42 protein-coding genes, 4 tRNA genes and 2 pseudogenes (2 of these 48 only partly in view) are annotated in these 57671 nt (G+C 52.6%); 23 read left to right on the top strand and 25 right to left on the bottom strand.

Annotated features, from left to right (window positions below):
- On the bottom strand, positions 1 to 1601 hold the beginning of the coding sequence (gene metH, locus HCH_RS11505; RefSeq protein WP_011396412.1) for a methionine synthase. It extends 2107 nt beyond the left edge of the window; only the first 1601 of its 3708 coding nucleotides appear in the window; its start codon is at positions 1599 to 1601; its stop codon lies off the left edge, out of view.
- A gap of 234 nt (positions 1602 to 1835) precedes the next feature.
- Between metH and nfuA the strand changes: the two genes are divergently transcribed.
- Positions 1836 to 2414 (top strand): Fe-S biogenesis protein NfuA, encoded by a 579-nt coding sequence (gene nfuA / locus HCH_RS11510; RefSeq protein ID WP_011396413.1) that lies wholly within the window; start codon positions 1836 to 1838, stop codon positions 2412 to 2414.
- A gap of 78 nt (positions 2415 to 2492) precedes the next feature.
- Here the strand turns inward: nfuA and HCH_RS11515 are convergent, their stop codons facing one another.
- From HCH_RS11515 to HCH_RS11550, 8 genes are all read right to left on the bottom strand, one after another.
- Positions 2493 to 3500, bottom strand: coding sequence for a glycosyl transferase family protein (locus HCH_RS11515; RefSeq protein ID WP_011396414.1), 1008 nt, complete (start codon positions 3498 to 3500; stop codon positions 2493 to 2495).
- Positions 3501 to 3513: 13 nt separating this feature from the next.
- Positions 3514 to 3834, bottom strand: coding sequence for a TusE/DsrC/DsvC family sulfur relay protein (locus HCH_RS11520; protein ID WP_011396415.1), 321 nt, complete (start codon positions 3832 to 3834; stop codon positions 3514 to 3516).
- A 34-nt stretch (positions 3835 to 3868) separates the two neighbouring features.
- Positions 3869 to 4165 (bottom strand): sulfurtransferase complex subunit TusB, encoded by a 297-nt coding sequence (gene tusB, locus HCH_RS11525; protein WP_011396416.1) that lies wholly within the window; start codon positions 4163 to 4165, stop codon positions 3869 to 3871.
- 56 nt (positions 4166 to 4221) lie between these two features.
- On the bottom strand, positions 4222 to 4593 hold the full coding sequence (gene tusC, locus HCH_RS11530; protein ID WP_011396417.1) for a sulfurtransferase complex subunit TusC: 372 nt from the start codon (positions 4591 to 4593) through the stop codon (positions 4222 to 4224).
- Position 4594: 1 nt separating this feature from the next.
- On the bottom strand, positions 4595 to 4990 hold the full coding sequence (gene tusD, locus HCH_RS11535) for a sulfurtransferase complex subunit TusD (RefSeq protein WP_011396418.1): 396 nt from the start codon (positions 4988 to 4990) through the stop codon (positions 4595 to 4597).
- Positions 4991 to 5041: 51 nt separating this feature from the next.
- A complete protein-coding gene (locus HCH_RS11540; protein WP_011396419.1) occupies positions 5042 to 5737 on the bottom strand; it encodes a Bax inhibitor-1/YccA family protein in 696 nt (231 codons plus the stop codon).
- Positions 5738 to 6008: 271 nt separating this feature from the next.
- Positions 6009 to 6099: transfer RNA gene (locus HCH_RS11545), tRNA-Ser, on the bottom strand.
- Between the two features lie 105 nt (positions 6100 to 6204).
- A complete protein-coding gene (locus HCH_RS11550) occupies positions 6205 to 8052 on the bottom strand; it encodes a PilZ domain-containing protein (protein ID WP_011396420.1) in 1848 nt (615 codons plus the stop codon).
- A 275-nt stretch (positions 8053 to 8327) separates the two neighbouring features.
- Here HCH_RS11550 and HCH_RS11555 point away from each other — a divergent pair, with 275 nt between their 5' ends.
- The 3 genes from HCH_RS11555 to HCH_RS11565 all read left to right on the top strand — a co-directional run bounded on the left by HCH_RS11555 (position 8328) and on the right by HCH_RS11565 (position 12116).
- Positions 8328 to 9338, top strand: coding sequence for a tryptophan--tRNA ligase (locus tag HCH_RS11555; protein WP_011396421.1), 1011 nt, complete (start codon positions 8328 to 8330; stop codon positions 9336 to 9338).
- Between the two features lie 34 nt (positions 9339 to 9372).
- A complete protein-coding gene (locus HCH_RS11560; RefSeq protein WP_011396422.1) occupies positions 9373 to 10362 on the top strand; it encodes a Gfo/Idh/MocA family protein in 990 nt (329 codons plus the stop codon).
- A gap of 188 nt (positions 10363 to 10550) precedes the next feature.
- The gene (locus HCH_RS11565; protein WP_049780929.1) at positions 10551 to 12116 is read left to right on the top strand and encodes a sensor histidine kinase; all 1566 of its coding nucleotides are present in this window, start codon (positions 10551 to 10553) and stop codon (positions 12114 to 12116) included.
- A gap of 19 nt (positions 12117 to 12135) precedes the next feature.
- Here HCH_RS11565 and HCH_RS11570 read toward each other — a convergent pair whose 3' ends face one another.
- Positions 12136 to 13539 (bottom strand): TrkH family potassium uptake protein, encoded by a 1404-nt coding sequence (locus HCH_RS11570; protein ID WP_011396424.1) that lies wholly within the window; start codon positions 13537 to 13539, stop codon positions 12136 to 12138.
- 288 nt (positions 13540 to 13827) lie between these two features.
- On the opposite strand from HCH_RS11570, the gene HCH_RS11575 reads away from it, so the two are divergent.
- From HCH_RS11575 to HCH_RS11600, 6 genes are all read left to right on the top strand, one after another.
- Positions 13828 to 14478, top strand: a complete 651-nt coding sequence (locus HCH_RS11575; RefSeq protein WP_158304952.1) for a hypothetical protein — start codon at positions 13828 to 13830, stop codon at positions 14476 to 14478.
- 250 nt (positions 14479 to 14728) lie between these two features.
- Positions 14729 to 15265, top strand: coding sequence for a YfiR family protein (locus HCH_RS11580; RefSeq protein ID WP_011396426.1), 537 nt, complete (start codon positions 14729 to 14731; stop codon positions 15263 to 15265).
- Between the two features lie 16 nt (positions 15266 to 15281).
- The gene (locus HCH_RS11585; RefSeq protein WP_011396427.1) at positions 15282 to 16748 is read left to right on the top strand and encodes an ATP-binding protein; all 1467 of its coding nucleotides are present in this window, start codon (positions 15282 to 15284) and stop codon (positions 16746 to 16748) included.
- Between the two features lie 73 nt (positions 16749 to 16821).
- Entirely contained in the window at positions 16822 to 17268 is a 447-nt protein-coding gene (locus HCH_RS11590; RefSeq protein ID WP_011396428.1) for a response regulator, read from the top strand.
- Positions 17269 to 17279: 11 nt separating this feature from the next.
- On the top strand, positions 17280 to 18959 hold the full coding sequence (locus HCH_RS11595; protein ID WP_011396429.1) for a putative bifunctional diguanylate cyclase/phosphodiesterase: 1680 nt from the start codon (positions 17280 to 17282) through the stop codon (positions 18957 to 18959).
- 136 nt (positions 18960 to 19095) lie between these two features.
- Complete coding sequence (locus HCH_RS11600) at positions 19096 to 21177, top strand: TonB-dependent receptor plug domain-containing protein (protein WP_011396430.1); 2082 nt, start codon at positions 19096 to 19098, stop codon at positions 21175 to 21177.
- An 11-nt stretch (positions 21178 to 21188) separates the two neighbouring features.
- On the opposite strand, the gene HCH_RS11605 is transcribed toward HCH_RS11600, so the two are convergent.
- The 7 genes from HCH_RS11605 to HCH_RS11635 all read right to left on the bottom strand — a co-directional run bounded on the left by HCH_RS11605 (position 21189) and on the right by HCH_RS11635 (position 26187).
- Positions 21189 to 21944: an SDR family oxidoreductase gene (locus tag HCH_RS11605; RefSeq protein ID WP_011396431.1), complete on the bottom strand. Its 756-nt coding sequence runs from the start codon at positions 21942 to 21944 to the stop codon at positions 21189 to 21191.
- Positions 21945 to 22000: 56 nt separating this feature from the next.
- Positions 22001 to 22792: a citrate/2-methylcitrate synthase gene (locus tag HCH_RS11610; RefSeq protein WP_011396432.1), complete on the bottom strand. Its 792-nt coding sequence runs from the start codon at positions 22790 to 22792 to the stop codon at positions 22001 to 22003.
- Entirely contained in the window at positions 22789 to 23619 is an 831-nt protein-coding gene (locus HCH_RS11615) for a citryl-CoA lyase (RefSeq protein WP_011396433.1), read from the bottom strand. The genes HCH_RS11610 and HCH_RS11615 overlap by 4 nt, the downstream gene beginning before the upstream one ends.
- Positions 23579 to 25333, bottom strand: coding sequence for a thiamine pyrophosphate-binding protein (locus HCH_RS11620; RefSeq protein WP_011396434.1), 1755 nt, complete (start codon positions 25331 to 25333; stop codon positions 23579 to 23581). The genes HCH_RS11615 and HCH_RS11620 overlap by 41 nt, the downstream gene beginning before the upstream one ends.
- A gap of 534 nt (positions 25334 to 25867) precedes the next feature.
- Positions 25868 to 25955 (bottom strand) — tRNA-Leu (locus tag HCH_RS11625).
- Between the two features lie 26 nt (positions 25956 to 25981).
- Positions 25982 to 26055 (bottom strand) — tRNA-Cys (locus HCH_RS11630).
- 56 nt (positions 26056 to 26111) lie between these two features.
- A tRNA-Gly gene (locus tag HCH_RS11635) sits at positions 26112 to 26187 on the bottom strand.
- Positions 26188 to 26813: 626 nt separating this feature from the next.
- On the opposite strand from HCH_RS11635, the gene HCH_RS33060 reads away from it, so the two are divergent.
- Positions 26814 to 27636, top strand: a protein-coding gene (locus tag HCH_RS33060; protein ID WP_085944396.1) for an IS5-like element ISHch3 family transposase whose coding sequence is annotated in 2 segments (ribosomal slippage) — positions 26814 to 27139 and positions 27138 to 27636 — 825 coding nt in all. Because the reading frame shifts where the segments join, the coding sequence is not laid out codon by codon here.
- Positions 27637 to 27737: 101 nt separating this feature from the next.
- On the opposite strand, the gene HCH_RS33450 is transcribed toward HCH_RS33060, so the two are convergent.
- The 3 genes from HCH_RS33450 to HCH_RS33065 form a co-directional block, all read right to left on the bottom strand.
- Positions 27738 to 28001 carry a hypothetical protein gene (locus HCH_RS33450; RefSeq protein ID WP_041598590.1) on the bottom strand — a complete coding sequence of 88 codons (264 nt, stop codon included), beginning with the start codon at positions 27999 to 28001 and terminating at the stop codon, positions 27738 to 27740.
- A 98-nt stretch (positions 28002 to 28099) separates the two neighbouring features.
- Complete coding sequence (locus tag HCH_RS11650; RefSeq protein WP_041598591.1) at positions 28100 to 28615, bottom strand: hypothetical protein; 516 nt, start codon at positions 28613 to 28615, stop codon at positions 28100 to 28102.
- Positions 28616 to 28619: 4 nt separating this feature from the next.
- Positions 28620 to 28904, bottom strand: coding sequence for a helix-turn-helix transcriptional regulator (locus HCH_RS33065; RefSeq protein WP_041598592.1), 285 nt, complete (start codon positions 28902 to 28904; stop codon positions 28620 to 28622).
- 289 nt (positions 28905 to 29193) lie between these two features.
- Here HCH_RS33065 and HCH_RS11660 point away from each other — a divergent pair, with 289 nt between their 5' ends.
- Both HCH_RS11660 and HCH_RS33660 read left to right on the top strand, forming a co-directional pair.
- Entirely contained in the window at positions 29194 to 29496 is a 303-nt protein-coding gene (locus tag HCH_RS11660; protein WP_041599468.1) for a DUF6342 family protein, read from the top strand.
- 107 nt (positions 29497 to 29603) lie between these two features.
- Entirely contained in the window at positions 29604 to 29888 is a 285-nt protein-coding gene (locus HCH_RS33660; protein ID WP_148212547.1) for a hypothetical protein, read from the top strand.
- A gap of 11 nt (positions 29889 to 29899) precedes the next feature.
- Here HCH_RS33660 and HCH_RS34735 read toward each other — a convergent pair.
- Positions 29900 to 30151, bottom strand: a pseudogene (locus HCH_RS34735) (transposase); the annotation flags it as partial.
- 154 nt (positions 30152 to 30305) lie between these two features.
- On the opposite strand from HCH_RS34735, the gene HCH_RS11670 reads away from it, so the two are divergent.
- On the top strand, positions 30306 to 31088 hold the full coding sequence (locus tag HCH_RS11670; RefSeq protein ID WP_011396440.1) for a substrate-binding periplasmic protein: 783 nt from the start codon (positions 30306 to 30308) through the stop codon (positions 31086 to 31088).
- A 198-nt stretch (positions 31089 to 31286) separates the two neighbouring features.
- Positions 31287 to 31844 (top strand): HD domain-containing protein, encoded by a 558-nt coding sequence (locus tag HCH_RS11675; RefSeq protein WP_011396441.1) that lies wholly within the window; start codon positions 31287 to 31289, stop codon positions 31842 to 31844.
- A 27-nt stretch (positions 31845 to 31871) separates the two neighbouring features.
- Here the strand turns inward: HCH_RS11675 and HCH_RS33070 are convergent.
- Positions 31872 to 32849: pseudogene (locus HCH_RS33070) on the bottom strand (IS3 family transposase); the annotation flags it as partial.
- A 280-nt stretch (positions 32850 to 33129) separates the two neighbouring features.
- Here HCH_RS33070 and HCH_RS11695 point away from each other — a divergent pair.
- From HCH_RS11695 to HCH_RS11725, 7 genes are all read left to right on the top strand, one after another.
- The gene (locus tag HCH_RS11695; RefSeq protein WP_011396445.1) at positions 33130 to 33495 is read left to right on the top strand and encodes a hypothetical protein; all 366 of its coding nucleotides are present in this window, start codon (positions 33130 to 33132) and stop codon (positions 33493 to 33495) included.
- Between the two features lie 324 nt (positions 33496 to 33819).
- Positions 33820 to 34233 carry a hypothetical protein gene (locus HCH_RS11700; protein ID WP_041598594.1) on the top strand — a complete coding sequence of 138 codons (414 nt, stop codon included), beginning with the start codon at positions 33820 to 33822 and terminating at the stop codon, positions 34231 to 34233.
- Between the two features lie 1637 nt (positions 34234 to 35870).
- Positions 35871 to 44687, top strand: coding sequence for a calcium-binding protein (locus tag HCH_RS34740; protein ID WP_274377839.1), 8817 nt, complete (start codon positions 35871 to 35873; stop codon positions 44685 to 44687).
- Positions 44688 to 45164: 477 nt separating this feature from the next.
- Positions 45165 to 45575, top strand: a complete 411-nt coding sequence (locus tag HCH_RS11710; RefSeq protein WP_011396448.1) for a hypothetical protein — start codon at positions 45165 to 45167, stop codon at positions 45573 to 45575.
- Between the two features lie 422 nt (positions 45576 to 45997).
- Complete coding sequence (locus HCH_RS34215) at positions 45998 to 48049, top strand: methyl-accepting chemotaxis protein (RefSeq protein WP_011396449.1); 2052 nt, start codon at positions 45998 to 46000, stop codon at positions 48047 to 48049.
- A gap of 39 nt (positions 48050 to 48088) precedes the next feature.
- Complete coding sequence (locus HCH_RS11720; RefSeq protein WP_041598596.1) at positions 48089 to 48586, top strand: hypothetical protein; 498 nt, start codon at positions 48089 to 48091, stop codon at positions 48584 to 48586.
- Positions 48587 to 48926: 340 nt separating this feature from the next.
- Positions 48927 to 49919, top strand: coding sequence for an FAD:protein FMN transferase (locus HCH_RS11725; protein WP_011396451.1), 993 nt, complete (start codon positions 48927 to 48929; stop codon positions 49917 to 49919).
- 91 nt (positions 49920 to 50010) lie between these two features.
- Here the strand turns inward: HCH_RS11725 and HCH_RS11730 are convergent, their stop codons facing one another.
- From HCH_RS11730 to HCH_RS11740, 3 genes are read right to left on the bottom strand one after another with little or no spacing between them, the layout of a single operon-like run.
- Positions 50011 to 51600 carry a hypothetical protein gene (locus HCH_RS11730; protein WP_011396452.1) on the bottom strand — a complete coding sequence of 530 codons (1590 nt, stop codon included), beginning with the start codon at positions 51598 to 51600 and terminating at the stop codon, positions 50011 to 50013.
- Positions 51601 to 51644: 44 nt separating this feature from the next.
- A complete protein-coding gene (locus tag HCH_RS11735; RefSeq protein ID WP_011396453.1) occupies positions 51645 to 54116 on the bottom strand; it encodes a LamG domain-containing protein in 2472 nt (823 codons plus the stop codon).
- 58 nt (positions 54117 to 54174) lie between these two features.
- Positions 54175 to 55413 carry a hypothetical protein gene (locus HCH_RS11740; RefSeq protein ID WP_011396454.1) on the bottom strand — a complete coding sequence of 413 codons (1239 nt, stop codon included), beginning with the start codon at positions 55411 to 55413 and terminating at the stop codon, positions 54175 to 54177.
- Positions 55414 to 55854: 441 nt separating this feature from the next.
- On the opposite strand from HCH_RS11740, the gene HCH_RS11745 reads away from it, so the two are divergent.
- Positions 55855 to 57671 carry the 5' portion of a PD40 domain-containing protein gene (locus tag HCH_RS11745; RefSeq protein ID WP_011396455.1) on the top strand. The gene runs 889 nt beyond the window's last position, so 1817 of the gene's 2706 nt are visible here — the first part of the coding sequence; the start codon lies at positions 55855 to 55857; its stop codon lies off the right edge, out of view.

The following is a 57671-nucleotide window of genomic DNA, read 5'->3' on the forward strand; positions in this document are numbered from 1 at the left end:
ATACCGGTGGCGATGGCGAAGATATTCGGGTCGAAAATGATGTCTTGAGGTGGGTAACCCAGGCCGACCAGAATGTCGTAGCTGCGCTTACAGATTTCTGTTTTGCGCTCATAGGTGTCGGCTTGGCCGGCTTCGTCAAACGCCATGACCACGACCGCTGCGCCGTAGCGCATGCAGGATTTCGCTTTGGCGATAAAGTCCGCTTCGCCTTCTTTTAAGCTGATGGAGTTAACCACGGCTTTGCCCTGAATGCAGCGCAGGCCTGCTTCAATCACTTCCCACTTTGAAGAGTCCACCATGATGGGGACTTTGGAAATATCCGGCTCGGAGGCGATGAGGTTCAGGAATAGTTTCATCGCATCTGCGGATTCCAGCATGCCTTCATCCATATTGATGTCGATGACCTGGGCGCCGTTTTCCACTTGATCGCGGGCCACATCAAGCGCTTCTTCGTAGCACTCCTCTTTAATCAGGCGCAGAAAGCGGCGGGAGCCGGTAACGTTGGTGCGTTCGCCTACGTTGACGAAACGGATTTCATCCGTGAGCGTAAAAGGCTCCAGTCCTGACAGGCGCAAGCGCGGAGTGATGTCGGGAATGGCGCGTGGCGCGTGTTTCTCGACGGCCTTTTTGATGGCGGCGATATGATCCGGCGTGGTGCCGCAGCAGCCGCCGATAATGTTCACAAAACCATCTTGGGCGAAGCCTTCCACAATCGCCGCCATCTCTTCCGGTGTTTGATCGTATTCGCCAAATTCGTTAGGCAGGCCGGCGTTGGGGTGGGCGCTGATATAAGTTGTGGCGCGGTTTGACAGTTCTTCCACGTAAGGACGCAGTGCGTCCGCGCCTAGCGCGCAGTTCAGGCCGATGCTGATCGGTCTTGAATGCGCCACGGAATTCCAGAACGCCTCTGCGGTCTGACCGGACAGCGTGCGTCCGGAAGCGTCCGTGATGGTGCCGGAAATCATGATCGGCAGCTCGACGCCGTGGTCGTCAAAATATTGCTGTACCGCGTAAATACAGGCCTTGGCGTTGAGCGTATCAAATATAGTCTCGATCAGGATAATGTCGCTGCCGCCGTCGACCAGGCCTTTGGTGGCTTCGTAATAGTTGTCCACCAGTGTCTGGAAATCCACATTACGATAACCGGGGTTGTTGACGTCCGGAGAGATGGAGGCCGTGCGGGACGTAGGACCTAACACGCCCGCGACGAAACGGGGAATGTCGGGCGTCTCTGCGGTTTTCTCGTCCGCCGCCGCGCGGGCGACCTGGGCGCTGGCGACATTCAGCTCGTAGACGATGTCTTCCAGACCGTACTCAGCCTGAGACACCCAGGTGGCGTTGAAGCTGTTGGTTTCAATAATGTCGGCGCCTGCGTCCAGATAGGCTTTGTGGATCGCCTGGATTATGTGCGGCTGGGTCAGGCAAAGCAGGTCATTATTGCCTTTGATATCGCGGTGGAAGTCTTTGAAGCGCTCGCCTCGATAATCGGCTTCCTCCAGTTTGTAGCGCTGAATCATGGTTCCCATGGCGCCATCCAGTATCAATATCCGTTTTTTCAGGGAGTCATTAAGGGCTTCTACTCGTTGGATCCGCGTCAGCATGTGAAAAACCTAGCCGTAGTCATTATGATTCTAAAGGGGGAAAATATTAGCAGATTAAGCCATAAGATGCCCTATTTGCCTAGGGCCAAGAAGCCTTTTGCAATGAAGTGAGGGCGATGTGGGGGTGGTGAAAATGCCCGCTTCGGCTAAATCCTACTAATTTGCTAAGGCTTTAACCAACGAGTCTTTTGCTCTACAATTCACAGCATCAATCACCTTTGGGGCTATATAGGAATGGTAACAGTCACAGAATCGGCTCGCGACTACCTCGCGCAATTACTGGAAAAGCAAAAAACCGAGGGCATGGGCGTGCGCATGTTCGTGACGCAGCCGGGCACCAAATATGCGGAAACCTGCCTGGCGTACTGTAAGCCGGAAGAGATCATAAAGGATGATGAAAAAGTCGAGTTTGACGCCTTTACTCTGTATTTGGATAAAAACAGTCTGCCATACCTTGAAGAAGCCTTAGTCGATTTCAACACCGAACGCATGGGCGGTCAGCTTACTATCAAAGCGCCCAACGCTAAAATGCCCAAGGTGGACGAAAGCTCTCCGCTGCCTGATCGTATCAATTACATCCTGTATACCGAAATTAACCCCGGATTAGCCTCTCATGGCGGCGAAGTGTCTCTGGTTGAAGTGGTTGACGATGTCGCCGTGCTTAAGTTCGGCGGCGGTTGTCAGGGATGTTCGGCGGTGGACTTCACCCTCAAGCAAGGCGTCGAGAAAACGCTGTTGTCGAAAATTCCAGAGCTGAAGGGCGTTCGCGACGCCACTGATCATACGGTTACAGACAACGCTTATTACTCTTAAGCGTATGGGCCAGGACAGGCCATAGAGAATAGACGAGAAAAGGGCGAAACAATGTTCGCCCTTTCTATATTTGTTTCGTTAGAATCTTTGTTTATCCCGCTTGCGCCACCATTCGGCGGCGATCTCCAGCGCTTCCTGCTGGGACTGACTATTCCCAATATATTTCAGCGCCAAGGCAAGCGTGCTGATCACTGCGGCTTCCGCATACTCATCTTCATCAACTCCACGCCACACATTAAGCATGTGCTCAATGGAGAGCGCTTCTGCTTTAAGATGGCGTTGCGCAAATAATGGCGGCCAGGTTTCCTCAAAGGTTTCGCCCTGGCGGCTGATATGGGCGATGCACTGAGCGTCCGGATTACGTTCGACTTCGCCGCCTTCGCCCTTGATAACGACGGCCGTGGGGTATTGCAGCAGATTGGCGCTGAGCTGATGAATGGGGTTGTAAGGAGGGTGGAAGATGCCCTGCATAACCAGCGATGCATGAAGTGGATTAAGCAGGCGCGCCATGGAATGCACAGGGGAGCGCAGGCCTAAAATTGAGCGCATCTGAATGATGTCGTGCAAACGCGGTGAAAAGCTTTGCAGTGGCATATACACGAAATAGTCTTTTTCAATAGCGCTTGCCGCCTCGCTCCAGTTTGCGGCTACAGGCAGTCCCAGGGTTTCCACTAGGGAGCGTGTATAAAGGCGACCCTGCGTGTGCCCCTCTGAACCATGCATAAAAATGCGGTAGCCGTTCTGACTGAGTAGCAGGGCGGAAAATAGAAACCAGGGTTGGTGGCGCTTTTTGCCTGCGTAGGAACTCCAGTCAATGTCTACTTTCAGCTTGGGAGCGTTGAATCTGGCTTGCGCCGCTTCCACAAACCCCGCCAGCTCCTCCGGCGTTTCCTCTTTTACCCGCAGCAGCATGAGAAAAGCGCCCAGCTGCAGGTCCAGTGTCTCGCCGTCCAGTATCATTCCCATGGCGGCGCGGGCTTCTTCGCGGGTTAATGAGCGAGAACCCTTTTTGCCTTTACCTAATGCTCTGATAAAAGGAGCGAAAGCATGTTCGTTGCTTTCTTTGGGAAACTTTTCATTCAGCATGGAATTTCCTTGTTTACAGGCAGTTGTTAGGCTTGGGGAGCCCTGCGATTTTGCATGCGATCTTGGCGGGGCCGCCAGGAAACAGTTTCATCAGATAAATGCTATTGCCTTTATCCTGGCCCAATTTGGCCCCAGTAGTTTTCACCAGAACGCGATTGACCGGGGACAGGCCGAATTCATCATAAAAATCCCGCACCACATCTATGATTTCCCAATGCTCGGGAGTCAGAGCGATATTCTCGTGTGCGGCGATTTCTTCCGCGATAGTGGGGCTCCAGTCGTTCAAGTTGACCAGGAAACCGTCTTTATCCAGGGGGAGGTCCTGTAACGTCATAGGGTAGCTTCCGCTTTTGTCCTGAGGTATGGCTTTAGAACCAGGAGACGCTGCGAGGGTGGCGCTCGGTCAGCTCGACGAACTGCGCGTAGTCCGCTATTGCAATGGCGTCCGCCGCGACAATGCCCCGCGCCGTCAAGTCTTCCTTTAGCGCATACACTTTGACGCCTGCATTAAGCAGCCCCTGTAACAGCGCGTTCTCTTTATGTTCCTTGGCCCATATTACGCCGTCCTCAATCAAAAGCAGACTGTCATCGGGTCCTGCCAAATCGGCGCAGGTCTTAAGCAGTTCGCGATTGCGAATGCCTTTATTGAATATATGTAACACCATGGCGTGTGATTTGTGATTTGTGATTATTGATGTAATGGTTGATTAAAGAAGACGACTCAAAAGCTGAAAATATGATCCGCCGCCGCCATTTTTTCTTTAATGGCGCTGAGCTGCAGAACTTCAACGGGCATGCTCAGTTCATCCGCGCTGAGGGCGAACTTTTCCAACGCCTCGGCGGAGACAAAGACTTTTTCTACGCCATAAATAGGCAAGGCTTTGAAGCCTTTCGTATGATTTTTCATCGCGATGGGGGTTGGATCGATGTTTTTCGATAATTGGAAAACGCCTTGTTCCAGAAAGACCACTTCCACCTCCTGATCGAAAACCGCCGCCGCCAGCACGGCGTCCAGTCCTTCCGCCCCGTACGCGTCGCCGAATGGAGGACGGGTGATCAGATATAACAAACGTTTTTTTGCTATCTCGCTCACGTTAGCCGGCTCCAAATGTGATGACGCGATCGGAATACAAGGCTGCATCCACGAGTTGTCCCAGTCCTGACAGCTCAAATTCGCTCTGTAGTGAATCGCCGCTGCGTTGATAGCGCTCGGCTTCTGAGGGCGTGATGACGCCGCGTTTGACGCTGGCGCCAATGCAGGCGACCAGGTCGAGGTTATGCTCGCGTTTGAGGGTCGCCCACTCAGCGGGAAGATAGGCGTCGTCCTGTGGCGCAATGCTGAGGGAAGACGCGTTCAGCACGCCATCATGGTAAAAGAAAATGCGGTATATGCTATGACCCCGCGCCAGAACCGCTTTGGCGAACTGGCAGGCGGAGTAGGGCGCCTGTGACGAAAAGGGGGCGCCGTAAACGACAATGGTGTATTTCATGACAAATAAAAAAGCCCGGTTAGACCGGGCTTATGTTAAACCTATTTAGGATCAATCGTCACCGCCGAACGCCAGGATCAGGTTCAGCAGGCTGATGAACAGGTTGTAGATGGACGCGTACAGAGAGACCGCCGCCAGGATGTAGTTGGTTTCGCCGCCATGAACGATAGCGCTGGTCTGATACAGAATCCCTGCGGACGCGAACAATACGATAGCGCCTGAGATCGCCAGAGAGAACGCACTGCTCTGGATGAAGAAGCTCATGATGATGCAGCCTACGATGACCCAGAAGCCTGCAACCAGGAAGCCAGCCAGGAAGCTGAAGTCTTTCTTGCTAATCAGGGCGTAAGCGGACAGACCGAAGAATACGAATGCGGTCAGACCCAGTGCGCTGGTTACCGCCTGTGCGGCTCCGCCTGCGATCAGCTGGCCAACGATAGGGCCGATTGTCAGGCCAAGCAGACCAGTAAACGTGAATGCTAACACCAAGCCCCAAACGCTGTTGGCGACTTTATGAATCAAGAAGCTGATCGCCAGTGCGCCGAAGAAAGCGCCGTAATGCATAATAGGGTTGAACTGCATGCTTGATGACAAGAATGCTGTGAAAGCGGAAAACGCCAGGGTCATGCCCAGCAGCCAGTAAGTGTTTTTCAAAACGTTGGCGGCGGTGGAAGAATCGACAGCTACGCCGTAGCCTTGCCTAAAGTCGGCGACGGCTGATTGATTGTTATAGTTTCTGTTATCCATGAACGTCTCCAGTTAAAAAAGCTAGTTGGTTTCTATATTAGTGATGGTAAGGGAAATTTCAATCTTTGCTGAGATTAAAAAAGATAAAATATTCGTTACAGAAAACCTTGCGCACCGGGCCCTTCAGTTAAACATGCAGCTTAGAGGTTGATACGTAAGAATATGTCGGTTGGCTTAACGCTAAATTGGGGTGTTTAGTCTGTTTAAGACTTGGCGATGAGAAACGTAATAAGGGAATGCTTGATCTATGCCCGCGGATGCGGAAAAGAAGTGGCGGTGAGCCAGGGATTCGAACCCCGGGTAGGCTATTAACCTACGGCGGTTTTCAAGACCGCTGCTTTCAACCACTCAGCCAGCTCACCGTTAAGAGTGCCTGTGTGACACGAGTCGTGCATAATACTCAAAAATTTTGGGGTGTCAACAGGTTTGCAGTTCGGGCACTAACAAATTATGTCAGCGCCCAACATTTAAGCATAATAAAGCCCAAACTGTCCCCTCAAAAAGGCGTGAAGCTCATTTCTTTCACCAATGAACTCTATACCTACCAGCTGTTTCTTCCACAGCTTGCGACGACTCCATTTTACGACTCCAGTTACTGGGCCGAAGAAACGAGTGGCGATTTCAACTCTAGTATTTTTATCTAAGCGCCTCCCACATTTGAGCATGATGCCATCCTTGGAAATGTTTTCCGCACCAGCCAGTATTTCGTTATCTCCCGACTTTAAGGATATGATTTGATTGAACCGTGCGCGGGGGTTTTTGCGCATTGCGGAGACTTGTTGGCGACGCATGGTGTCTTGAATTGCATAACTTACGATGCCACCAAGGAAAAAGCCTTTAAAGAGACCAATTAACCCCAATTTGGCGAGCAAGTAGTCTCGGTCGGTTATTAGCGTATTGATGCCCGCATGACTCAACTGAAAATCGATGAGTGGGCTATTCGGAGTGCCTGATGTATAGGCAAGATAAATGGCGATCTGGCAGGGAGCTAATAAGGCTCCCATCCCAAGAGCGTGTAGCCATGCAGAGCGTTTGACGTCGTCGGCATGTTGGTTGTTGGCATTTAAAGCGAGAATAACGCATAAGGACAGCACGGAAAAAGATAGGGCTAAGATGCCTCTGGCGTATTGGGCTCCGTTTCGATTGAGGTCGCTGGCGATATGAAAATAGAGAAAAGCGCTTATAGTAGCAGCCAGTATGGTGATTACATAAAGGCTCAAGCTTGGCTCAGCTTGCTTGGTCATTGTGCGCTCGCAGAATATTGCGATAAAGAGGGCGAAACAGAAACAGATGAAACTGCCGCTTGCCCACCTTAGATATCTGTCCCAGGTCAGCAGCCCTAGAACCTCTTGCAGCGCGAGCACAGAGATGCAGGATACCACTAATATTCCCAGTAGTGACAAAGCGATGGCTTCGGCAATTTTGATGTCGGTGGAGTCCCGGTAGCCAATATTGAACCCCAGGTTTTTAAATGCGTTGTATTGTGCTTGTTTGCTGGGGTAATGCTTAATCAAGCGTTTGCATAGGCACTCAATGAAATAGATAGATAACCGGTTTAGTTCTTCTTTATGATGTTGGGCATCTGTCTCGCCAGGCTCCAGAAATGGGATAATGGTGCTGAGTTCATGTAGGCGGGCCTCTTTGCCAGCCAAGTCGTCATGAAAGTATCCAGGACACTCATCTTTTACTATCATCAGAAGACAAAAGCATTCGATAAATCGCCAAGTTATCGCCCCTTGAATCTGGCTATGCTGACGGTGGTGGAGTATGTTCATCCAGAAGGTGGACTGCAATTCTTTTTTAGCGTTTCTAGCCGCTTCCAGTTGTAGCTCTTTGGCGACCCTCTCCAAATATCTTTTCGGTGGACGAAACCCGTTGTCCCGGTTAGTAATAGTGCGGGTAGCCTCTTGGACCGCTTTGGGAATGCGGGCCCACTCATGAAGTCTCTCGCGCCAGGCGTCTTCTACGGCCGCTACCTTTTTATTGCCAAGCAGTGTAATTAGCATAAAGGAATAAACTGTAATGCTATTTTCTCCAAGAACCTTTACCAGTGCATTTCCCCAGTCGGGTTCATGGACGTTGGAGGGGAAGATGCTGAGAAACTCTGGAAATTGATACAGCGTGGCGAGTAAGGTGATAAAAGTTAGAAGGTAAACGGAGCAGTAAAAGTAGTATCTGAATTTATCAATGTAATCCTCTGGCTTGCCCGAGAACAGGTTCAACTTGGCATAAGACCACGAATTGAAACGTGGGCCGATGAATAGAGTAAGAATTATTGCGCTGAAAAGAATATCCAAAACGACTTTTTTATCCATGGTGTAGTCCCCTTGTGGTAGTACGTAGTCGTAAATGGTTCTTCAAGGGCGGTGGAAGACATCATGCTACTGCTATGCGGCGGGGGGTGGTATCTCGCAAACTGGTTAAACGAAAGATTAGACTTTGTTGGTTATAGTGGGAGTAGTGATGCTTATGGAGAGGGACTGCCGTCCGAGCGGTGTTTTTTATTGATATTACACCCCGCATACTGTCTTCAAGTCCGTAATCTGATATCTTTCCAGCCCTTGTTTTATTCCGCGAAAGTACAGAGTCCATGAGCAAGCAGATTGTATTAACGGGTATCACCACTACCGGCATTCCTCACCTGGGTAACTATGCGGGCGCGATTCGTCCTGCTATTGAAGCCAGTAAGCAGGACGGGGTGCAGTCTTATTTCTTCCTGGCGGATTACCACGCCTTGATCAAGTGCCACGAGCCTGAGCGCGTCAGGGAATCCACCAAAGCCATCGCGGCGACTTGGCTTGCTTGCGGTCTGGACCCGGAAAAAGTGACGTTCTACCGTCAATCCGACATTCCGGAAATTCTTGAGTTGAACTGGTTGCTGACCAGCGTCACGGCGAAAGGCCTGATGAACCGCGCTCATGCCTATAAAGCCGCGGTGCAGGAAAATATCGAGAAAGGCGACGCTGATCCTGACAAGGGCGTGACCATGGGGCTGTTCAGCTACCCGGTGCTGATGTCTGCGGACATTCTGATGTTCAACGCGCACAAGGTGCCGGTCGGTAAGGATCAGGTGCAGCACTTGGAAATGTGTCGTGACATCGCGGCGCGCTTCAATCATATCTTCGGCGAGACATTCGTGTTGCCGGAAGTGGTGGTCAGTGAGGAGTCTATGGTGTTGCCTGGCCTGGACGGGCGCAAGATGAGCAAAAGCTACAACAACACCATTCCTTTGTTCGAGCCGGAAAAGAAATTCAGAAAGCTGATCAACAAAATCGTCACCAACTCGTTGGAGCCAGGTGAACCGAAAGAGACCGACGGCTGCAGCCTGTTTGCGATCTACTCCGCGTTCGCCAAACCGGAAGAAGTGGCGAATATGCGCAAGCAATATGCAGAAGGCATAGGTTGGGGCGAAACCAAGAAGCAGTTGTTCGAATACTTGAACGAGATCCTGGCCGATAAGCGTGAACGCTATAACGAACTGATGCAGGACCCCGCCTACATTGAAGCTACGCTGCAGCAAGGCGCGGAAAAGGCCAGAGAAAAGGCGGCGGTATTGCTGGCCAAGGCCAAGCAGGCGGTAGGCATCGGACCTATTCGATAGTTGTTTGACTCGACAGGCGGACGGAGACGGGAGTATGCGGACCTTTAGTTGGGGCGTTATAGCGCCGGGACGCATCGCTCAGCGCTTCGCCGCTTGCTTTGCCGCTATTGACGACGCCAGAGTGCTGGCGGTCGCCAGTTCAAATCGGGAGCGCGGCGACGCCTTCGCCCAGCGCTTTGGCTGCGAGCGGGTTTACGGGGACTACCGTGAACTGGCCCAAGACCCGGATATCGACGCCATCTATATCGCCAATCCCCATCGTTATCATTTAGAAACCGCGCTACTGTGCATAGACGCCGGTAAGCCGGTTCTGTGTGAAAAGCCGTTGACGGTCAGCGCCGGGCAGGCGCAGAGATTGATGGACGCGGCTTCCAACCGCAATGTGTTTCTGATGGAAGCTTTGTGGACGCGCTTCATCCCTGTTTGGCGTCAGGTTAAGCAGTGGGTGGACGCTGGCGCGATTGGCGATGTGGTTTTGATGGACTCCCGCTTTGGATATAAAGCAGAGCGAGTGAAAGGCGATCGCGTATTCGAACGGGATCTCGCCGGCGGGGCCTTGCTCGATATCGGTATTTACAACCTCTCTATGTCCCAGTTTGTCATGGGGCGCGATCCGGTTTCCTTTGTATGCGATGGCGTGGTGGGCGAAACCGGCGTGGACGAGCGGGTTTCCGCCATTCTCAATTACGGCGGTCCGGCCAGTCAGTTCACCTGTAACCTGCTGTCCAACACGGACAATGGTTTTCGGATATACGGTTCCAAAGGGCGCATCGAAATTCCCGCCGATTTTTGGGAAGCCTCCACCGCAACCTTGATCACTCATGACGGCGCTTGCGAAACCTTCGATGGACCGCTGTTGGCGAACGGGTTTGAGTATCAGGTCATGCACGCGATGGCGCGTATTCGCGCCGGCGAATTGCAGAGCGACGTGATCCCATGGCGCGACACACTGGCCACCCAAACTCTGATGGACGCCATCCTGGCTCGCTTGGGCGTGATCTATCCCTTTCTCGCTCAGCAATAAGCGTCAGCGACTAAACTTCCTGCAACTCATATCTTAATTGCCAGCTGGGTTATTTCAGCGCTTTTCGACGGCTGGATTATTGGCGGGCGGAATGATAAAAAGTCAATTTTCAACAACTTAAATACATTGCGACAGTACTGCGCGATGCTTGGAGTTGTTGGCATTTATGAATGCTAAGGAATTATTGCGTGCTGAAGGATATTAACGCTCATTTCAAACCGAAAGACTTTTGGCTGGCGACGTTGATCATGCTGGGCGCCATGCTTGCGTCATTGGTGATCACTCAGGTGTTGGCGCACCCCAATGTATTATTGGTGCTGTTTCTTGGCGTGCTCGCTGCAGGCGTCAAAACCAGCGTCTGGCCAGCCCTATGGAGCGCGCTGCTGGGCTTTTTCGCCTATAACTATTTTTTCACGCATCCCCATTACACGCTGAAGGTCACTCATTCCGAGGACCTGCTGACGATTATTTTCTTCCTGTTGGTGTCCACCATTAGCGGCAACCTCGCCGTGAGGTTGAAAGAGCAGGTCCTGGCGATTCGGGAGAGCAAGCGCGAAGTGGAGGATCTCCTGTCTCTGAGCAGTAAACTGAGTCTGGCGCCAGATCGCAGATCCATCATGGAGGTGGCGCTCAAGGAGATGGCGAAGCTGGTGAGCGCTCCAGTGTTGGCGTTTGAAAAAGGTCTGGTGGAACAGGGAAGCGCTCTGGATGCGAGGGGCGAGCCATTCGCTTTACCAGCGTCGGAGCTGGCGCTGGCCAGACGCATTTGGGAACAGTCGGCGTCGGATTCCTCCAGCGCACGGACTTCCCCTGAACAACCTTCCCAGTACAAGTGGCTGCCGGTGTGCTCGGAAATGGGCGTGCTGTGCCTGTTGGGCGTTCCAGATGGCGCATACAAAGCCCTGGATTGGGAACTCCACAATCGTATCAGCAATCTGACCCAGCAACTGAAACTGTCTCTGCTCAGGACCAAACTCAATGAGGAGTTGGAGGAGGTGCGTTTTCAGGCTGAAACCGAGCGCCTGCGCGCGGCGCTGCTTTCCTCTGTTTCCCATGATTTGAAAACCCCCTTGGCGGCCATGATCGGCTCCGCCGGCAGCCTGCTGCAATACCACGACCGCCTGTCTGATGAAGATCGTAAGGAGCTGATGGAGACAACATTGCAGGAAGCGGAGCGCCTGGATCGCTACATCCAGAATCTGCTGGATATGACCCGGCTGGGTTATGGCGCGTTGAAACTGCACCGGGACTGGACTTCACTGCACGATATCGTCGGCGCCGCGGTGAAGCGACTGGTGAACGAGCTCAAGCCGCTCAAGGTCAATATTGAGTTGGCTCCGGACATTCCTCTGCTTTATGTACACGCCGCCCTGCTGGAGCAGGCGTTGATCAATATCCTGGAGAACGCCGCCAAGTTTTCGCCGGAAGGCGGTCGAATAGACATCCTGGCCAGCGTGGAAAGTACGAGCCTGATCATTGATGTGATTGATCAAGGGCCGGGGATTCCGCCGGAAGAGCGGGAACAGGTGTTCAATATGTTTTATTCCGTCACCAAAGGCGATCGCAAGCCCAGCACGGGGCTGGGACTCGCCATTTGTCACGGCATGATCGGCGCCCATGGCGGTTCGGTGGAGGCGTTGGACGGCAAAGACGGGCGTGGCGCGGATATTCGCATCATCTTGCCGGTTGATCCGCAACCGGAGTCCGATCCAGACGGAGCCTTGGATGGCGATCCGGCGGAGGGCGCAGAGTAAGCTGTTTAGTCGCTCCCGGCTACCTGCGCCAGAAGTGCGGCAGAAAGATGGCCAGTAGCGTGAAGTATTCGAGGCGTCCCAGGATCATGGCGAAGGACAGCACCCAGGCGCCTGTGTCGCTGACGGGAGCGAAGTTGCTGCCTAACTCCGCAAACGCAGGTCCCAGCACGTTGAGGCATGCGGCCACGGCGGTGAAAGAAGACCAGAACTCCAATCCCGTCGCCATGAGCGCTAAAGTCAGTATCAGGGTGCTGCCCGCGGCGAAGCTCATGAAGGCGGCTGTCGCGCTGGTGACGTCGGCGCCGACGGAGCGCCCCTGATACTTCATGACGAATACGCCGCGGGGATGCACGATCCGCTTGAGTTCAAGGTTGATGGACTTGATGGAAATAATGTTGCGAATGATCTTGTTGCCCCCGGCGGTGGAGCCTGCGCAGCCTCCCAGATAGCCGGCGAAGACCAGCAGCATGGCGGCGACCTCCGGCCAGTCAGTGAAGCCGGCGGCGCCGAAACCCGTGCTGGTGATGAATGAGATCAGGTGGAAAGCGGAGTCGCTGAGCGCAGTGAGAGGGTCGTGATACTGCTGCGCTTTCAGCAACATGATGCACAGAAGCAAAGACAGGCCCGCCACAATCAGCAGGAAGGTGCGGGTTTCTTCGTCCTTGAGGTACACAAAGGGATTGCGGGCGCGAAATACCTTGAAATGCAAGCCGAAGCTGATAGCGCCCAGCAGCATGAACACATCGGAAACCGCCAGAATCAGATGGCTTTGGAAGTAGCCCATACTGGCGTCATGGGTGGAGAATCCGCCGGTGGAGACGGTGGTGAAGCTGTGTGCGACCGCATCGTAAAAACTCATGCCGGCGACGAAATAGGAGAGGGCGCACAGCAGGGTGATGGCGATATATACAATCCAAAGATAGTGCGCCGTATTGGCGACGCGAGGCGACAGCTTATCGTCTTTGACCGGTCCCGGCGTTTCCGCCTTCAACAGTTTCATGCCGCCCACGTTCAGCATGGGCAATACCGCCACCACAAATATCACCACTCCCAGGCCTCCCAGCCATTGCAGGAACTGTCGATATAACAGGAAGGTCTTGGGGAGGCTGTCCAGTCCGCTCAGAACCGTGGCGCCGGTGGTGGTGAGGGCGCTGATGGATTCAAAAACGCCATCCGTGAAACTGACGCCTGTGATGAGAATAATGGGGATCGCTCCCAGTACGCCGCTGCACATCCAGGTCAGACTGGCGAACAGCAATGAATCGCGATAGCCGATTTTGGTGAGATCGGATTTGCGGTAGCGGGACCAGAATAAATAGGACGCCGCCAGCATCGTCACCCCAGGGGCCATAAACGCCTGTTGCACGTTGTCGCGGAACAGCGCTACGGACAGTGCGCCAAAAATTAATTGCACCCCTCCCATTAAGGCGACCGGGAAGGTTAGGAGGTAGAGGGTGGCTCGTCTGTTGATCACGCTGTGGCGGAAACTGTCTGAAATAGCTTGAAAACCAAGTATTAAAGTTTATCAAGGCGCGGATTGTCAGGCCGTAAAAATTCCGTAAAAAAAGCCTGTTAGGGCCTATGTGGGCGGGCCGCTGATAGAAATTGTCACTAGAACATTAAATAATCGACGAAGACGGTCAGGTGAAAGCGTTCTCCTGAAGTGGGCGGTAGGCGGACGATGTGGCGACAAGGAAACAAGAGGGAGTTTATGTCTATGAATCAGTGTTATCTAAAATCGGGAGTGCGTCTGCTAGGTGCGGTGGCGTTGTGTTTATCCAGTACGTCTATGGCGCAGGAGGGAGCGATTGATCCAGCGCTCGCTGTGGCCACCCTGGGCGGCAAGGCGTTGCGGGGTGAATATGGCTTTGTCGGTCAGTTCTCGTGTGTGCAGACGCCATTGCAGCCTCCGCCTGCGACAGGGTTTGATCCGGAGCCTCCTCACAGCCTGCTGGTGGAAGGCGAGGCGGTTTCTGTAGCGGGCTATGGCGTGATGACGTTTTCTCCAACTGGGACAGTGGACTTAAGCGTCACTGGCTCGCTGATCGGTCTGGATCAAACCGCAACGGGAGATGCGCCTGTGACGGCCCGCATTGCTGGGAACTGTCCTGGAGGGCGTTATCAGGTGTTGGACAACCACCGCCTGTTCCTGGAATTTCCCAACTGTCAGGAGAGTGTCCCTGGCTTTAGCGCCAGCGGCGGGCCGTTGCGATTCGAAGGGTTAATGGCGCGGGACCGGCGTTGGATCAAACTGGCGATGGTGGATGGCGGCGTGCAAACCTACGACATTGCCATTCCCGGGTATCCTGAACTACAGAACCAACGCGCCTGCATACAAACCTTTGTTATGGACAGGATGTAATTTTGTCGATGGTTCTCTTCACAAGCTGAGGCGTTCGGGATCGTTGCCGAGAGGTGGGGATTCCGCATTCTTTTTACATTTTTTATTTTTATTTCAATAATTTGAGCTAAACTCAGCCACTAAGGTTGAGTTTTGCTGCGTATTTCCGAAACGCTGCGGCCGATTCTGAAAATCAGGTATGGCGACTCGGCCGCTGGATTTGATTCACCGCACAGACAGCGAATAACAAACAACAATATAGCCATCGTTTATGCTTTCGGGTTTAGGGAAACATTTTTGCAGGCTGTTTCTAATCCTGGCCGCTGTCCTGGGGACGTGGGAGCAGGCGTACGCCCGTTCCGAATACGAAATCAAAGCCGCGTACCTTTACAACTTCATTAAGTTCGTCACCTGGACTGACGCGGAGGCGACGGCTTCCGCCATCGATATCTGCGTCTATGGAGAGGACCCTTTCAAGGAAATCCTCCATCCGCTTAAGTCTCTGACCGCTCACGGAAAACCCATCAATCTGTTGTATCCCGACAAGGCGGCGGACGCCGCTGTCTGCGAAGTGCTGTTCATCAGTCGGGAAGAGAAGCGGCAGCTATCGACGATTCTCTCCCAGGTGGGGCGGAATGTTTTAACCGTAAGCGATATGAAGGATTTCGCCAGCTCCGACGGCATGATCGGGTTTGTGACCGTCGGCAATGTGATCCGGTTTGAAATAAATTTATCCAGCGCCCGCGAGGCCGGTCTCGACATCAGCTCCAAGCTGCTCGAACTGGCTCTGGACGTGATCAAGAAGTAGGTAGGTGCAGCAGAACATGAAATGGTCTCAGATGCCGATAAAGCACAAGCTGATCATGATGACGTTGTTCACCAGCGTGATCGGCATTGTGGTGGTCAGCCTGAGTTTCATCTGGTACGAAAACCTGACTTACAAAGACCAGCTGAAACAGGAAATGAACGTCATTGGCAAAATCCTGGCGGACCGCAGCAACGCCGCTCTGGTGTTCAGCGACACGGCGCAATTGCAGGATAACGTCAACAGCCTGAAGTTGCGTCAGTCTATCGAACTGTCCTGTATCTATGACGCCATGGGGGCGCCGCTGAGCAGTTTCTCCCGGCGGCAGGACTTGCAATGTCCCCTGGCGCCCGCCGCCCATGAAGGGGAGTTCACCAGCAGCTATTTTCATCTGACCCAGGCCATCGAGCTGGATGGCGAAAGCATCGGCAAACTGTATATCCGCTCTTCTTTGCAGGAGTTAGTGGGGCATTTACAAAACTATATCGCTACCGCCGCGATTGTGTCCGCACTGGTGGTGATGGCGTTGTTGCTGGTGTCCAGCATGCTGCAGCGCATCATCTCCACGCCGCTGGTGCATTTGACGGAAACCGCCACCCGCATCGCCAGAGTGAAGGATTACAGTCTGCGGGCGGAACAGGAAAGTGAGGACGAAATCGGACAGTTGGTGGTGGCTTTTAACTCCATGCTGGACACCATTGAAGAGCAGAACGCGCAGATTCTGCATAATTACGAGAACCTGGAGAAAATCGTGGCGCAGAGAACGGCGGAGCTGCGTTCCGCTAACAAAGAGCTGGAGGCGTTCAGCTACTCGGTCTCCCACGATTTGCGTCAGCCCCTGCGCGCCATCGACGGTTTCAGCGACGCGCTGCTGGAGGACTGTTCGGATCAGCTTGACGAAGTCGCCATGGATTACCTCAACCGTGTGCGCGCCGCCAGTCAGCGCATGGGGCGTCTGATCGACAGCATGCTTACTTTGTCCCGGGTGACCCGTTATAAGGTGGAGAGCAAAGAGGTGAATCTGAGCAACCTGGCGGCGACTATCTTTGAAGCCTTGCAGGCGGATCAACCCGAACGGCATGTAGAAGCGGTCATTCAACCGGGCTTAATGACTCAGGGGGATGAGAATCTGCTTGGCGTGGCGCTTTCCAATCTGATTGGCAACGCCTGGAAATATTCCTCGAAACTTTCCCACGCGAGAATTGAATTCGGAGCCATTGACAAAGACGGCGAGCGGATATTTTATGTCAAAGACAATGGCGCGGGGTTTGATATGAAGTATGCGGACAAGCTGTTCGTGGCGTTTAACCGGTTGCACTCCCCAGCGGAGTTTGAGGGCAGCGGCATCGGGCTGGCGACGGTGTCCCGTGTGATAAGCCGTCATGGCGGTCGGATATGGGCGGAATCTCAACCCGGAGAAGGCAGCGTCTTCTACTTCACATTGAATGATGCGGCGGTGGATGCGCACGAGACTGGGGCGCGCTGAATTGTCAGCGTGTAAATTTGTATAAACTAAAATAATAGGCCTAGACTTGGTTAGTGGACTGAGAGAATCGCTGATGCAACAGTGCATGATATTACTGGTTGAGGATAACCCTGATGATGAGGCGTTGGCGTTAAGAGCATTAAAGAAAGCTAACCCGAAAACACAGGTGGTGGTGGCGCGGGATGGCCAGCAGGCCCTGGATTTTGTGTTTGGTGAAGGAGACTATCAGGGACGCAACGTCGCTGAGCAGCCTGTAGTGATTTTTCTCGACATGAAGTTACCCAAGCTGAATGGATTGGATGTGCTGAGAAATATTCGGAACGACCAAAGGACCTGTTTGTTGCCAGTCGTGATTCTGACCTCGTCGGATGAGTCCAGCGACATCAAGGAAGCCTATCGCCTGGGCGCGAACAGCTATATCAACAAGCCCGTTAACTTTACCGAGTTTTCCCGTCAGATGAACCTGATGGGAGAATACTGGTTGGACATCAATCGGCCTCCGTTATGCAAGCTTCAGTGACCGGAGCGACTATGCGACAGGGTTTGCGTCTTCTGGTGGTGGATGATTCGGAAGACGACGCCATCCTGTTGATCAGGGAGTTGCGCAAAGGCGGCATGCTGCCCAACTATACCCGCGTGGACAATGAGCATGACATGCGCAAGATGCTCAGCGCTCAGCAGTGGGACATCATCATCACCGATCACAATATGCCCGGATTCTCCTCCGAAGAAGCCCTGGCGGTCGTGCGCGAGGCGGAGCTGGACGTGCCTGTGATCATCGTTTCCGGCACCATTGGCGAAGATGTCGCCGTGCGGGCGATGAAAGCCGGGGCCCATGACTACATCATGAAGGACAACCTGGCGCGCCTGCTGCCGGCTATCCAACGGGAGCTGAAAGAGGCCACGGTTCGCGACGCCCGCAAACGCGCGGAACGTACGCTGCATCATATGGCTTACCACGACAGCCTGACTGATCTGGTGAACCGTCGTGAATTCGAACGCCGTCTGAAAAGCGCGCTCAACAGCAGCAAAGAGCGCGGCCTGACTCACATGCTGCTGTACCTGGATCTGGATCAGTTCAAGATCATCAACGACACCTGTGGACACGTCGCCGGGGACGAACTGCTCAAGCAATTGGCCATACTGCTGTCCAAACATATTCGCGAAAGCGATACGCTGGCCCGTTTGGGCGGCGATGAATTCGGAATACTTTTGGAGAGTTGTGCGGAGCGCCGCGCCATTCAACTGGCGCAAGAGCTGAACAGTGAAGTGCGGAACTTTCGCTTCGTCTGGCAGCAGAAGCCGTTCACCATCAGTTTGAGTATCGGCATTGTCGCCGTCACCAGCGAATACGGTTCCGGCGCGGAGATTCTCAGTCACGCCGACATCGCGTGTTACGCCGCCAAGGACAAGGGGCGCAATACGATTCAGGTATATCAAAGCGATGACGTGGAAATGATGCGTCGTCGCACGGAAATGCAGTGGATCAGCCGTATCCGTATCGCGCTGGAGGAAAATCGTTTTTTCCTGTATCAACAGCCCATGGAGCGCATTGGCCCGGATCGTGGCGCGGGCTTGCATACCGAGTTTCTATTACGTTTGCGGGAAGGCGACGAGGTCATTCCGCCGGGCGCTTTTATTCCCGCCGCTGAACGTTACAGCCTGATGCCGCTGATTGACCGCAGGGTTATCGAGTTAGTGTTCCAGTACCTCGCCGAAAGCGGCAAAGGGATGGCGGACAAAGGCGCCTATTTCATCAATCTGTCAGGCGCCTCGTTAAGCGATGACAAGGTGTTCGAAGATATTCGTAAAAATCTCAGAAAATACAAAATCCGCCCGGAGCGAATCTGCTTTGAGATAACGGAGACCGCCGCCATCGCCCACTTAGCGGAAACCGTGGAGTTTATCCGTGAGATCAGGGAAGAGGGCTTCAAGTTCGCGTTGGATGACTTCGGCTGCGGCATGAGTTCCTTCTCCTATTTAAAAACCATTCCGGTGGATTATCTGAAAATTGACGGCAGCTTTGTGCGCAACATGCTGTCCGATCCGATTGACGTGGGGATCGTCGAAGCCTGCAACCGTATTGGACATGCGGCGGGACTGACGACCATCGCCGAGTTTGTGGAAAACGAGCAGATTAAGGAAAAATTGATCGAAATAGGCGTGGACTATGCGCAAGGTTTCGCTGTCAGTAAACCCAAGCCGTTGTAATTAATAAAATTTTCTCCGCCATCTTTTCGCACAGATTAAATCCTGCTGCTATGCTTAGCTAAGACGCGCCCGGCTGGCTGTAGCTTATGGTCGAGGCGTTATTCCGTCCGCAGCAATCAAACGCGATACGACTCATATGATTACAACAACTAGAAGGTTTTGCGCGTTAAGTCTGGCTCTCGCCGCCTCGGCAGGGTACGCCACAGACGATAATCTCTTTGAAGACAGCCTCTGGGCGCTATCCCCCGAAGAACTGGGACAAATCCGCGTCACCAGCATCGCCTCGGGCACCATCACCCCTTTGGACAAGGCCGCCGCCGTCACCACGGTCATCACCGCGGAAGACATCGCGGCTATGGGGGCGACGGATATCGATGAAGTGTTGGAGACGGTGCCGGGTTTGCATGTCGGTAGGTCTTTTCAAGCCTATTTTCCGCTTTATACATTTCGAGGCATATCCGGGTCGGATTACAACCCTCAGGCGCTATTGTTGATTAACGGCTCCCCGCTCACCACCCTGGCTTTCGGAAATCGCTACACCATATGGGGCGGAATGCCGGTCAAGTCCATCAGTCGCATTGAAGTAATCAGAGGTCCGGGCTCCGCTTTATACGGCGCCGACGCCTTTGCGGGAGTCATTAACGTCATTACAAAAACCGCCAGCGAAATGGAAGGAACACTGACGGGAACGCGCGTAGGCAGTTTTGATACTTATTCCGCATGGATGCTGCATGGGGATCGCATTGGCGATCTTGAGCTGGGCGTCACCTTTGAGTATATGGATACAAGGGGGCAGAAAGAGGAAGTAAAAGAAGACTTTATGGCATTGCTGGCGCCTGATGACTCTCTGGCTCCGGGGGAAGTCAATCTGGGACGCCGCCAGGCGGAACTCCACATGGATATGGCATACAAGGAGGTAACGGTCAGAGTAGGTTACCAGGGGCGTTACGGCGTTGAAACGGGCGCAGGCGTCGCGCAGGCGCTGGACCCTGAAGGCGAATACGCCAGCGATCGCCTGACCTTGGAGTTTCTGCATACCAATCAGGACTGGTTTGAAAACTGGGAAATCTCCACTCAGCTGACCTATTTCTTCGGCAGACAGAAGCCCACCGAAACCTCTGTAATTTTCCCTTCCACTTTCGGCGGGGCCTTCCCGGACAGGGTATTGGCCGAGCCAGGCTATAAAGAAGAGCACGCAAGAATTCAGTTGTCCTCTATTTTCAGAGGCTGGAAAGATCATCGTATCCGCATGGGCATAGGCTATTTCTGGGGCGATCTCTACGAAACGACGGAAAAGAAAAACTTTCTTTTCGGTTCTCGAGGGATAGAACCAAATCCAGGTGGATTTGAAGACTTTTCGGACAGTAATAACGTGTGGCTTCCCGAGAAAGATCGGACCAGCTATTTCATATTTCTGCAGGACGAATGGCAGTTCACTCAGAATTGGCAACTGACGTCTGGCGTCAGATATGACCACTATTCCGATTTTGGCGATACCGTCAACCCAAGGATAGCCTTGGTCTGGGCGTCTACGGATACCCTTACCACCAAGCTGCTTTATGGGCGCGCTTTCCGCGCGCCGTCCTTCGTAGAGCTGTATGCAATCTCTAATCCTGTCACTTTGGGCAATCCTGATTTAGATCCTGAAACCATAGATAGTTATGAGTTTGCCGTCAGCTATCAACCTACCGCAAAACTGCAATACAGTGGAAACTTGTTTTACTACAAGATTGAAGACTTCATTAACTTCGAAGGTGGAAAATTAGCTAATTCCAATAGCCGTAAAGGGCGAGGCTGGGAGTTTGAAGTCAGTTACGCTGTTTCCGACGAGCTGAAAATGACGGCGAACTACGCCTACCAGCGCGCTACAGATGAAGAAACAGGCAAAGACGTGGGGGATGCGCCGAACTACCAGGCCTATGGGCGTATTGATTACAAGATTGTCCCCAACACGAGCGTATCCACCCAGATTAACTGGATTGGCGAACAGAAGAGGGCGGATGGAGACGGTAGAGATCCTGTCTCTGATTACGCCACGGTGGACTTCACTGTGAGACGCAAGACATTGGAGGATCGGCTGGAGATGGCGCTTTCCATCCGCAATGTGTTTGATCGGGAAGCCTACGCGCCCAGCACCTCCCGGCCAATGGTGGCGATTCCAGGAGACCTGCCCCTGGAGGGGCGCAGCCTGTATGGAGAGGTCTCCTATCGATTTTAGGAAAGAAAGGATTATTGGGCGGTATAGCCGCCATCAATAGAAATTGTCTGTCCGTTTAAATAAGACGCGGAATCCGACAGCATCCAACATACCGCTTCTGCGACTTCCTGTTGCGTACCCAGACGTCCCTGCGGGTGCAGAGATTGAGCGAAAGCCATGACCTCGGGATTGCTCAAAGCCTGCTCGTTGCCGGGAGTGGGAATCCAGCCGGGACATATCGCATTGATGCGAATATTGCGCGCGGCGTATTCTAGAGACGCGGCTTTTGTAAGACCAATGATGGCGTGCTTGGAGGCGACATACGCCGCCAATCCCATGCCCGTGCCTACCAGGCCATAAATGGACGACATATTTACAATCGCCCCGGACTTATTGCTTAACAGGGCCGGGATCTGGTGTTTCATGCACAACCAGGCGCCTTTGGTATTGATGCTGAAGACTCTGTCCCATTCCTGTTCGGACAACTCTGTCAACGGTCCGACGGGTTCCGCCGCTCCCGCATTGTTAAAAGCGCCGTCCAACTTACCGAACGTCTCAATAATTTGAGCGAGCGCGTTTTTGATATCGCTTTCCGAAGAAACGTCCGCGGGGATGCTGATGGCCTGTCCCCCGGCTTCAGTGATATGTCGCACCGTGTCTTCGGACTCTCTCGATCTGCGTGCGATAACCGCTACTTTGGCGCCGTAGTTCGCCAGCTTGATTGCCGTTGTCCTTCCGATACCGGAACTGGCGCCCGTGACCATCACCACTTTTCCATCCAGCTTCATGGAGTAACCCTCTTAAATGTATAAATGAGTCTATTTGCGTCTAATGGAGGTTGGCCTCACCAACTACGCCTCTCCGGCCCGGAATACTGAATGGACTCACAGCGCATGGGGAAAACGCTGCCCTCGGGCTTGGCCGCGCCGTCGAGATAGCAGGGGACCATGCCGGCGATAAAGCAGGGCGTCAGATAAAGCTGGTACTCCTCCGGCGACATGCCGAAATCCGCGCCGATGGCTGCAGCCAGGGCGGCGACGTTGATCGTCAGGCGCTTGTTCTTTTTGAGATAATGGTAGATCTCCAGCGCCAGAGTGAAGTGAGGGCCATCAGCGAAGCCCAGGTCACGGGCCTTTTTGACCAGATGCAATACGCGTTCATCCAGACGCGCCAAGGGGCGGCCGTAGCCGTAGATGACGCGGTATTTTTTCAACGCAGCGTTGATCAGGCCCGATAGTTCCTCGCCGGCGTCCAGGGCTTTGCGGGTGCGCTGCAGAAAGTCGATGGCGCGGCGGTCCGGTCTTCTGCCGTAAATGGACGCTTCGGAAATGGACAGTCCGCTCATCAAAGATAGCGACGGCGTGCTGCGCACGTTGCCAGCCAGTTCTGCGACATGGTTGGGCCAGATGCTCGGGTCCGGGTAGCTGGTGCATACCCAGATGTAATTCAGCATGCGCATCTGTTCCGGTGTGTAGAATTTGCCGGTGATGGAGTAGAGATAAAGTGAAAACCAGTCGCGCTCACTTAACTCCTGATGCAGGTCTTTACCGCGAAACACCACTCGTTCGCACAAAAACGCTTTGCCCATCGCGGTTTCGTGGGCGGTTTCCTGTTGGCGCAGATGTTTGTTGCTCATAGCCCAAGCTCCTCTGCATTGGGTAGTTCGAAGGGGCCGGGGTCATCCGTCAACTGGATGTGCTCTCCGTAGAAGGGGAACATTTTCCAACCCAGATCTCGTTGCTCAATGGCGTGTGCGGCGGCGCCGGGTAAACGCAGCATCAAGTACAACATGACCGCGGCGTGCTCGTTCATAGCCAGATCGTGCAATGCTGCGGCGGCCACACCGGACAGTGACAGCGGCGCGTCTGCGGCGGCTTCCAGTTCCTGGCGATGTTGCGCAAGCCAGCGTACGGTAATAGCGCAAGGAATTTCCGCCAGCGCTTCCAGCACCTGACGCACTGGCTTTGGACAGCTCTCGCCGTTGGGATCGAAACCGGGGGCGTGCTCCATGGGCCGCCATATATCCTCCCGTGTATCGCTGACCGGGGAGGGGAGGCGGGCTCGCCATTGCGCCATATCGGTTCCGCATTCCCGCCAAAGCTGCATCAAAATGTAGACTTCATGTCCGCCGCCATACTGGCCCGCACCGACGGCCAGGGACGCCATCAGCGAAGCGGCGTGCGGACAGCCGCCAACGCCGCCGTTCATCGCCGCGCGCACGCTGGCCTCGCGGGGACCTGGGTTGGCGAGGGCGATCGCCAGTTTTTCCAGTAATCGCGCCTGATCCGTGTTGGGTTTTTCGCCTCTGAACAACAGATACAGGTATTCGAACCAGCTCGCCCTGGTCAGGATGTCGCCGTAGACATCGTAGCCGTAGCAAAGGGCGGAGTGCGCGGCGAAAGGGTTGTCGGCTTCTGGTTCTTCAGACCAGACTTTCGTCTGGTATCCGTACTTGCTGCTCATGATTGCCTCCTGTCAGAACTTTGGTGCGTTGGCGCATGGGGGGAACTTGCTCGCTGTCGACGACCACATCCAGAACGAATGGGCCGGGTTTGGAGAAAAGGCTGTCGACGCCGATGTCATCCAGCTCTTTGAGCCGGGTGATGCGTTGCGAGGGTAAGCCCGCCGCTTTGGCCATGGCGGCGAAATCCACCTGCGGCAGTCGATTGGCGATATCCTCCGCCCGGCCCAGACGTTGGCCGTGTTTGATCATACCCAGGTGGCTGTCGTTCAGAACGATGAACAGAATGTTCAAATCCAGCTCCCGCGCGACAGTGATCTCCTGACCGCTCATCAGCATGCTGCCGTCGCCGGTGAAACAAATGACAGGCGTATCCGGTCTGGCGAGCGCCATGCCGACCGCGGCTCCGATAGCCCAGCCCATGGTCGCGAATCCCATGCCTATGTGGAACAGTTTAGTCGAATCTGACAAGGGCGGATTGGTGCGCCAGTAATGCACGCCCCACAGGAAACTATTGCCGGTATCCATCAATACGGGTGTGTTGCGAGGGCAAGCCTGGCTTAGCGCCCAATACAGCGCCTGCGGTTTGACAGGCGCTTCCACGTCAAGGCAGGCTTCTTTGTCTGCGTATTTGACGTGTTTGGGGAAGCCGTCAGCGCCGGGCAAGTACTTCTGTTTACGCGGCGCTGCATGTTTCAGGTATTTTGCGAAGGGCTCCAGCAGTAAACGTGGCGAGCCCAGTATCGACAGCCTCGACATGACCGAACGACTGAGATGGTCGGGGTTGCCGGACAAGTGGATCAAGCGATTGGAGAAGATCGCGTTGGGGTCCCAGCCGCCGGTCGTGACTTCATCCAGCGCGGAGCCAATGACGATGACGCGCTCCGCATTGTCGGGATGCAAGGCGTCGCGAGCGCTCTCATGCCCGCCAAGACCGAAAACGCCTCTATATAAAGGATGATATTCCGACACCAGTCCTTTGCCCATGGGCGTAGTGACGATCAACCAGTTGCGGGATTCCGCCAGGGCGAGCAGGGGCTCCATGGCGCCTGCGCAGCCTTCTCCTATTACCAGAGTGGCCTTCTGCACATAGGCGAGTTCTTTCAGTAATCGATGCACGGACTCGGCGCTGGGCACGACTTCATGGTTTATAAACGCACGCATGTTTAAGTTGCCCGCCGGATCGGGAGATTTCGCGCGCATAATGTCCAGAGGAACGCTCAAATGCACCGGGCCTGGCTGGTTACTGAGCGCGTAGCCAATGGCCATCAACAGCTTGTGCTCCAACTGGGCGGGATGCGACACCAGGGTGTTGAAACGGGTGCAGCTATCAAAGATGCTGACGGTGTTGATGCCTGTGCAGGAGCCTTCCTGAAAAGCGCCTAAACCGAAACGCTCGATAGACGGCTGCGCGGTTATCACCAGCATGGGGATGCCGTCGGCATAGGCGTTGGCCACGCCGGTCAGCAGGTTGGTGGCGCCAGGGCCTGAAGTGGAAATGCACACCCCAAGTTTGCCTGTCGCTCTTGCATACCCGTCCGCCATGAAGGCCGCTCCGGATTCGTGTCTCGCCAACACCGCCTTTGGTCCGCCCCGGCGCTCGCTGCGGGCGAGGGCGTTATAAAGTGGTTCAATACTGCCTCCTGGCACACCGAATACGTACTTCACTCCCAATCGTTCCAGATAGTGGAGTATCAAATCACCATTCTCGATCATGCTTTGATACCTTTTCGGACATGTATAAATTTTGAGCGCGAATTCTTGGGTAAGATGACCGGAAAAGATAGGGTCTAAATGTAAAGCATTGAAAAACAAGAAGAATACGGACTAGTCTCATCGGACGATTGTTGCTTTTTTGGAGAAAAATGGCCCCATATAGATAAAATGTAATTACTTTTCGGTCTGGGCCATAGGAAACATGGAGCAACACTGACGTTAAGATGAGGGCAAGCGCTGGGGGAACGCCCTCACACGGAGGGCGACTCCCAGCTACGCCTTATCGCTAACCTACCAGGGGTTTTATGTGAACCAGAAGTGGCGCTTGGGTATGACATGAACAAAAATCGCCAGCGGCCGTGAGAAGATCTCAAGCTTTGGGACAACAAATGATGGATTTTTTAGAGGCAGGCTGGTGTCGACACCTAGCCAACGCTTTGAGGGTGGAAAAAATTGCGTTGATACTTTGCCGAATTTTGGTTGAGCGAAATAAATTTCGAAACGCTGTAACAGGCTGATTTATAAGGATAAATTTGGTGCCCGGGGCCGGGGTCGAACCGGCACGGTATCAAATACCGAGGGATTTTAAGTCCCTTGCGTCTACCAATTTCGCCACCCGGGCGAGGGAGGCATTTGCCGGAGAAAACATGGAGGCGCGGGTCGGAATCGAACCGGCGTACACGGAGTTGCAGTCCGCTGCATGACCACTCTGCCACCGCGCCTATAATCAAGACTTCTAGAGCTAAAAACCCCGAGCTTGTCGGGGTTTCGGAAATCTTGGAGCGGGAAACGAGACTCGAACTCGCGACCCCAACCTTGGCAAGGTTGTGCTCTACCAACTGAGCTATTCCCGCATATCACTCTTGAGCAGTGAGCTTTTCGCGCCTCTCTGCTGGAGTGGCGCTTAGTTTACGTTTTTAGCCGAACCTGTCAAGCCTGAACCTGCAATGTATTTAAAGAAAAATAAGAAAAAATGAATTTATGGATATTTCCCGTCCAGATAGTCCATTTTTTGGGCCAGCTCACAGTATCCCAAACCCCATCGGACACTTTTCTAAGAACGTGTTCACGATCTTCTGAGTAACAAGACCAAGAACGCCAAATGGACGAACTGCAGACTGGTGTTAGGCCAGCGCGGCGGCTAGCCGCGGGAGACAGGGCCTGACATGTGCAGGCCCTGTCGGCGCAGACAAATAGAAGGAAGCTATTTGTCTGCCTGATTAATAATAACCCTGATGAATGGTGCAAAGTTGTCTCGTGCTTTGGTCATCGTTTCCCCCGGTTGGCCGGAGAGCTCGGACAGTTGGAACGAGCGGTCTTGGATTCAACCAATAAGTGCAGCACTTATTGGTTAAGTAACTATCTCATAACCCCCACTTGAATTTTTTAACCTTTGCCGGTTCACTGAGGCGCCACTTCTCTGATAAGGAAACGTCATGTCACAAAAGGACTCAAGCGCCCCGTCCAGTAAATCGAAACCCTGGACACTCTATGGGAAGTACCGGACGAGCTATGGCTACGAATCGAACCCATTTTAAAAGAAGACTGGCAACCCAGCGCCAAGGGTGGCCGCCCCATCGGCAACTGGAGGGGCTATTTGAACGGGATTATTTTTCGGATGCGTTCAGGCTGTCAGTGGAACCAGTTGCCCCGCCGATTTGGGGATGACGCCACGGTCCATCGCTGGTTTCAGCGCTGGAGTAAAAACGGCGTGATGGAGAAGATCTGGGCGAGTCTATTGCGAGACTGCCAGGAACTGGAAGGGGTGGACTGGGAATGGCAAAGTGCGGACGGCTGGCTGGGGAAAGCCCGCTTTGGGGGGGGAGAATGTGGGGCCGAACCCGACAGACCGAGGCAAGAAGGGAACCAAGAAAAGCCTGCTGGTGGAAGCCGAGGGAGGCCCCTTGGGACTCGTCATCGCCGGAGCCAATGTCAACGACCATAAGCTGCTGGAAGCGACGCTGGAGTCGATTGTGGTAGAGCGTCCGGCTCCAACGGTGGAGGCGCGGCAGCATTTATGCCTGGATAAGGGGTATGACAATGTGGCGAGCGAAGACGTGGCAGCCCGGCATGACTACATACCGCATATCTGCCGAATTGGCGAGGAGGCGCAGCCAGCGGACCGTCATCCAAGTGGAAAGCCCCGGCGTTGGGTAGTGGAGCGCACGTTTGGTTGGCTGTCTAAGTGCCGTGCGTTACTGATTCGCTATGACAAAAAGGACAGCAACTATCTGGGATTGCTGCAATTGGCATGTGGTCTGTTATGGTTTCGGCGGATGTGGCGGCTACAGGGGCGTCAATGAGGTTATGAGATAGTTACTAAGTCTGGCGTTGCCTGGGTCGATGCAGCCCTATTGCATCTAAGGCGCCACTAACAGAAATGCACTCACTTTAAAATGAGTGGCTAAATTAGCTTCGTTAGCAGGTTGGCGACAATCTCTGCATAACCTGCAACATTTCTAATTTTATCTGCTTTCTCCTGATTGGATGCTGAGGTATCGTTCACAATTTGAATTAACTCTGCAAACCGCTTATGTTCAATACCGTCGGGGATAATTTCAGCTATTTCCTCATTAGTAAGTCTTACGACTTTGGATGCTTTGTTGCAAAAATCAGACAATGATTCCTGCGATGCGGTTTCTATTATATCATTTAATGATTTTTTCATGATGATTGTATCCAATTTGTTGTGGTTGTGGTTGTGGTTGTGGTTGTGGTTGTGGTTGTGGTTGTGGTTGTGGTTTGTGCTATTTCTATGAAGTGATATTACTCCTGTGTAATGTTGATCGGGGAGAGGGGGGAAGTTAGGTTTTTAAGTATGTTTAGGCTGTTGTATTCGATTTTTGCTTGTGAAGATAGAATCTTGGTAATAGCAGTGCTGGCTTCGGAAATTAACTTGAAGTGTTCATCTAACGATTTTTTTGATGCCTCTCTTTGGTTGACTATCTCGGATTTTTTTATATTGCTCGAATCATGTATTGATTTTATGCCATCGTAGAATGATTCTAATTCTTGATGGCCGAAGCTTTGCAATGGATTGGTTTCTAGTTCTGAAGATACTAATGCTATATAACTTCTTATGGAGGAGTTTTCTATTTCCTCTATTTTTTCTATCTTTGAGTTGAAGAATGAATCTGTTAAAGATTTATTTATGTCGTGTATTACTCCAACTTCTTTTAATATTTCTTGATTTAGCGTTATGGCCTCTTCTGGTATGCTTGAACAACTTAAAGGGGTTAACGAAAATGCGCTAATCAGAAGTGCTATTTGTGCTTTTCTCATATGTTTAACCTTGTGGTATTGAGGAGGGTATAATATGGTCTGAATAAATTTTTGATATGTCTGAACTAACAATTATTACTTTCATTCCATGTCCTTTAGCTATTTTGCACACCAAGTCAATTGATGGCGCCATCCTTCCGTTTTCAATTCTTTGAATTGTCGAAGTGCTAACCCCTATTTCTAGAGCTAGTTTCTCTTGAGATATATTATTTATGTATCTAATTCTTCTGCAGCTATGGCCAAATTCTTCTGAGCTGCATACCTCTATAAAGTTAATGACGTTGTCCATCGCTCAATCTCTTTCCCTATGTGACTAAGCTGGATCTTATATGTCGGATAAAATACTTTGAAAAGCAGATACGCTATTGACTTTGCGTTGAGGTTTTGCTTTTGGTCTGTTGCTCACATTTGAATTCGGAAATTGAATTATGAGCATGACTAAGATTTTTAAGGCGGATATGCTGTGGTTGGAAAAAAAATCCTGATTATTATTGGAATCGTTAGCACGGATACTGGCTAACAAAAACTCCTCAATATATTTGATGAGGATTATTTAACTAATTTAAATGGTGAATAATATGCCTGATTTAGATCTTGGCCTTGCGACAGACTGGGATGAAGGAGATACTCATGGACGAGTCAGACTGCGTCAAAATCAGAAATATCCGAGTAGTCCGAAAAAGGATGTTTTGATTAGCTCGCCGGTGAGCATTGAGCTGTGCGTGAATACGAACTATTCCACCAGTCAAGAAGCCGACAAGATTTTCTTTACCACTCATTATGGGTGTATGAAGAAAGTTATCGGTGTCCTTGATTCTCAGGGAAATCTGAGCATTTCCGGCCGGCTGATGGAGATGCAGAACAATCTTTCATACGATTGATTCGGTAGAATCTACTTTGTAGAAAGATAGAGTCGCAGCCTGCGATAGTAATATAATTTTGTCGTAGGCTGCGGTTTATTAAAAACTCTCGTCCTGTTGGTTTTAATATGGTTTCTAAGTCATCAAAAGTTAATGATACTGAATTTACTAACAAAGCTTTAGGTTATATGCCTCGTTGGGCATGGGCATTCTGTTCTATATTGTTAGCGCTTAGTTTTTCAATTAGACAGATTGGCTTGGATGTAACTACACCATTTAATAGGATTATGACAGCTTACGCCATTAGAATAGAGCAGCAGCAAAAATGTAGCAATGAGATAGATTATTCAGAAGTTATAAAGAGAATAGTCGAACTTGAGAAGTACTCCCATAAGCCAAGTCATAATAAGTAGTCCTGTCCAGCTTATATAAAATAGGAGTGTAGGCTGCGGTCCAGGCAAATCGCACTATGTGGCTGCAAAACAGCCAGCCCCGATAGAGCCTTTTTTAAGTAACCGTGGTCCCAGCCGGCACGTAGCCTCTTAGTTTTTATCCCGCCTTTGTCCGTCTTCTCATTCTTCAGTAAATTCAACGCTATATGTCTCAACACCGCTAAATTCTCCGCGCTGTGTCCCATGCGATGCCGCGAGTCGTCCTCTTTAAACGCCACATCAAGCCCCCTGGCTTTTGTCGGCGCAACGCCTGCTTTGGGGGAGATAGGCTCGTTCGGCAATTGAACTATACTAAAGATGTTTCCAGAAATCTGATCATCGGGGCGGTAGTCGCCGCATGGTTGTCTCCATTCGTTTTTTTACGCCTGGAGTTGTCGAATGACGCTTGTTTCATTGCGTTGTATTGGCGCGCTGTTGTTGCTGGTGTGGAGCATTGCGCCCTTGGCGGCTAACTCTGTCGATACCCCTGACGCCGCGCAAAGTAAAACCGAGATTCGCGTCGCCATAGACGCCTGGCCGCCTTTTCGTATTTTGGACGAGGAGGAGGGTTACAGCGGGATCGATTTTGACTTGTGGGCGCGGCTCGCGAACGAATTGAAGCTCGATATCGATTATGTACGCTGTCCGTGGGTGCGTTGCTTGAAAATGATGGAGGACGGCTCCGTAGACGCTATGAGCGGTTTGGCGTTAAGGCCTGACAGGGCATTGTATATGGATTATCTGGAGCCGGCTTACTACAGCTGTTCAACGGTGTTCTATGTCAGAAAAGGGCGGGGTGAGATAGTTCAGGATTATGAAGACCTTTATCGCATTGATGTTGGCATCGTCACAGGTTCCGCTTATTTTCAGGCTTTCGATGACGATGAACGGATCAATAAGGTCGGCGTCAGCACCGAAAAGCAGCTGGTGGAAATGTTGGGGCGCTTGCGTTTGACTGCAATTGTCGGGACAGACTGCCAGGCGGATTATGAAATCGCTCAGTCACCCTATAAAGGTCAGTTTGAGAAAGCGGAGTATCGTCCCGGTAATAGCGTTGATTTGTATTTCGCCATATCTAAAAAATCTTTTTTTCACAGCAAAAAAGATGAGTTTTCGCAGGCTCTTGCGCATATTTTGGAGGCGGGGGCCATAGAAGAAATCACTCACCGATATTTACATTGAGCTGACTAAAAGGTCTTTGGTCTAACAACGTTGGCCACAAGCTTTGGCGTTCGCAAGGCGTCTCAGTGAGCGCTATAAATCAGACCTCTGACTTATCCGTCGACCACAAATTCCTCAAGTTTGTTCAGGTATTGAGCGGAAGGAGGTGGATGCTGCATCATAACTCGGCTCTACACCTATGAAACGAGGTTTGATCTCATGCTTGTCGAAAGGGCGAAACTATTCGCCAGCGCCGCCCACGCCGCGATCGGTCAACGAAGGCGTTACACCGATGAACCCTACATCGTACATCCAACCGAGGTGGCTGCAATGGTTGCCTCGGTAACCGACGACGAGGAGATGATCGCCGCCGCTTACCTGCATGACGTTGTTGAAGATACTCAAGTCACACATGCTATGATCCTGGAGTTCTTCGGTCCTTCCGTCGCGCAATTAGTAGAGGAGGTTACCGATATCAGCCGGCCGCAGGACGGCAATCGCCGAACACGCAAGGAAATCGACAGACAGCATCTCGCTAAAGCTTCTCCCCGCGCGAAGACCATAAAACTGGCTGATTTGATCAGCAACTCAACCAATATCATTCAACATGATCGATGGTTCGCCAAAGATTATATGCGGGAGAAAAAACTCCTGCTGGAAGTGCTGAGCGAAGGAGACTGCAGTCTCTATCAAAGAGCGCAAAACATCACCAACGAGTATTACGCTGAGCGGGAAGTCTATCGATTGTTAAGAAACGGTGAGCAAGGCATCTCATGATTCTCTCCACAAAGATGAGACGCGTCATTAAGCGATTTTCGATGTTTCATAACTCTTTGGGCTGAGATACCCATTTGTTCTGTGTAGCCGGGCCCGATTGTAATCCACTTCAATATATTCAAACATCGCTTCGCGCATTTCTTGCAGGGTTGCATACCGCTCCCCGTGAATCGACTCAACTTTCAGGGAGTGAAAGATGCTTTCTACACAGGCATTGTCATAGCAATTGCCTTTGCCACTCATGCTGCAGCGAAGCCTATGCGCCTGGATCAGCGTCATAGGCTTCTAAGCAATACTGGGAGCCTCGATCTGAGTGGACGATCACCCCCTTGGGTTGATGTCGACGCCACAACGCCATGCGCAAGGCGTCGCACACCAGCTCTGACTTCATGCGCGGACTCATCGCCCATCCTATGATCTGACGGCTGAACAAGTCCAACACTACCGCCAGATACAGCCAGCCTTCTTTCGTCCACAAATAGGTGATGTCGCCCGCCCACTTCTGATTAATGGCTGTCGCCTTAAAATCCTGCTGAAGAAGATTTTCCGCCACGGGCAGATTATGCCCGGAATAAGTGGTGGCTTTAAATTTTCTGGCCACCTTTACTCTCAAACCCTGGCGTGGCATGCTCTTGGTCACCATTTTACAGTTCGCCTGGACTCCCAGTTGCGCCAAGTCTTTGGTCAGCCGGAGTAACCCCTACGCTTTTTTAGCTTTCTTCACTTCACGTATTTGGCGAAGTACGCTGCGGTTTTTTTTAACACGGCAAGCTCTTTCGTCTGGTCAGCCAACTGACGCTTCAGGCGGGCGTTTTCCTGCGCTAACTGTGGCTCTGTTTCCCCTCGCTCCTGAGTCAGTCGCTCCTTATGGCGCCAATTGGAAAGTTGTGACTCGTGGAGACCTAATTGCCTTGCAGCGGCGCTCACGCCGATACGTAGAGCTAACGCCAGGGCTTCCTCCTTGTACTCGTCGGAATAACGTTGGCGAGATTTGGAGTTTCTGTTTGCTCATAGTTCACCTTAGTAGCGTAGTTTACTCGCTTAACAGGGTGTCTATCATTGGTGGGCAGGACCATGCCGGCTACCTTTCATGGTTTAAAAAATATGAGCTATGCCCCTGATTATCATGAAAAATGATGCTTAATCGCTTTTCAAATTTTAACTAACTTGGCAGAATCTCCCGTAACAAGGAATCTTCCCGCCGGCATGGAGCACGCTAAATCGTCGCCCTGTTGAAAGAGCTTGGAAGCCTTTTGAATCTGCTACTCACAAGGAGACGTTATGCATGGATAAGGCTGTTTATTTTATAAGCGGTCATCTCGATCTTACTCCACAAGAGTTCGAGCAACACTACGCACCCGCTATTGACCAGGCGCTGGAAAACCAAGCCAGCTTTGTTATCGGAGACGCCCGCGGCGCGGACAAACTGGCGCAAGACTACCTTTACGGCAAATCCAACGCGGTCACCGTCTATCACATGTTCGACACACCCAGAAATAACCCCGGATTTCCCACCCGAAGCGGCTTCACCTCCGATAACCAACGAGATAAACAGATGACCGCCGACTCTACCTGCGACATCGCCTGGGTCAGGCCAGGGAGGGAGAAGTCAGGGACGGCTAGGAATTTGGCGCGTAGACAATGTAGATAAGGTACTAGATGGCGGCGAATATATCGGTTTCTAGTCATGTTATTGGTCATCGGGACCCCTAGCGCAGAAGTTTTTAGGCAGTAATGGTCGTTTTGGCATATTTAATAAAGTGAAAAAGACGACAGGCTAAGCATGATTTTCTGAAATAGACGAAACCCAAACCTATACTGCTTTAAGGTGAAGTCTAAATTTTATGGAATGACTTTGTAGTGTTGTATGTGTCGATATATGTTTTTTATATATAAGTATAATTTTATCTTCTTTTTGTGTTGAAAGAGAATTATTTGGTTGTAATTTTGTCCCGTTAAGAATGAGGTATTTATAATGAACTACTTGCAAGAAGATCTTACGACAGAAGACTGTTTGATGATACAAGATACTATTTTAAATCATCGAGGGGATTCTAAAGGTGGAAGGATGATAACCAGGGGCGCTTTGCCAAGACAATCTTCCACGTATGCGACGCCTTTGGGTGAGATATACGAAGGAGATTATTGGGTTGTAGATAGAGAAAATGATTCTTGGCTTGTTCAGCTAGATCCGGGGATGCCAGAAATAACGGTGTTTGTGTTGTTCTATAGAGGTGGTTTATATGAGGTGAAGAGTCTTTATCGAAATGCTTCAACTCTGGAGTCCTTGGTGTATATAGAAAATATTGAGGATCGAGAGATAGTGGAACAGGTGGTAATAAAAGCGATCGATGAGCTAGGTCGAACGATGAGTTTTAAAGGAGAGTAGCAATGAGCTTTGGATTCGAGGAAGCGAAGGAAATAATAAAAAAAATAAATAGGGATGTTAGGGCTGGTAAGGCTGATCCATTATCTATTGAAGAAATAATGGATATAGTTGGGAAAACTTCAGGGGAGATTGTCGATAAGGTCGGTGCTGAGGGTAAGCCCTATTTACTTTATAGTGGCACTATGCCAAATGGTGAGGCCGCATATAATGTAATGTATGCTATGAGGAATGAAGGTGAGGCACTGGTCCTTTCGCAAAGCCATATTGGGAAGCTCGCGAATAATGGCGTAGTAAATAATGCTATTGAGTATGCTATTAAGAAGGAGTTGTTTAATGATCCATTAGTTAAGGATCTGAGTGAAAGTCAAAATAAGGCTTTTAAGGAAAAGATGAATGTTCTCCTCTATGGAACAGATCTTTCCGGTGCCAGAAGGATAAATAATAGCCTGTTTGATGTAGCTTGTGCAAAATTCGTTAGTGAGGCAGACGGGGACTTTACTCTAGTTTTCCCTGAGCTGCCAAAAGAAACGAGCGTATTTTCCGTTGCAGAGCTTCCTGCGCTACTTGAAAGTGGTAAGGGCAGAAATTTTAAAGTTGATGGCGTATCTATAAAAGAGCTCATTGACTTAGATGCCTCTCAGGGTCTAGATGCAGTTAAAAGAGCTGTGACTTCTAATTCGATAGCTATATATGGGGCATCAGGATTATTTACCGGGATCACAAAGGGGGATACTCACACTGAGCCGAACTATGATAAAAAGTATATTGAAAACTGGAAGGAGATAACTAATAAAATAAAAGATTCTGAGAGTCGTCTTCTAATAAAAAATATCGACGGTGTCGATGTTATTGTTCCGGATGGGAATATATTAATCTGGAATGAAGAGCAACTGCAGCATTATCGAGAGTTTTTAGAAAAAGCGTCGCCTGATGTTAAGGACGTTATATCTGGAAACTGGACAACACTTAAGGAGACTGGACTCAAGTTTGGAGGGAAAATACTTAAGTGTGTAGGGTTCGTTGGTGGTTTAGCAGCAAGTGGATTGGTGGCGGCGGAAGTTGGTGTTGCGATTGAGGCAGGGGACCATGAGAAAGCTCGCCAGATAATGGAAGAGTTTGCGATTGAGACTGCTGGATCGGAGGTAGGGTTTAAGATCGGAGCCATAGTTGGTGGGTTAGTGGTTGGCATCGCGGAACTATCTGGCCCATATGCAATTGCAGTCATAGGCCTGAGCGCTTTAGTCGGTGGATATTTTGGAGGTGAATATGCCGTCGAATTTCATACATGGCTAAATGAGTTGAGTGATGAATATAAAAGTGAAATTGTAAAGAGATATTCTGAGTTATTATTTGGCCCGGACTATTCAAAGGCCCCAGAGACAGCTTTGCAAGCATTGACCTTTGAATCTATTGGGAACAGTGTTCAGCTACTAAATGCGGACGCTAATGAAGTGATAGCCAAAGCTATGAGTAGTGAAGCTTGGCGATATGCATTAGTAAAACTAAACCCTTTTATCGTTGAAGGTGCAGACTATAAAAAACATAATGTTGATGGAATTTTAGATTTATATGACCCTAAAACAGGCTTAGGAAGTATTTCAGACGAATGGCTTAAGGTTAGAGCCAGATTTTTGACGATGAATACCCTTTATATAGAGTCCGGTGATACAGATGGAGTTTTGGACTTTGCGTTATTCGGTGGCTTCACTCATGTTGGCGGTGATTGGCACTTTGTTGACGATATGGGGAAAGAGCGGTATGAGCTTACACTGGACGGCCTGGATGGGGGCTTAAGTCCCACACGTGAATTTTATTTCAGTGGTACTGGTAATGATACGTACTCCGGTGGAGAGGGTGATGACTACCTGTTTGGCAATGCTGGCAATGATTCTCTGTCTGGAGGAGAGGGCATTGATTATTTGGAAGGCGGCGATGGCTCCGACACCCTCGAAGGCGGAGAAGGTTTCGACACCTATGTCTCGGATAGTTCCGATACGCTGAAAGATTCTGACGGCAAAGGAACCGTCAAACTGGAAGACACTACGCTTGTGGGTGGAACTCGCAAAGAAGATGATCCGGAGAATATTTATAAGAGTAAAGACGGCCGCTTTACTTATGAATTGAATGGATCGGTGCTTACCATCAACGGCGGCCTGACCATCAACGATTTCTCCAACGGCGATCTCGGCATTCGTTTGGAAACCGAGGAAGAGCCGGAGGAGCCGCCCGAGCATGATCCTGATAACTCTGTTGTGCGACGTGATCCGCTGGCGTTTGACTTGGATAACAGCGGCGCGGTCGAAACCTCCGCCCTCGCGGCTTCCACTACTTATTTCGATATCGACAGCGATGGCATCGCTGAAAGGGTCGGCTGGATCAACGCGCGGGATGGCCTGCTGGTCAATGACTTGAACGAGAATGGCTCCATTGATGATATCAACGAGCTGTTCGGCGGCGCGAATGTAGATGGATTTGAAGCTCTGCGAGTCGCTGGCGATGAGAATGAAGACGGCGTGATCGACGCTAAGGACGCCATCTATTCCAAACTGCAGGTATGGACTGACACTAACCAGGATGGTCTGAGTCAGGAAGGCGAGCTGCACTCTTTACAAGACCTGGGGATTGAAGCGATCAAGCTCGACCATGAAACGGTCGATAAAGACAGCAACGGCAACCGCATCATTGCAGAAGGTTCGATTATCCGTAACGGTGAAGAGGCGTACGCCGCCGCATTCGACCTGCAATTGGACAACCGCATCACCAAAGACCCCGGTTCCCACACTCTGAACCAAAGTGTATTGCAGGATTTGTTGCAGCGAGGCATTCAACTGCCGCTCCTGCGAGGTTTCGGCAGCGTCAAAGATTTACAAACGGTTTATGCACAGAACGAAACTACCTTGGCTTTGGTGCAATCGTTGGCTAATTCCGACGCTAAAACCGTCTACGACAACTTTGAAAAAGTGCTCGCGGACTGGTCAGGACTGACCGCACTGCGGGAGCAGGCGGGTCTGGATACCAGCAAGCCTCTGTCTACGCCGGAAAAATTGTGGATTCTGGAAAGCTTCTCTGGCCTATCCCAGTTCAAGGAAACCATAGAAAGCCAGTTCGCAGAAGGCAAGTCGCCCTATGTGAGCCGCATCAATACCAGTTACCTGAACGAGCGTTTCCATGCTTTGAGCATGCACTTCGCCAATCGCTTTTTGGCGCAGTCTGTGCTGGCGGACGCTTTTTCCGGCGCGTTGTATTCCATCAGCAGTAACAAAATGATGGTGACTGACGGGGAAAAACTGCAGGCGTCTCTGGCTGAGTACGCCAAAAATGTTAGCTCCAAAGACGACGCTGCGTTGCTTGCGCAGGTGTACAGCGCATTCCGCACGCAGTTGAATATTGATGAAAATGCAGTCGCAGCCCAGTTGCAGGGCCATGAAAACGCCTCCGTGTTTCATGATTTGCTGACCGGCGCGCTGCAGGACGTCAGCATTTGGAATAACAACTATTCCGGCTCGGAAGGCCACTCCTACATTATTGGTTCCGCAGGCGCAGACCGTCTGAACGGCAATGGCGGCGATGATGTACTGGAAGGTCGTGAAGGCAGTGACACGCTGACTGGCGGCAAAGGCTCAGATCGCATCGTCGGCGGCGTCGGCGACGACAACCTGCAAGGCGGTGAAGGCGATGACCGCTATGAATTCAGCGCGGGGGACGGCAGAGACGTCATCAACAATTCCAATGCAGCGGGCGAGGACCGGATTTACCTCGACGCCAGCATTGCCCAGAGTGACGTGCGCCTGACGCGTAATGGTCGCGATTTGCTGGTGCATATTGGCGAAGATGGTCAGGTTATTCGCGTCAGCAGCTACTTCAATGAAGATGGCGCTACGGGCTACGCGGTGGATTTGATTGAGTTTGCAGATGGAACCGTCTGGGATATCGCTACGGTTAAGCAGAAAGTACAGGTTCCCACTGACGGCGCTGATGAGCTTTGGGGTTACGACGCCGTTGACGATAACCTGAAAGGGTTGAGCGGTAATGACTCGCTGTATGGCCAGGCTGGCGCGGATACATTGAGCGGCGATGCCGGTGCAGACAGTCTCAGTGGCGGTGATGGCGACGATAAGTTGTACGGCGGCGAGGGCCTCGACACTCTCAGCGGCGATAAAGGCGATGATGTGCTGGTCGGAGGCAAAGATAATGACCGCTTATACGGCGGCGCAGGTAAGGATATTTATCAAATCGCTAAAGGCGACGGCCATGACACAATCTCGGAAGAATATTCTGAAACAGTGGTGGACCGTGTGGTCTTTGGCGCAGGCATCCTGGCGGAAAATACCGTATTGCTGCGTCGTGGCTGGGACCTTCTGGTCAGCATTGATGAGGGCGCGCAAACCGTTCGAATCAATAACTACTTCAATAAAGACGCCTCTACAGGATATGCCTTGGAATTCATCGAATTTGCAGATGGAACCCTTTGGGATATCGACACAGTTAAGTCGAAGGTGCTGATTCCTACCGAAGGCCAGGATGAAATCTGGGGCTATGACGCCACTGATGACAACCTGACCGGCCTGGCGGGCAATGACGTCATCCGGGGCCAGAAAGGCAATGACGTTATCGACGCTGGCGATGGCGCGGACAAGCTCTATGGGGATGAAGGCGATGATGTGCTGACTGGCGGCAAAGGCGACGACAGCCTTGATGGCGGCGCAGGCAGCGATACCTTCCACTTCAATCTGGGTGATGGGGCCGACACTATCATCGACCGCAATCATAGTGGTTCCGACATTAACACGCTGCAATTCGGACCGGGCATCAGCAAAGATGATTTCTGGGTGCGCCGCAGCGGCGATTCCCTGGTGCTGTTCCACAAGAATATGCAGGATCGAGTCACCGTCAGCCGATATTTCGAAAACGATGGTCTTGGCGAATACGCGTTGAGCCATATTCGTTTTGACGACGGCTCGGAACTGGACCTGGACGAGCTGAAAAAGCGCGCCATTCAGCCCACCGACGATAGCGATACCATCTATGGCTTCTCCACTAACGACGTGCTGAACGGCCTGAAAGGCAATGATGTGCTTTATGGCAAAGACGGCGACGACATCATTCTGGGTCAGGAAGGCGAAGATAGGCTGTACGGCGAGAACGGCCAGGATGAACTACAGGGCGGACTGGGCGAAGACTCACTGTATGGCGGCGCCGATAATGACCGCCTGTTCGGGCAAGAAGGCAATGACACCCTCTATGGCGGCGACGGTGATGATGACCTCATTGGCGGCGTCGGCGACGACCATCTGGAAGGCGGCGCCGGCGACGATAATTATTACTTCACCAAGGGCGATGGGAAGGACTCCATTTACGATAACAATGGAAAAATCACCATCTATGTCTCTGAGATCGAACTGGATGACGTGATCTTCCGACGTAATGGTCGCCACCTGGATGTATTGTTCAAACAGACCGATACCGACAAGATCACCATTCGTGACTATTACCCAGATTTTGGCGGCATCGCTGGACGCAGCATCGGCTTCTTCCTGCCGGGTTCTGGTTTGTCGCATTTGTTTTCCGCGGAAGATATCAATGCGAAGTCCATGGAGGCCACAGAGAAGGCGGACGTGATCTACGGCGATCTGAACGATAACCGTATTGACGGCTTGCAGGGCAACGATTTGCTCAATGGCGATCGCGGTAATGACGAACTGCTTGGCGGCGCCGGCAATGACCAGCTTTTGGGCGGCCATGGCGACGATACGCTGAACGGCGGCGTGGGTGACGATACCCTGACTGGCGGCGAAGGCGCCGATACCTATCTGTTCTCCTTAGGAGACGGTAAAGATGTCATTAACAACAATGACAGCAGCGGCGTTGACGCTGTGGTCTTCGACGCCAGTGTGGCCTCTGCGGACGTCCGAGTTTCCCGCACCAGTAATAACCTGCAGCTGGATTACGGCTCAGGCGATCAAGTGCTGGTGCATGACTTCTTCCGCAACGAAGGGACCACCGGCTACGCCATCGATGAAGTACGCTTTGCGGATGGAACCGTCTGGGATAAAGAAACCCTGCTGGATATGGCGTTGATCGGCGGCGACGGCGATGAAACGCTGATCGGCTACAGCACGGACGACATCCTGAGCGGCGCCGGAGGCGCGGACACATTACTGGGTAATGATGGCGCTGATAGCCTGTCCGGTGGCGCTGGCGCGGACGACTTGCAAGGCGGGGCCGGCAATGACGTGCTGGCCGGCGACGCTGGCGACGACAAGCTGGCGGGCGGCCTGGGCGACGACCTCTATCGCTTCTCCCGTGGCGATGGCAAAGACGTCATCACCGACGCCAACGGGACGGATCGCATTGAGTTCACCGATGTTGCCTCGACTGCCGTACGCGTGCGTCGTGAAGGCGGCAACTTGGTGATTAGCGTTCCCGGTAGCGATGATCAAGTCACGATCACTGGCCAGTATCTTGGCGAGCAATTGACGCCAGCGGCTTCCAGTGTGGAAAGCGTGACGTTCAGCGATGGCGTGACCTGGGATTTCACTGCATTGATGGCGCAGGCGGTTGTCGGCAGTGCGGATGCGGACGTGATTCAGGGCTTCAGTAACGGCGAAATCATCAATACGCTGGACGGAAACGACAAGGTTCGCGCCGGCGAGGGTGATGATGAGGTCGATGGCGGCGCTGGCGATGACGAACTATACGGAGAAGGCGGCGCAGATCTGCTTAAAGGCGGCCTGGGCGCGGACCGACTCGACGGCGGCGCGGGCGAAGATCGCTTATTTGGCGGCGATGGAAACGACACCTTGTTTGGCGGTTCTGGAAGCGATGAGCTGTCGGGCGAAGTGGGCGCGGATACGCTGCATGGCGGCGACGGCCAGGATCAATTGTCCGGCGGTCTCGGTAACGATGAGCTGTTTGGCGATAGCGATGCTGATGTTCTGTCCGGCGGCGAAGGTAATGACATGTTGCACGGCGGCTCCGGCGATGACGTACTGAACGGCGACGCCGGCGATGACAAGCTGTATGGCGATGGCGGTCAGGACGAACTTTACGGCGGCGCCGGTAAGGATGAACTGTACGGCTCCGGCCAACTGTTTGGCGGCGAAGGCGAAGACTTGCTGGAAGGCCAGGGAACGCTGGACGGCGGCGACGGTAATGACGAACTGCGAGGCCAGGGTTCCGACACCCTGTTGGGCGGCGCTGGCGACGATGTGCTGATCGCCAACACTAATACCTGGACGGACACGACGAACACCCTGGCGGGTGGAGCCGGCAATGACACCCTGTACGGCTCATTTGGCGACGACACCTATCTGTTCAACCTGGGCGACGGCCGTGACACCCTGATTGAGCGCAGAGAAGGCGAGGCGTTCAACAACGTTGAGCCGTCTTCCGATATTCTGAAGTTCGGTGAAGGCGTTGAGGCGTCCGACCTGTCATTCACGCGTCGCAGTAACGATCTGATTATCGAGCATAGCAATGGCGCGGATGGGGTCACCATCAAGAACTGGTATCTGGGTTCCACTGATCATTTCAAGGTTAATCAGTTCCAGTTCGCAGATGGCGTCGTTCTCACTGACGCGGACGTTGAAGCGCGAACGGTGACGCTGGGAACCGATGCGGGCGAAACCCTGACCGGATATCGCGACCTGAACGATGAAATCCATGCGGGCGGCGGCGATGATAAAGTCTGGGGCCGGCAAGGAAACGACGCCATCTACGGCGACGCCGGGGTGGATTACCTCGATGGCGACGAAGGCGACGACCGTTTGTTTGGCGGCGAAGGCGACGACAACCTGGTGGGTCGCATTGGCGACGACTATCTGGAAGGCGGCCTCGGCGACGACAGCCTGCAAGGTAACGAAGGCGCTGATGAGCTATATGGCCAGGACGGCGAAGACAGCCTTTTCGGCGGCGCCGGCGATGACTTGCTGGATGGCGGCGCTGACAAGGATTACTTCGAAGCTGGAGCCGGTAATGACAAGGTGTTCGGCGGCGCCGGAAACGATCAGTTGAGCGGCGACGCCGGCGACGATGAACTGACCGGAGGTGAGGGCGACGATAAATACGTCTATGGCCCGGGCGACGGTCATGACGTGATCTTTAATGGCGACGGCGGTTTCGACGGCGTGCTCTTTGTGGGCGGACTGAACGAAAGCCGACTGACGTTCAGTCGCGACGGCGATGATTTATTGATCGCCATTGATGACGGCGTCAATGACAGCGTGAGGGTCAAAGACCACTTCAAGGGCGGCGATTTCGCCATTGACTGGGTGCAGCCGGATGGCTCCTCCATGATTAATACCGCCAACATTAACAAGCTGGCGGCGGGTGGCGACCCTGACGACGGCGGTTCCAATGGCGAGTACGACAACGTCATGGAAGGCACGGAAGCCGGTGAACAGATTGCTGGCACCAACGGCAAGAACCTGATCCGAGGGCTGGGCGGCGGCGATACAATCTTCGCGTTCGGCGGCGATGACCGCATTGAAGGCGGCGATGGCGGCGACCACCTCTACGGCGGCAACGGTAGCGGCGTTGGATCTGGCAACGATGTGATTATCGGCGGAGACGGCAATGACGTGCTGGTAGGTGAAGACGGCGATGATCTGCTGTTTGGCGGCGCCGGGGACGATCACTACTACTACAAGGCCGGACAAGGCGTTGACGTGATTGACGCCAGCGGCGGCGGTTCCGATTGGGTGTTCTTCCTGGATGGACTGAACCGTTCTCGTCTCAGCTACCACCAGGACGGCGACGACCTGGTGATCCTGGTCGACGGCGATCTGGCGCAACAAGTGCGAGTCAAAGATCACTTCCTGGGCGGCGAACACGCTATCGCCTATGTTCAGCCGACTGACGGCGGCAACGCCATCAGAGCCAGCAGCCTGGTCGGTATGCTGACGCCAATGCCTGACGGCTCTGGCGGCGATAACGGCGACGGAACGGACAATGGAGGTGGAACCGATACCGGCGGTGATAATGGCGGTACTGACAACAATGGTGGAACTGACAACAACGGCGGAGACTCAGGAAACGGCGACGGAGAGACACCGCAGCCGCAACTGGGCGAAGACGACGTGATCAATGGCTCCGACGCTGACGACACCCTGATTGGCGGCTCCGGCGACGACACATTGTCCGGCGGTGCGGGCGACGATCTCCTGTTGGGCGGCGTCGGCGACGATGTCTATGTCTACACCGGCGGTCAGGATGTGCTGCGCGACGCCGCCGGCGTGGATACGCTGCGCTTTGGCGGCGGCATCACGTTCGGACAGGTGTCTTCCGGTCTGACTAAGGCAGGCAATGATCTGGTACTGAAAGTCAGTGGCGGCGGTCAGGTCACGTTGACGGATTTCTTCCTGGGTGGCGACGCTTTGGTGGAAAACATCGAGTTCGAAACCGGCGGCCAGATTTCGGCGCAGCAGATCTTTGGCGTGTTCGGCCTGTCCATACCCGCCGCCAGCGTCTACGACCAAACAGTGGACGGCACGCAGAATGGCGACAGCGCCTTGACGGCGGGAGACGGTCGCGATCTGGTTCGCGGTTTCAACGGTAACGACACTCTCAATGGCGGCAAAGGCGATGATTTGCTGATCGGCGGACGCGGCGACGATGTCTATGTGTTCAACGCTGGCGGCGGCAAGGACGTCATCGACAACACCGGCGGCGGCTTCGACACCCTGCGCTTTGAGGGAATCAGCTTTGGCCAGGTTTCCAGTGGGCTGCAGCGTAACGGCGATCACTTGACGCTAAATGTGAGCGGCGGATCGGATTCCGTCACCTTGAAGAACTTCTTCAAGGGCGGCGACCATGCGATCGACCGTATTGAGTTCGCCAGCGGCGGCCAAATCACCGGTGACCAGATCTTTGGCGTGTTCGGGATGAGCAATCCTGATTCGGACGGCTCTCCGAATTATTCCGGACTACCTGACGAGCGCGGGTTTGGCACAGTGACGATCGCGGAAGCGGGCGCGGACGTGATATTCGGCTCCTCTGACGGCGACCTCATCGACGGCGGCGCGGGAGATGATCATCTCACCGGCGGACGCGGCGATGACTACCTGATTGGCGGAGCTGGAAATGACACCTACCACTTCGCCGCCGGCGATGGTCGCGACACTATCAACGACTACGCGGGAGCAGGTGAGGATCAACTGCAGTTCGCTGCGGGCGTGGACGAGCAGAACCTTTGGTTCTCACGCGATGGCGAGGATCTGGTGATGGACCTGCTGGGATCGCAGGACCAAGTGCGGGTTCAGAGCTGGTTTGCGGATAATTCGCAGCAACTGGAAATGGTGCGCACTGACGATGCAGTGATTGATGCAGGGCGGATCGAGCAGTTGGTGTCGGCGATGGCCGCATTCGACGCGCCGGTCGGTGGTGAAATCACGCTGTCTGAAGAGCAGCAGAGTCAGGTGAACGCGGCGATCGCCGCGTCCTGGCAAAGCGCTTAATGGCTTAAGACGGAGGGGGCGGCTGAGTTTGCCCCTGACGTCGAACGCCTCCAGCATTGCTATGATAAAACCGCGGCGCAACGCCGCGGTTTGTTTATGCGTCTGATTAATATAATGGCTTTCCCCTGTGACATCGTCATTGTCGTAGGAGCCGCCGCAGTTAAACGCGGCTGCCGCAACTGAATCCTCACTATCGCCATCCTCACTATCGCCTTTAATTACGATCTTCGCCGAAGTTTCCTCAATGGATGAGTTGCCTTTACAGATTAACGCAGCCACAACTTCCTTGCTGCGCGGGGAACGCTATCTATGTTCTTGTGCTGGCATGAGCAATAGTGCTTTTTACCGAAAAGTGCGCGAATACGCTGAATTTCACCGTGTTTGTGGCGCCTAAATGCTACGCTTATGGTATAGTTGCGCAGATTTTTTTGCGCCATGCGGCGCGATATTTAACGACGATGCAGGAGTAGATGAACAATGAAAGGCGCTGGCGGAACCTCCGGTGGAGTAGGGCAGTTTTTTATCGGATTAATCATGCTGTGCGGCGGGTTGTACATGTTGTTCAACTCTATCGTCGTCTCATCAAGCTTCGGCATGGGCATGCGTTTGTACGGCTTCAATGCGTTTGGCGGCCACTGGGGCATTACCTCCGGCATAGTGATGATTCCTTTCATGTTCGGCGTAGGTCTGATCTTTTTCAGCGCGAAAAACATTCTTGGCTGGATTTTAACGATAGGCTCGCTGACGGCGCTGGTGTTTGGCGTTATTTCCTCCATCCACTTCAGCATGCGCTCCATGACAGCGTTTGAATTGATTGTGATACTGGTTTTGGCGGTGGGTGGATTGGGATTGTTTTTGCGCTCTTTGCGTAATCTGGGCGGGGATTGATTCCCGCAAACAGAACTCGTTATACCCAATGTAAGGCGTCTCAATAGAGGCGTTTTTTTTATTGTCCGTCCAAATTTAGAGCCTGTAGATTCCCATCTTAATTTCCTTAGCCTGCTAATAGCTATTAACATGGCAATGATATTGGCATGTTAATAAAAAGGCGCATGGATGCGCCTTCGCGGCGGCGAGCCGCGGGAGACAGGGACTGACATGTGCAGGCCCTGTCGTTGCAGACAAATAGAAGGAAGCTATTTGTCTGCCTGATTAATACCTTCCTGAGCTTGTGCGTCGGCGCGTAAATTTCATGATGCGGATCAAGCCGCTAACACTTATTAAGATTCTGTTACAGCATAAAAATGGTTGATATTTAACCGGTGATCTATGCTTTTAATGGGTTTGACAGGCGTTAGTAGGTGTTATTTATGGCGGTTGGCGCTTTTTCCCGCTTCTTCTCCTTTCGTTTTAACAGCATCGGTTTCCGGGTTGCGGCTTTGCTATTGGTCACCGCCGTCATTGTGTCCGGCGCCTTTTCTTTTACCCGGAGCGGCATGTCGTCGGTGCGAGACCGGTTTTCGCACCTGATAGAAACCGTTAATCGTTCCGGCGATCTTGCTGATGAGTTGGCGGTTAACTATCTCATTACTACCAAAGGCGTAAACAACATTCTGTCCGTTAACCAGGTGAACGAGGTGCGCGCCAAGCACGAGACGATCAAAGCGCTTACGCCCGGTTTTATGGAGAATGCGTCGCTACTGGCGGAGTTGTCGCCCTCCACGCGGGAACAAGTGGGCTTACTGATAGCTCATCGTAACGAGCTGGACAGGTTGGTGGACAGTATCGTCAAGCGTCAGATCGACGCGATTGAGCTGGAACAGCGCAATGTGGCCGCTCTCGCTGCGTTCCGGGCGGAAGGGGACAAGATTTCCAAAATGCTGGCGGACATGATTTCTCTTATCAACATGTTTGAAAGCGACTATCCGGTGGTGATTGAAGCGCAGAATTTGAAGCAGACGATTTTGAGTTTGCAGATAGCGGTGACGCGATACACATCGGAGAAAGACCGCAGTGTGATGAAAAAGCTGCAGGTTGAGTTCGACGATGGCGTCAAAGAGGGAGTCGCGACGTTAGAGACCCTCAAACGCATGGTGGAGGACGAAGCGACCTTGGCGGATATCGATGATATCTATCGGGAATATGACGCCTGGATCAAAAAGCTGCAGGAGGAAAATGATATCTTTAATGCATACCTGCTGCGTCTCAATAATCGGGATCAGGCCATCAAACTCGCCAACGACAGTGATGCGATCATCACTGACATGAACTCGGCGATTACCCGGATTAATCAGATCACTGGAGATCTGGTGGCTCAATCCAGCGAGGAGACCAATCAGGTCGTGGACAGGGTGAATCGCGCCATTGGCTTCGGCGCTATCGGCTCCCTGATATCCTTTGTGCTGGTGTCGATCATTATTCTTAATGTGGTGATTAAACCTATCAAGGCTATTACGCGGCGTGTAATGGATATCGCCGAAGGAGAGGGCGACCTGACGCAACGGGTAGAGGTTGGCAGCAAGGGAGAGATCGCGGTGCTGGCGTCTTATTTCAATGCGTTTATCTGCAAGATACAGGATGTCATCGTCAGCATTCAGTCCGCCAGCGAGAGCATGAAGGACAACATCAGCGAGCTGGATAAATGCGCGCACAACACCTCTGACGTCAGTCAGCGTCAGCGTAATGAATCCGTATTATTGCGGGAGGATATGGAATCTCTGTCGCAATCGGTGGATACGGTTTCGAAGTTTTCGCAAGACTCCATCCAACTCGCGGAACAGGCCAATCAGATCGGCGAAAAAACCAAAAACCTGGTGGTGGACTCCATAGAGTCTATCGAAGGACTGGCTACGGATATCAGCCAGGGCGCTGAAATTATCAAGGAGCTGGGTTCCGAAATTGAGCAAATCGACTCGGTCGTCAGCGTAATTCGCGCTATCGCGGAGCAAACCAACTTGCTGGCGCTCAATGCCGCTATCGAAGCGGCAAGGGCGGGAGAACAGGGTAGAGGTTTCGCCGTGGTGGCGGACGAAGTGCGCTCTCTCGCCTCGCGGACTCAGGACAGCACGGCGGATATTCAGGCGATGACGGAGAAGCTGCAGGAAGGCTCAAAAAAAGCCATCAGTTTTATGAATAAAAGCCAAGTGAAAGGGGGCGCCACGGTGGAAGAAGCCCGCGCCACCGGCGCACATTTGGATGAAATGGCGCAGGCCATTGAGCGAGTACGGAACATGAACAGCGAAATCAGCACGGCGGCGATTGCTCAGATGAAGCTTGCCCTGGGCGTAAATGATCGTATTCGGCTGGTGGATGAGATAAGCCTGGAAACCGACAAGGAAGCCCACCGTAGCGCCGAAAACAGCGAACGTCTGAGCAACTTGAGTGAACAGCTGACGCAATTGGTGCGTAAGTTTCGCATCTAGAATGTTATTGCGGATTGCTTAAAAGGAAAGATATTAAATATGTTTATCTCCTCTTTCAGAGGGGGTAGGGAGGCTTATATGTTCAACTTATTTAAAAGCTGGCGCGAAAAGCATGAGTCGGAATTTGAGAAGCATCATCCTTACCTAAAACAAATATATATAGGGGTGGCGTTGACAAAGTTTCGTGTAAATGAATTGAGGGAAAATCTGAATATTCCAAGGTTTGGAGAAAAGAATAGGAAAGTTAATGCTTTTTACTTGGGCTCCATTGAGGGGGATATTCGAAAGTATTTTGATATGACTAATATATCCATGCCTCAGCTTATGGAGCTTATGATTCTGAGCGCGGGTTACTCTGCGATAAGAGATAGGGAGGTTAACAGTGACGCTGAATGGGGGGCTATGATAAAAGAGCTTCAAGAGGCTTTTGAAAATGAACTGGATTGGTATCGAAAAAGAGGCTTGGGGTTTTCAGGCCTATTTGATGAAGATCCTGAAGAAAACTGGGATAAATTTGTTGATAGGATATCAGAGTGAGCATTTTGGATATGATTTTTTAATAGTGGCACCACATAGATTTTGCGCATGGGAAGCATGCAAATGAAATTTTTTTGGAATTAGTTCTGATCTTAATATGACTAGATATATCCTTATGGAGAGTGATAGCGAAAATCTTCAGTTTCCCCTGTCCTAATGGATTGTACTAGAATTTTTTGTCGGTGCATATAAACCCAATAAGGAATAGTCAAGGGAGACTGTATCTAATAGTTTTCCTCTATATTATATAGTGCGCTTGCTCGCATGTTGAGGTCGTATGTTGTAATCGCTCGCCGGCTGGGGTATATCTCTGCGTCAAATCCGCCTCGGTAGTCAATCCATGAAGAAACTTCTTGCTCTGATGAGCGGCGTTTTGCTGCTTGCCTCTTTTGTTCAATCCGCTTCCGCCGAATGGTTCAGTAAAGACTGGAATGGCATGGGTACAAAAATTCGCGCGGAGGTCTGGGTGGAAGAAGGCGGCTCCGCTGAAGCGGAAAAAGCCTTTGCGGCGGTAGATCAGGAATTTGATCGTATTGAAGCATTGATGAGCGTGTACATCGACAGCAGCGAAGTGTCCAAGGTGAATCGGCTTGCTGCTAAACAGGCGGTGGTTATCACGCCGGAACTGTTTCATTTGATTGAAAAAGCGCAGCGGGTGTCTGAGCTGAGCGATGGCGCTTTTGATATTACTTTCGCTTCCATCGGCAAGTTCTATAACTATCGCGAAGGACAGGCCCCAGACGATAAGCAAATTGAAGAAAACCTGCCAGCCATCAACTACCGATGGATAGAAATGGACCCGGCGGCGCTCAGCATTCATTTTAAAGATCCCAGAGTCACCATTGATCTGGGGGGGATCGCCAAGGGCTACGCCGTAGATAAGGCGATCGAAAAGCTTGCGGGCCTGGGCGTTCAATATGCGCTGGTGAGCGCGGGAGGGGACAGTCGTCTTTTGGGGGACAAGCATGGCCGGCCATGGATCGTCGGGGTGAAAGACCCGCGTCTGGAGGAGAAAAACGCTGTCCTTATACCTCTGGAAAACACGGCAATGTCCACTTCTGGGGACTATGAGCGTTTTTTTATTCATGATGGCGTGCGGGTGCACCACATCATTTCTCCCAAAACCGGTAAGTCTGCGGAGGAATCTCAAAGCGTGACCGTTATCGGCCCGGACGCCACCACTACCGATGCGCTTTCCACTACGGTTTTCATTCTTGGTGCGAAAAAGGGGCTGGAGTTGATTGAAAAGCTGCCAGGAATTGATGCGATTATTATCGACCGTCATCGCAAAATGCATTATTCATCGGAACTGCAACCGCCGACAGCTGAATAGTCGCTGGAAATACGCCGCCGGAATGACGGCCGGTCATCATAAAAAAGGGCCCATTGGGCCCTTTTGCGCATACCGTCCGGTAATGATGAACTTAGCCGATAGTGCCGTTCACGATGGGTTGAAACGCAGTCAAACGGTCCAGGTCGGAAGATGAGCCAAGGCCGTGCTGCTGAAAGCCCGGGGTGGAGGAGAACTGGTTTTGCTCGTCATGTAACGCCATATAGTTAAGCACCACAGTGTTCACCAGCAGGTTCACGTTATTGGCGGCTGGGCTGGAGGCGGTTTCCACAGAGGCGTCAGCACGCATATGGCCAATCTGGCGATGCCTCTCCTGTTGCTCTATCGAGGACCCCAACAGCGTGGGACGGCCGTTCGGGTTGTAAACCAGGAAAAACGACGCAGCGGTGGAAGAGTTGTCGCCGGTCCATTCGCCTTTACCGCGTCCATCCGCAGAGTCGTCAATACGGCCGTTACTGGCCACTGATCCGTCACTGAATACATACATCATCAGAGGGATACCCAGACGCGCAGCGTACTCCAGACAGGCTCCCATGCAGCGTCCTGCGCGTAGGTCGCGTCGTTCGCCCGTGGCGCGATCGCCGGTGTGATAGTCAAAGCCGCCCATGGTGATGGTGCCGGCGCCAGCATAACCGTTCAGCACCATCTTCATTACTGAAGCGGTTTTTCTGAACTCGCCGTCGCTATCGAATTCAGCCTGGGAGAATATGCCGGACGGGCCGACAATATCAGTATCAAGCGCTGGATTCAGCGAAGCGGGGTTGCCAAAGCGATCCGCCAGATCGGCGCTTTTCAAGTAGCCGCAGTCCACCAGTTTCTTTACAACCTCATCGGTGGTGACTACGCCGGTTTTCTGATCGCTGATACGGTATATGGCTTCCATCACCGCTACCGCGTCGGACTGGTCCAATAGACCGACAAGATCGCCCACATCCACCAAGCCTGTTACATCGCTGGGGCGGTCCACTTTGGTTGGGCGCACTTTGGGATTCATCAGCATCGCCGGGGCCATGGAGTTGCCGCCGGAATCGGAGCTGCTGGAGCCAATCAGCGAGACCAGCGAACCATCCGCGCCGGCGTTGTAGATCCCATACATGGGATTGTGCGGGTTGTTGCCGGTATCGTTGTCCGAACGCGCAGGAATGACCGCGCCGTTGACAAAGCCGCGAGTAGTGGCCTGGGTTTTCTCCAGAATGCCGCGCAAAAATGCGCTGTCGGAGTGAAACGCCAGTCCCAGTTCCTGGTTGACGAAGCCGCCAGGAATGCCGGGAGAGCTACCGATGGCGGGGGTTATGTCGCCGGGTAGGCCGAGTTTGCTGTAACCCGCCGTGCTGAGAAAGTCCAACTGACCGCCCTGCTGTCCGACCAGGACGTTGGAGCCGGAAATGTTGGCGCCTCCCGCAAGATCGAAGCAGATGAATGGAATTTTTCCTGCGCCTTGTACCGCGATGCCGCAGGAAGATTTCAGCGACTCCAAATCCGAAGACAGTGCTGCGTGCGCCGCTTTTGGATTGGCGAAGAGACCCAGTATGGAAGTGCCAAACATGGTTCCGGCGCCGGCCATAAAGCCCTGGGCGATAAAGTCCCTGCGGGTGACCGGGCGTTTGTGATCCGGATGAAACAGCGGCTCGTCGAGGCCGTAAGGTCCACGTCTTCTTGCCATGATAAAACCACCTCTATCGAAATGTTTGCCGTTGATCGTTTAACTTATTGCACCAGCATCGTTGCGCTACCCAGTACGGCGGCGCAGCTTGCTTTGACAACTGTTTCGGTTCTGTCTGCGGAGCATCCGCCGCCGCATGCAACCAGTTTGTCGATCAACTGATTCAATTCGGCTCTAACATCGGCGCCGTCCGGTTGTGACGCCAAGTTTACACCCATGCCTTTATCCAACAGTGGGTCAATGACCAAGTCTCTTCCCGCGCCGGAGAAAGCGCTGGAGGCGCTGGCGTTGAAATCAAAGCCAGGGAAGAACGCGCTGCGCAGTGTGCTGTTCTCCACCAGGGCGTCGCAATACTGGATCGCCAACTGGGTGACTCCCATTTGATGCGACGCCAGGAACGTGTTGATGTTCTCGACAGTGGGCAACTGCTGCTTCACCGTTTCAAAGGTAGATCGTACACCAGGGTTGGAGGTGCTGACGCCGGTGATAGCGGACATGGTTGCGTTGATTTCGTCGAAGTTACGCAGGCCGATTTCAGGAACTGGATCGCCGTCGGCAGGAGCCCCGGGCGGTGTTGGTTCGGCTTCAAGAAACACGTGACTGTTAGACCCTAACAACTCGAAGGTCAGGAAGAACTCATCTTCTTCTGGCCCTTTTTCCAGGGCGATGATGGTGCCTCTGTCGGACATGACCTGCCCGTTGTCTGGGGTATAGCTGGTTTCGTTCAGCGAAATGTCCATGTTCTTATAGGCTTGTCCAACGGTGACTTCACGGCCGTTCATGCCAAGGCGCATGCCTTTGACGGGAATGTTTGAAGGCTCTACGTCCGGGTCAAGGCTGATAAAGAACGGCGCGTTGAACAGATAACTGTAGCTGTCGAACTGGCTGACTTCGAACACGACATAGCTTTGCGGTACATCGATAAGGTGAGAGGTTCCAAACAGCAGGTAGAATTTCTGGCCGACGCCAGCGTCAAAATTCTGCGAAATCTGATCCTGCGTTAAGGCGCGATTATGCACCGCCACCATTCGGATGGTTCCTTGCCAGGGGCGATTATTGGAGGCTTCATTGCCCAGTACGAAGGCGAAGGTATCGTCCCAGTCGTTCAAGTTTCCTGAGGTCGTCATGTCCTCGTCGTCAGTGAACTCGCCGTTTACATAGATGCGGCGTCCGTTAGCCGGGCTGTAAGTGGCGACCACATGTTGCAATGTGGCCTGCAGGTCTTCGTCATTGTTGTCTGTGACCAGAGCGGGTTCGCCATTCTGATCTGTCTCGCTGGTGCGGTTCAGGAAGCTGTAACTGTACAGAACCTGTCCCAACGTAAAGTTACGGGCGTTGACGCCGGCGGAATAACTGATGATGCGCGCAGGACCTTCCTGTGTAACGTTGCCGGGCGCGACCCAGGCTTCTATCGTGTATTCGCCGGTCGCTTTGATCAGGTCGTGCAGCTTCTTGCTATTAGAGGTGGCGCCTTGCGCCTTACCGCCGTTAAGCTTGATGCCCCAGCCGCCGACCCACTCTACGTCGTTGCTCAAAGTCAGGTTCAGTGCGGGCTCAATACCACTGGTGTCATAGGCGGTGACGCCTTCACCAGTTTTGAATTCGTACAAGGCGATAACATTTTGCTCGTAACGGCCGCCGCTGTTCGCCGCCAGACCATCCGTCAGGTTGAGCGCCTTACTGGCGACCAATTGCGGATCAATCTGGTCAGGGTCGATGGCGCTGGACAATGCGTTTACGGCCTCCAGCATTTGCGCTGCGTCATTGGCGCAGGAGCCGGACCAGCAGTTGTGGAACTCGTCGCGCAAACGCACTACGAAGCGTGAGTTGGCTGGTGTGCCCAGATCAATTTTGCTTTTCGCTGCGGCATAGGCGGAATCCACTTCAGCGGCTGCGAAGTAGGGGGATTGCGGAATCGCTGCGCTTTCCCGGTGACAACCTGCGCAATTCGCGGTCAGCAGTGGGTAAAGGGTAGAACTGAACAGTGCGGAGTCAGAGGGGAAGTTCTTGGTTTCGCCGGGATCTTTGTCCGCAGGGGCGATCAGATCAATTTTCTTGGTGTCGCCGGAAGCGCCGCCAGCCCAGTCGCTAATGTACTTGGTGATCAGCTCGCCGCAGATCTGTACGCTGCTTTCCCAGCAATTGTGGCCTTCGAGCACTTTCGAGACCATGCGGGATTGCGAGGGGTCGCTGAGATTGACGACTTTATTCGCTTCAGAGTAAGCGATATTTATGTCGTCTTTGTGCACGAACATCGGGGTCTGACCGCCAGAAGTATGACAGCCGCCGCACCGGTTGGTGGGAGAAAGTTTGTCCCACAGACCGAGCTTAAACTGTTGCACGTCGTCCGTCGCTGGGGCTGGGCCGCTATAGTTGCCGCCTTGCCCGGGACGATTTGTATTTGGCAGGTTCTCATTGGAAGCTCCGCTATTGCCGCCGCAACCGCTGAGCAGAATGCTGACCGCGGCGATCGCAATGGCGACCGCTCTTATTATCTGCTGTTGTATTGAGCTCATGGTATTCACAGTCGTAATCCGATTAAGAATTCTTGTTTAGTGAAACAGGCAGCCTGTTTCACTCGCCCATGCAATATGCGGCTGATTCAGCGAACACTCGCTTCATTTTGTAGCCGCTGGCTTTGAATGAAGAAACCATTGTGCTGATCTGATTTCTGTCTGCGCTGTTAATCGGCGACCGCAGGCAAACGGTGCGGAAGACGTTTTTGACTTGGCACTGAGCAAAGGCCTCTGAATGCGCAAGCTCCATACCCATGCTTTTCGCTCCCTGGCCTGATCCGCTCAGACTACCGTCCCAGCCCAGCAGGCTGTTTTGTCCTGCGCGCCAGTAGTTGTCCCAATGATCGTCCGGGGTGACGTAACCGTACTCGAAGGTAGTGGAGTTGATATGATACTTGCCTTGTACGCGAGTGCCCGTATCCGGGTCCGTCATGCCTTCTGCGTTATATAACAGCACTCCGTTTTCGCCGTCGGGGTCGGCGTCCATATCATATTCGTACTCATAATAAGCGAAGGCCTGCGCCATAGGATCCATGCCGCTGTGACAGCCTACGCAGTTGTTAAGGAATATTCGGCTGTCTCCGCCGGGGCTGCGCGATACATCCTGGCGAATACGGTCAGGAGAACGGGTGATATCTTTTACTTGCTCCAGATCGTTGCAAAGATGATTCATCAAGGTGAATCGGAACATGGCGCGGTTGGTGCCGCCGCTGAAGAAAGCCTTGGCCGCTGCGCGAGTGGTCATGACGCCAGCAGTGGCGTCGGCGGGCAGCGCTTGAGTTGTATGCACTAAGTCGTCTTTCAGGCTGGCGCCCTGAATTTCCAGAAATTCGTAATGAGCGTTATTCGCTAAAGAGTAGGCGGGCGCTCCCAGACTGCTTTTTCCGACATAAAGGTGATTGCCGTACAGCACTTCCCGAAAGTCTATCCCCAGAACCTCTTCATCCCGAATCATTCCGACGACGGTGGCGGTATAGTCGTTCAGCGGCACAAATAATGACTGCGCCTCATTGGTCCAGGGCGCAACCATGTTTTTCAGAGTCACGTCATAAAAATTTTTGTTTTCCATTGCTGTGTAAGCGGCGGCGATGGGGTCGCCGGAGGTTATATCACTGGCCATGTCGTTAAGGACCGCTTCGCTGGGCGGCACTCCTGCTATACGGTCATGGATTCTCTTGGCCTGTTCCCTGGGGCCTGCCTCTGCTGCAGTAGATAGGGTTAAAGCCAGTGAGAGTAGAGATATAACGCAACGCTTAACCTGTCTGCGCTTATTATCTATGGGAGTTAGACTACTCATATTTTATATTCTCCTGCAGCTCTCGTGCAGTGCGCTTAAAGGAATGGTTAGGTGATAATTAATATTAATTGATAAAACGACAAATATTAAATGTTCATATGTTCTATGAAAAATGGCCTATACACAGAACTGGTCATAATTCTTTATAAAATAGTGTAGTAGAAGTGGCTAACGTGGTTTTGTGCTGGCCCGCACGGTATTACACTTACTTACAAATCCGTTCTGGCTTCTATAATTGTCCAAGACATAATTCAGAAGGGAGGGATATTAAGTATTTTCCACTTAGTATCTGCTCAAGGCCTTATAACTAAACAAGCGTTTGAATGGAATGCGTCGAAATTATTGGCGCCGGGCTGGGGATAAATTAAGCTCATCGGCTTGTAACATTAATTTAAAATAATTGGTCTGATGGCCATTTGGCATTACTGACTGTGAATGCTTATGAATAAAACAATGACGCCGCCCAATAAATTATGCGTATCTGGATATAAACGATTTGGTCGGATATTTCCTTTATCTGCGTTGTCTGTAGCCCTTGCCGCCTGTGGCGGCGGTATCGGAGGCGCTAATCAGGACCCTGATCCTGTCATTCAGGATATTCCTATCGCCTACGTGAAACGCCCTTTGCTGGCTGATGAAGACAACAATCTGCTGAGCCTGGATGCTCGTGCGCCGCTCGATTTCCTCCCAGGGGGAGTGCTCTATCTGAGAAGCCAGGCTTCACCCAGCGCTCCGGAGCGGGACATTAGCTCCCAGGCGTTTCAGGGAGCGGAATACCTTAACGATGAAGGTCAGCTTCTGTACGACGTAAGAGACGTCGACGTCTCCTCCGATGGCTCCAAAATCGTCTTCGCCATGCGCGCGCCGGTGATCGAGGATGCGGATGAAGACGAGCAGCCAACCTGGAATATCTGGGAATACGACGTCGCATCTCGCAGTCTGGAGCGGGTGATTGCGTCGGATAACGTAGCGGAGGCGGGGCACGATATAGGTCCGCATTACCTTCCTGACGGGCGTATTGTCTTTGCATCCACTCGGCAGCGGCAGTCTCAGGCGATATTGCTGGATGAAGGCAAGCCGCAGTTTGAAGCTTTGAATGAAGACCGTCGCGACCCGGCTCTGGCTCTCCATGTGATTAGTCCGGATACAGATGAGATCACGCAGATCACCTTCAACCAAAGTAGTGACCTGGACCCGTTTGTCGCCCAGAACGGCAAGATAGTCTTCACGCGCTGGGACAACATGGGCGGCAATAACTCCATGAACCTGTATCAGGTGAATCCTGATGGAACCGGCCTGGAATATCTGTATGGACGCCATAGCCATGACACGGGCTCCAGTAATGAGGCGGTACAGTTTCTCAAGCCTGTAGAGCTGGAGGACGGCCGTATTATGGTGAGTCTGCGTCCTTATCAAAGCAGTCGTTATGGCGGGGCGCTGGTTGCTATAGATGTGGAAAATTTCACAGAACATGATCAGCCCACCTATGAAAACCGGGGCCTGTTGACGAACGGCCAGTCCCGGCTGACGCCCAATGACGTCTCCACGGATGATGATGTCCAGACGCTCGCCGGAACCTTCAATTCCGCCTATCCCATGTTGGATGGAACCGGTCGACTGTTGGTGAGCTGGAGTCAGTGTCGTTTGGTAGACTCTGATAACGATATTGTGCCTTGCACCAAAGATCGCCTGGAAGACTCCGACTATCAGGCGGCGGCGCCTTTGTACGGGCTGTGGATCTATAATGCGGCGGACGGCACGCAGTTGCCTGTGGTCATTCCCACTGAATTTACCTTGTACACCGATGCGGTGGTGCTGCAGAATCGCACCCGGCCGGACTTTATTCCTGACGGAGACGGTCTTGACGCTGATCTGGGCGATGCCGGGTATGGCGTGGTGCATATCCGAAGCGTCTACGATATTGACGGCGTGGACACAACCCCCGCGGGCGTAAGCGCCATGGCTGACCCTGTGCAGACGTCGGCGGATGATCGACCCGCTCGCTTCCTGCGAGTGGTTAAAGCGGTTTCTATGCCTGACGATGATATTATCGATGTGCCCGGAACTGCATTCGGCGCCAGTGCGGGTCAATTAATGCGCGAAATACTTGGATATGTTCCCATTGAACCCGATGGCTCAGTGAAGTTCGCTGTGCCGGCGAATGTGGCGTTTGCGGTCAGCATCGTGGACAAGTCCGGTAAGCGCTCCAGCCCGCGGCATCAAAACTGGTTGCAAGTACGGCCGGGAGAGACGATGGA

It is taken from the genome of Hahella chejuensis KCTC 2396 (genome assembly GCF_000012985.1).
Lineage (GTDB): Bacteria > Pseudomonadota > Gammaproteobacteria > Pseudomonadales > Oleiphilaceae > Hahella > Hahella chejuensis.

Coding starts and splice junctions, on each gene's coding strand:
- nfuA (WP_011396413.1), top strand. CDS start 1,836: ATGGTAACAGTCACAGAATCGGCTCGCGACTACCTCGCGCAATTACTG.
- HCH_RS11515 (WP_011396414.1), bottom strand. CDS start 3,500: ATGCTGAATGAAAAGTTTCCCAAAGAAAGCAACGAACATGCTTTCGCT.
- HCH_RS11520 (WP_011396415.1), bottom strand. CDS start 3,834: ATGACGTTACAGGACCTCCCCCTGGATAAAGACGGTTTCCTGGTCAAC.
- tusB (WP_011396416.1), bottom strand. CDS start 4,165: ATGGTGTTACATATATTCAATAAAGGCATTCGCAATCGCGAACTGCTT.
- tusD (WP_011396418.1), bottom strand. CDS start 4,990: ATGAAATACACCATTGTCGTTTACGGCGCCCCCTTTTCGTCACAGGCG.
- HCH_RS11540 (WP_011396419.1), bottom strand. CDS start 5,737: ATGGATAACAGAAACTATAACAATCAATCAGCCGTCGCCGACTTTAGG.
- HCH_RS11550 (WP_011396420.1), bottom strand. CDS start 8,052: ATGGATAAAAAAGTCGTTTTGGATATTCTTTTCAGCGCAATAATTCTT.
- HCH_RS11555 (WP_011396421.1), top strand. CDS start 8,328: ATGAGCAAGCAGATTGTATTAACGGGTATCACCACTACCGGCATTCCT.
- HCH_RS11560 (WP_011396422.1), top strand. CDS start 9,373: ATGCGGACCTTTAGTTGGGGCGTTATAGCGCCGGGACGCATCGCTCAG.
- HCH_RS11570 (WP_011396424.1), bottom strand. CDS start 13,539: ATGGGAGGGGTGCAATTAATTTTTGGCGCACTGTCCGTAGCGCTGTTC.
- HCH_RS11575 (WP_158304952.1), top strand. CDS start 13,828: ATGTCTATGAATCAGTGTTATCTAAAATCGGGAGTGCGTCTGCTAGGT.
- HCH_RS11580 (WP_011396426.1), top strand. CDS start 14,729: ATGCTTTCGGGTTTAGGGAAACATTTTTGCAGGCTGTTTCTAATCCTG.
- HCH_RS11585 (WP_011396427.1), top strand. CDS start 15,282: ATGAAATGGTCTCAGATGCCGATAAAGCACAAGCTGATCATGATGACG.
- HCH_RS11590 (WP_011396428.1), top strand. CDS start 16,822: ATGCAACAGTGCATGATATTACTGGTTGAGGATAACCCTGATGATGAG.
- HCH_RS11595 (WP_011396429.1), top strand. CDS start 17,280: ATGCGACAGGGTTTGCGTCTTCTGGTGGTGGATGATTCGGAAGACGAC.
- HCH_RS11600 (WP_011396430.1), top strand. CDS start 19,096: ATGATTACAACAACTAGAAGGTTTTGCGCGTTAAGTCTGGCTCTCGCC.
- HCH_RS11605 (WP_011396431.1), bottom strand. CDS start 21,944: ATGAAGCTGGATGGAAAAGTGGTGATGGTCACGGGCGCCAGTTCCGGT.
- HCH_RS11610 (WP_011396432.1), bottom strand. CDS start 22,792: ATGAGCAACAAACATCTGCGCCAACAGGAAACCGCCCACGAAACCGCG.
- HCH_RS11615 (WP_011396433.1), bottom strand. CDS start 23,619: ATGAGCAGCAAGTACGGATACCAGACGAAAGTCTGGTCTGAAGAACCA.
- HCH_RS11620 (WP_011396434.1), bottom strand. CDS start 25,333: ATGATCGAGAATGGTGATTTGATACTCCACTATCTGGAACGATTGGGA.
- HCH_RS33450 (WP_041598590.1), bottom strand. CDS start 28,001: ATGAAAAAATCATTAAATGATATAATAGAAACCGCATCGCAGGAATCA.
- HCH_RS11650 (WP_041598591.1), bottom strand. CDS start 28,615: ATGAGAAAAGCACAAATAGCACTTCTGATTAGCGCATTTTCGTTAACC.
- HCH_RS33065 (WP_041598592.1), bottom strand. CDS start 28,904: ATGGACAACGTCATTAACTTTATAGAGGTATGCAGCTCAGAAGAATTT.
- HCH_RS11660 (WP_041599468.1), top strand. CDS start 29,194: ATGCCTGATTTAGATCTTGGCCTTGCGACAGACTGGGATGAAGGAGAT.
- HCH_RS33660 (WP_148212547.1), top strand. CDS start 29,604: ATGGTTTCTAAGTCATCAAAAGTTAATGATACTGAATTTACTAACAAA.
- HCH_RS11670 (WP_011396440.1), top strand. CDS start 30,306: ATGACGCTTGTTTCATTGCGTTGTATTGGCGCGCTGTTGTTGCTGGTG.
- HCH_RS11675 (WP_011396441.1), top strand. CDS start 31,287: ATGCTTGTCGAAAGGGCGAAACTATTCGCCAGCGCCGCCCACGCCGCG.
- HCH_RS11695 (WP_011396445.1), top strand. CDS start 33,130: ATGGATAAGGCTGTTTATTTTATAAGCGGTCATCTCGATCTTACTCCA.
- HCH_RS11700 (WP_041598594.1), top strand. CDS start 33,820: ATGAACTACTTGCAAGAAGATCTTACGACAGAAGACTGTTTGATGATA.
- HCH_RS34740 (WP_274377839.1), top strand. CDS start 35,871: ATGAATACCCTTTATATAGAGTCCGGTGATACAGATGGAGTTTTGGAC.
- HCH_RS11710 (WP_011396448.1), top strand. CDS start 45,165: ATGAAAGGCGCTGGCGGAACCTCCGGTGGAGTAGGGCAGTTTTTTATC.
- HCH_RS34215 (WP_011396449.1), top strand. CDS start 45,998: ATGGCGGTTGGCGCTTTTTCCCGCTTCTTCTCCTTTCGTTTTAACAGC.
- HCH_RS11720 (WP_041598596.1), top strand. CDS start 48,089: ATGTTTATCTCCTCTTTCAGAGGGGGTAGGGAGGCTTATATGTTCAAC.
- HCH_RS11725 (WP_011396451.1), top strand. CDS start 48,927: ATGAAGAAACTTCTTGCTCTGATGAGCGGCGTTTTGCTGCTTGCCTCT.
- HCH_RS11730 (WP_011396452.1), bottom strand. CDS start 51,600: ATGGCAAGAAGACGTGGACCTTACGGCCTCGACGAGCCGCTGTTTCAT.
- HCH_RS11735 (WP_011396453.1), bottom strand. CDS start 54,116: ATGAGCTCAATACAACAGCAGATAATAAGAGCGGTCGCCATTGCGATC.
- HCH_RS11740 (WP_011396454.1), bottom strand. CDS start 55,413: ATGAGTAGTCTAACTCCCATAGATAATAAGCGCAGACAGGTTAAGCGT.